General features: G+C 67.2%; 46 protein-coding genes and 1 tRNA gene (2 of these 47 running past the window's edge). 31 read left to right on the forward strand and 16 right to left on the reverse strand.

All coding sequences use genetic code 11. The annotated features are described in order from the left end of the window. The 4 genes from JE033_RS11590 to JE033_RS11605 form a co-directional block, all read right to left on the reverse strand. Positions 1-306, reverse strand: partial view of a DUF4349 domain-containing protein gene (locus tag JE033_RS11590; RefSeq protein ID WP_200331732.1) — the start only. 642 nt of this gene lie to the left of the window's left edge; only the first 306 of its 948 coding nucleotides appear in the window; it begins with the start codon at positions 304-306; its stop codon lies beyond the left edge, outside the window. 118 nt (positions 307-424) lie between these two features. Then, positions 425-1,648 carry an MFS transporter gene (locus tag JE033_RS11595; protein WP_090150058.1) on the reverse strand — a complete coding sequence of 408 codons (1,224 nt, stop codon included), beginning with the start codon at positions 1,646-1,648 and terminating at the stop codon, positions 425-427. Positions 1,649-1,861: 213 nt separating this feature from the next. Beyond that, entirely contained in the window at positions 1,862-3,478 is a 1,617-nt protein-coding gene (locus tag JE033_RS11600; RefSeq protein WP_200331733.1) for a DEAD/DEAH box helicase, read from the reverse strand. Positions 3,479-3,701: 223 nt separating this feature from the next. Continuing rightward, complete coding sequence (locus JE033_RS11605; protein WP_200331734.1) at positions 3,702-5,441, reverse strand: CdaR family transcriptional regulator; 1,740 nt, start codon at positions 5,439-5,441, stop codon at positions 3,702-3,704. A 104-nt stretch (positions 5,442-5,545) separates the two neighbouring features. On the opposite strand from JE033_RS11605, the gene JE033_RS11610 reads away from it, so the two are divergent. From JE033_RS11610 to JE033_RS11640, 7 genes are all read left to right on the forward strand, one after another. After that, positions 5,546-6,463 carry a transporter substrate-binding domain-containing protein gene (locus JE033_RS11610; RefSeq protein WP_200331735.1) on the forward strand — a complete coding sequence of 306 codons (918 nt, stop codon included), beginning with the start codon at positions 5,546-5,548 and terminating at the stop codon, positions 6,461-6,463. A gap of 14 nt (positions 6,464-6,477) precedes the next feature. After that, positions 6,478-7,419, forward strand: a complete 942-nt coding sequence (locus JE033_RS11615; protein WP_200331736.1) for an amino acid ABC transporter permease — start codon at positions 6,478-6,480, stop codon at positions 7,417-7,419. Then, a complete protein-coding gene (locus JE033_RS11620) occupies positions 7,416-8,183 on the forward strand; it encodes an amino acid ABC transporter ATP-binding protein (protein ID WP_305068655.1) in 768 nt (255 codons plus the stop codon). The genes JE033_RS11615 and JE033_RS11620 overlap by 4 nt, the downstream gene beginning before the upstream one ends. Before the next feature lie 37 nt (positions 8,184-8,220). After that, complete coding sequence (locus tag JE033_RS11625) at positions 8,221-9,399, forward strand: alpha-hydroxy acid oxidase (RefSeq protein ID WP_200331737.1); 1,179 nt, start codon at positions 8,221-8,223, stop codon at positions 9,397-9,399. A gap of 89 nt (positions 9,400-9,488) precedes the next feature. Then, positions 9,489-10,790: an ATP-binding protein gene (locus JE033_RS11630; protein WP_090150052.1), complete on the forward strand. Its 1,302-nt coding sequence runs from the start codon at positions 9,489-9,491 to the stop codon at positions 10,788-10,790. Positions 10,791-10,915: 125 nt separating this feature from the next. Further along, on the forward strand, positions 10,916-14,599 hold the full coding sequence (locus JE033_RS11635; protein ID WP_200331739.1) for a bifunctional RecB family nuclease/DEAD/DEAH box helicase: 3,684 nt from the start codon (positions 10,916-10,918) through the stop codon (positions 14,597-14,599). Further along, on the forward strand, positions 14,593-15,855 hold the full coding sequence (locus tag JE033_RS11640; RefSeq protein WP_200331741.1) for a pyridoxal phosphate-dependent aminotransferase: 1,263 nt from the start codon (positions 14,593-14,595) through the stop codon (positions 15,853-15,855). The genes JE033_RS11635 and JE033_RS11640 overlap by 7 nt, the downstream gene beginning before the upstream one ends. 3 nt (positions 15,856-15,858) lie before the next feature. On the opposite strand, the gene JE033_RS11645 is transcribed toward JE033_RS11640, so the two are convergent. The 3 genes from JE033_RS11645 to ald form a co-directional block, all read right to left on the reverse strand. Then, complete coding sequence (locus JE033_RS11645) at positions 15,859-16,566, reverse strand: CPBP family intramembrane glutamic endopeptidase (protein WP_200331743.1); 708 nt, start codon at positions 16,564-16,566, stop codon at positions 15,859-15,861. Between the two features lie 238 nt (positions 16,567-16,804). Next, on the reverse strand, positions 16,805-17,263 hold the full coding sequence (locus JE033_RS11650) for a hypothetical protein (protein WP_200331745.1): 459 nt from the start codon (positions 17,261-17,263) through the stop codon (positions 16,805-16,807). 59 nt (positions 17,264-17,322) lie between these two features. Continuing rightward, a complete protein-coding gene (gene ald / locus JE033_RS11655; RefSeq protein ID WP_200331747.1) occupies positions 17,323-18,447 on the reverse strand; it encodes an alanine dehydrogenase in 1,125 nt (374 codons plus the stop codon). A 187-nt stretch (positions 18,448-18,634) separates the two neighbouring features. Here ald and JE033_RS11660 point away from each other — a divergent pair, with 187 nt between their 5' ends. Then, positions 18,635-19,126: an Lrp/AsnC family transcriptional regulator gene (locus JE033_RS11660; RefSeq protein ID WP_090150038.1), complete on the forward strand. Its 492-nt coding sequence runs from the start codon at positions 18,635-18,637 to the stop codon at positions 19,124-19,126. A 50-nt stretch (positions 19,127-19,176) separates the two neighbouring features. On the opposite strand, the gene JE033_RS11665 is transcribed toward JE033_RS11660, so the two are convergent. Genes JE033_RS11665 through JE033_RS11675 form a run of 3 tightly spaced genes read right to left on the reverse strand, consistent with a single transcriptional unit; the run spans position 19,177 to position 22,859 of the window. Then, positions 19,177-20,907, reverse strand: a complete 1,731-nt coding sequence (locus JE033_RS11665) for a sodium:proton antiporter (protein ID WP_200331749.1) — start codon at positions 20,905-20,907, stop codon at positions 19,177-19,179. A gap of 28 nt (positions 20,908-20,935) precedes the next feature. Further along, the gene (locus tag JE033_RS11670) at positions 20,936-22,129 is read right to left on the reverse strand and encodes a winged helix DNA-binding domain-containing protein (protein ID WP_200331751.1); all 1,194 of its coding nucleotides are present in this window, start codon (positions 22,127-22,129) and stop codon (positions 20,936-20,938) included. A gap of 19 nt (positions 22,130-22,148) precedes the next feature. Beyond that, a complete protein-coding gene (locus tag JE033_RS11675; RefSeq protein ID WP_200331753.1) occupies positions 22,149-22,859 on the reverse strand; it encodes an IclR family transcriptional regulator in 711 nt (236 codons plus the stop codon). Positions 22,860-23,084: 225 nt separating this feature from the next. On the opposite strand from JE033_RS11675, the gene JE033_RS11680 reads away from it, so the two are divergent. The 7 genes from JE033_RS11680 (at position 23,085) to JE033_RS11710 (ending at position 30,699) form a co-directional block, all read left to right on the forward strand. Then, complete coding sequence (locus tag JE033_RS11680; RefSeq protein ID WP_200331755.1) at positions 23,085-25,568, forward strand: hypothetical protein; 2,484 nt, start codon at positions 23,085-23,087, stop codon at positions 25,566-25,568. 9 nt (positions 25,569-25,577) lie between these two features. Then, positions 25,578-26,564 carry a dipeptidase gene (locus JE033_RS11685; RefSeq protein WP_200331757.1) on the forward strand — a complete coding sequence of 329 codons (987 nt, stop codon included), beginning with the start codon at positions 25,578-25,580 and terminating at the stop codon, positions 26,562-26,564. 17 nt (positions 26,565-26,581) lie between these two features. Next, on the forward strand, positions 26,582-27,382 hold the full coding sequence (locus JE033_RS11690) for an amino acid ABC transporter ATP-binding protein (protein WP_234037443.1): 801 nt from the start codon (positions 26,582-26,584) through the stop codon (positions 27,380-27,382). 1 nt (position 27,383) lies between these two features. Continuing rightward, positions 27,384-28,028 (forward strand): amino acid ABC transporter permease, encoded by a 645-nt coding sequence (locus tag JE033_RS11695; protein ID WP_200331759.1) that lies wholly within the window; start codon positions 27,384-27,386, stop codon positions 28,026-28,028. After that, the gene (locus JE033_RS11700; RefSeq protein ID WP_200331761.1) at positions 28,025-28,777 is read left to right on the forward strand and encodes an amino acid ABC transporter permease; all 753 of its coding nucleotides are present in this window, start codon (positions 28,025-28,027) and stop codon (positions 28,775-28,777) included. The genes JE033_RS11695 and JE033_RS11700 overlap by 4 nt, the downstream gene beginning before the upstream one ends. Before the next feature lie 61 nt (positions 28,778-28,838). After that, entirely contained in the window at positions 28,839-29,699 is an 861-nt protein-coding gene (locus JE033_RS11705; protein WP_200331763.1) for an ABC transporter substrate-binding protein, read from the forward strand. A 178-nt stretch (positions 29,700-29,877) separates the two neighbouring features. Beyond that, a complete protein-coding gene (locus JE033_RS11710; RefSeq protein ID WP_200331765.1) occupies positions 29,878-30,699 on the forward strand; it encodes an SDR family NAD(P)-dependent oxidoreductase in 822 nt (273 codons plus the stop codon). 99 nt (positions 30,700-30,798) lie between these two features. Here the strand turns inward: JE033_RS11710 and JE033_RS11715 are convergent, their stop codons facing one another. Continuing rightward, positions 30,799-31,884 carry an NADH:flavin oxidoreductase/NADH oxidase gene (locus tag JE033_RS11715; protein ID WP_200331767.1) on the reverse strand — a complete coding sequence of 362 codons (1,086 nt, stop codon included), beginning with the start codon at positions 31,882-31,884 and terminating at the stop codon, positions 30,799-30,801. 104 nt (positions 31,885-31,988) lie between these two features. Between JE033_RS11715 and JE033_RS11720 the strand changes: the two genes are divergently transcribed. The 5 genes from JE033_RS11720 to JE033_RS11740 all read left to right on the forward strand — a co-directional run bounded on the left by JE033_RS11720 (position 31,989) and on the right by JE033_RS11740 (position 40,872). Continuing rightward, on the forward strand, positions 31,989-33,854 hold the full coding sequence (locus JE033_RS11720) for an ABC transporter ATP-binding protein (protein WP_200331769.1): 1,866 nt from the start codon (positions 31,989-31,991) through the stop codon (positions 33,852-33,854). Positions 33,855-33,960: 106 nt separating this feature from the next. Continuing rightward, a complete protein-coding gene (locus JE033_RS11725; RefSeq protein WP_200331771.1) occupies positions 33,961-35,394 on the forward strand; it encodes a DUF2130 domain-containing protein in 1,434 nt (477 codons plus the stop codon). Continuing rightward, on the forward strand, positions 35,391-37,982 hold the full coding sequence (locus JE033_RS11730; RefSeq protein WP_200331773.1) for an RNA helicase: 2,592 nt from the start codon (positions 35,391-35,393) through the stop codon (positions 37,980-37,982). The genes JE033_RS11725 and JE033_RS11730 overlap by 4 nt, the downstream gene beginning before the upstream one ends. A 144-nt stretch (positions 37,983-38,126) precedes the next feature. Beyond that, positions 38,127-39,404: a non-hydrolyzing UDP-N-acetylglucosamine 2-epimerase gene (gene wecB, locus JE033_RS11735; protein WP_200331775.1), complete on the forward strand. Its 1,278-nt coding sequence runs from the start codon at positions 38,127-38,129 to the stop codon at positions 39,402-39,404. After that, positions 39,397-40,872 (forward strand): glycosyltransferase, encoded by a 1,476-nt coding sequence (locus JE033_RS11740; RefSeq protein ID WP_200331777.1) that lies wholly within the window; start codon positions 39,397-39,399, stop codon positions 40,870-40,872. The genes wecB and JE033_RS11740 overlap by 8 nt, the downstream gene beginning before the upstream one ends. A gap of 10 nt (positions 40,873-40,882) precedes the next feature. Here the strand turns inward: JE033_RS11740 and JE033_RS11745 are convergent, their stop codons facing one another. After that, positions 40,883-41,269 (reverse strand): GntR family transcriptional regulator, encoded by a 387-nt coding sequence (locus tag JE033_RS11745; RefSeq protein WP_200331779.1) that lies wholly within the window; start codon positions 41,267-41,269, stop codon positions 40,883-40,885. Between the two features lie 66 nt (positions 41,270-41,335). On the opposite strand from JE033_RS11745, the gene JE033_RS11750 reads away from it, so the two are divergent. The 3 genes from JE033_RS11750 to JE033_RS11760 all read left to right on the forward strand — a co-directional run bounded on the left by JE033_RS11750 (position 41,336) and on the right by JE033_RS11760 (position 44,676). Next, a complete protein-coding gene (locus JE033_RS11750; RefSeq protein ID WP_200331781.1) occupies positions 41,336-42,295 on the forward strand; it encodes a Ppx/GppA phosphatase family protein in 960 nt (319 codons plus the stop codon). 174 nt (positions 42,296-42,469) lie between these two features. Beyond that, the gene (locus tag JE033_RS11755; RefSeq protein ID WP_200331783.1) at positions 42,470-43,099 is read left to right on the forward strand and encodes an ATP-binding cassette domain-containing protein; all 630 of its coding nucleotides are present in this window, start codon (positions 42,470-42,472) and stop codon (positions 43,097-43,099) included. Next, entirely contained in the window at positions 43,096-44,676 is a 1,581-nt protein-coding gene (locus JE033_RS11760) for a hypothetical protein (protein WP_200331785.1), read from the forward strand. Before JE033_RS11755 ends, JE033_RS11760 begins: the two co-directional genes overlap by 4 nt. 60 nt (positions 44,677-44,736) lie before the next feature. Here the strand turns inward: JE033_RS11760 and JE033_RS11765 are convergent, their stop codons facing one another. Together JE033_RS11765 and JE033_RS11770 are read right to left on the reverse strand one after the other, a co-directional pair. Next, the gene (locus tag JE033_RS11765; protein ID WP_370567952.1) at positions 44,737-45,447 is read right to left on the reverse strand and encodes a hypothetical protein; all 711 of its coding nucleotides are present in this window, start codon (positions 45,445-45,447) and stop codon (positions 44,737-44,739) included. Beyond that, the gene (locus JE033_RS11770; RefSeq protein WP_234037444.1) at positions 45,444-45,932 is read right to left on the reverse strand and encodes a MarR family winged helix-turn-helix transcriptional regulator; all 489 of its coding nucleotides are present in this window, start codon (positions 45,930-45,932) and stop codon (positions 45,444-45,446) included. The genes JE033_RS11765 and JE033_RS11770 overlap by 4 nt, the downstream gene beginning before the upstream one ends. Positions 45,933-46,194: 262 nt before the next feature. Between JE033_RS11770 and JE033_RS11775 the strand changes: the two genes are divergently transcribed. Next, positions 46,195-47,262: a TerC family protein gene (locus JE033_RS11775; protein ID WP_200331787.1), complete on the forward strand. Its 1,068-nt coding sequence runs from the start codon at positions 46,195-46,197 to the stop codon at positions 47,260-47,262. A 273-nt stretch (positions 47,263-47,535) separates the two neighbouring features. On the opposite strand, the gene JE033_RS11780 is transcribed toward JE033_RS11775, so the two are convergent. Further along, the gene (locus JE033_RS11780) at positions 47,536-48,471 is read right to left on the reverse strand and encodes a LysR family transcriptional regulator (RefSeq protein WP_200331789.1); all 936 of its coding nucleotides are present in this window, start codon (positions 48,469-48,471) and stop codon (positions 47,536-47,538) included. Positions 48,472-48,605: 134 nt separating this feature from the next. On the opposite strand from JE033_RS11780, the gene JE033_RS11785 reads away from it, so the two are divergent. From JE033_RS11785 to JE033_RS11800, 4 genes are all read left to right on the forward strand, one after another. After that, positions 48,606-50,231 (forward strand): aminotransferase class I/II-fold pyridoxal phosphate-dependent enzyme, encoded by a 1,626-nt coding sequence (locus tag JE033_RS11785; protein ID WP_370567953.1) that lies wholly within the window; start codon positions 48,606-48,608, stop codon positions 50,229-50,231. 168 nt (positions 50,232-50,399) lie between these two features. Then, positions 50,400-51,920, forward strand: a complete 1,521-nt coding sequence (locus JE033_RS11790) for an APC family permease (protein WP_090149984.1) — start codon at positions 50,400-50,402, stop codon at positions 51,918-51,920. A gap of 295 nt (positions 51,921-52,215) precedes the next feature. Further along, complete coding sequence (gene lysA, locus JE033_RS11795) at positions 52,216-53,550, forward strand: diaminopimelate decarboxylase (RefSeq protein WP_200331791.1); 1,335 nt, start codon at positions 52,216-52,218, stop codon at positions 53,548-53,550. A 139-nt stretch (positions 53,551-53,689) separates the two neighbouring features. After that, positions 53,690-53,761: transfer RNA gene (locus JE033_RS11800), tRNA-Gln, on the forward strand. Between the two features lie 129 nt (positions 53,762-53,890). Here JE033_RS11800 and JE033_RS11805 read toward each other — a convergent pair. After that, positions 53,891-54,850 carry a DUF4031 domain-containing protein gene (locus JE033_RS11805; RefSeq protein WP_200331793.1) on the reverse strand — a complete coding sequence of 320 codons (960 nt, stop codon included), beginning with the start codon at positions 54,848-54,850 and terminating at the stop codon, positions 53,891-53,893. Positions 54,851-54,984: 134 nt separating this feature from the next. On the opposite strand from JE033_RS11805, the gene JE033_RS11810 reads away from it, so the two are divergent. The 3 genes from JE033_RS11810 to JE033_RS11820 all read left to right on the forward strand — a co-directional run. After that, a complete protein-coding gene (locus tag JE033_RS11810; RefSeq protein ID WP_200331795.1) occupies positions 54,985-56,346 on the forward strand; it encodes a cytochrome P450 in 1,362 nt (453 codons plus the stop codon). 37 nt (positions 56,347-56,383) lie between these two features. Beyond that, entirely contained in the window at positions 56,384-57,184 is an 801-nt protein-coding gene (locus JE033_RS11815) for a glycerophosphodiester phosphodiesterase family protein (protein WP_200331797.1), read from the forward strand. 73 nt (positions 57,185-57,257) lie between these two features. Beyond that, positions 57,258-57,671 carry the 5' portion of an amino acid deaminase gene (locus tag JE033_RS11820; protein ID WP_200331799.1) on the forward strand. Its footprint extends 243 nt past the window's final position, so the window shows 414 of its 657 coding nt (coding positions 1-414); it begins with the start codon at positions 57,258-57,260; the stop codon falls past the right edge of the window.

Genomic DNA, 57,671 nt, shown 5'->3' on the forward strand with positions numbered 1-57,671 from the left:
GAGGTCGGTCACAATGGCACGCACGCGATCCATCGCCCCGGAGGGGTCGGAGACCTCGATCAGCAGCTCGCCCGTACGGATCACGGAGCGTTCGGTCGAGACATCCTGCCCGGATGCCTCATCGCTGGCAGCCCCTGGTTCCGACGATGCAGAACGGGGGGCGGGAGCGGCGCCTGAGGAGGGGGCACCTGAGTCGGCGGGCTCAGCACCCGTGCACGCGGAGAGCGGGACGAGCAGCAGCGCGGCCGTCAGGAGCGCGGCGTACGTGCGGCGCGGGCGTCGGGCCGACAAGCGTCTGGGATGCATGGCTTCATCGTAAGCCGCGGCGGGCTCGTTCGCGGCTGCGAACGATGAGGTGCTGCATCGAAACGAGCGGGGTGCCGTAGCTGCGTCGCCGTGTTTCCCGCTCAGCCAGGGCGCGATGCTACGGAAGCGGAATGGAGAGCGTTCCGGTCTCTGCCGGGGGCTCGATCGAGCGGCCCTTGAGATCGGGCATCCAACGCAGGGTCGAGACGGCGATGATCGCGCAGATGACGAGCAGCCCAGCTGAGACGGCGATGGCACCGTGTGCGCCCGCGATGTCGATCGCGATGCCGGCGAAGGCCGATCCGGTTGCCACACCGACGAGGGTGCCGGTGCCGATCCATCCGTAGGCTTCGGCGGTTTCGGAGAAGCGGACGGTGGAGCTGACGATGTTCGAGATCGCGGCGAAGGTGGGCGCAGTTCCGAGACCGCCGATGAACAGGACGGCGCTCAGCCACCAGATGTTCAGGCTGAGCAGGCACGCGGAGGTTCCCGCGAGCACGAGGAGGATGCGGAGCGCCGGCGACCAGGGCCGCATCTCGCGGTGCCCGATGAGCAGACCGCCCACGAGCGAGCCTCCGGCGAAGATCGCGAGCACGATGCCCGATTCGATGCTGCCGTGCCCGCCGTTTGGCCCGACGAATGCGGCGACGATGCCCGCCTCGATTGCTGCGAACGAAGCGACGAAGAAGAAGCTGACAACAGTGCCGATGACCACCGTCGGGTACCGCAGCACGGCGCCCAGCCCGCGCTTCGAGGGCGGAAGCTTGACTTGCCCGAGCGCCGGGCTCGAGATGAACCAGGCGCCGCCGAGCAGCATGAAGCCCGCTGCAACGCAGAGGCCGGCAGCGGTGCTGAACTGCGAGGTGACGAAGACGGCGACGACCGGGCCGATCACCCAGATGATCTCCTGCGCGGCTGCGTCGAGGGAGAACAGCGCCTGCAACTGCTTGCCCGGCACGAGTTTCGGGTACATCGTGCGCACGGCGGGCGTGATCGGCGGCGTCGTCAGTCCGACCAGCAGGGCGATTCCCGTGACGATGGGCAGGGGGAGATGCACGACGGCGATGACCACGAGCAGCACCGAGCACGCGATCGATGTCACGGTGAGCACGGGGCGCATGCCCCACTTACCCATGAGCCGGCTGCTCAGCGGACCGGAGACGGCCTGGCCGACGCTCTGCGACGCGAGCACGATGCCCGCGGAGGTGTAGTCGCCGTAGGCGAGCTGAATGTGGAGCAGCACGATGATCGACAGCATCCCGAAGGGGAAGCGCGCCATGAGCTGCGACCCGAGCACGCGGAAGACGCCGGGATTGCTCCCCAGATCACGATACAAGCCCATCAGACGAGTATACGCGTGGTATCGGCGATATTCGAGTGCTCAGGCCACTGATTCGCGCGTCGTTTCGATGAAGAGCGAGCGAATCCGAGGTGTCCGCGGCGCTCGACGAGACACGCCCCTTCCCGCCGCTGCATGTTCGGCAGACGAGACAGCACTGCCGGGCGGAGCGTCTCGATGATCGCTCCGCCCGGCAGTGCTGGAAATCCGCTTCGGTCAGCGGCTGGTGCTGCTCGTCGAGTAGACCGTGCCACCCGAGCTCTGGGCGCGACGACCCGATCGACGACGCCCGCCGTCGGATCCGGCGCCAGCGCCCTGGCCGCGCGACTGCCCGCGCTCGCCCTGCTGGCTCTGTCCGCCCTGACCGCCGCCCTGTCCGCCGGGGCGCTGTCCGCCGCCGCCCTGAGCGCCGGAGCCCTGGCCCGAAGACCGTCGCTGCTGGCCGTCACCCGACTGACCCTGACCGGCGCTCGCCGATCCGGCACTGCGACCGCGACCGCCGCGCGAGCGCTTCCGCTTCGCGTTCGCTCCCGTGCTCGATCCTTCGCCCGCCGGGCTGTGGCCGGCGGCGCGCTGCTGTGCCGTCTGCGCCGCCGCGCGCTTGCGCTCGGTCTCGCGGGGGTCGACGCGGGGCGCGATCTCGCCGATGAGCGAGAGCACCTCAGGATCGATGTTGGCCGCGCTCGGGTTCACGGTACGGGGCGTGACGTGAATCTTGGCTGCACGCATGATCTGACGCATCTCGCCGCGCTGCTCCGGCAGCACCAGCGTGACGACATCGCCCTCGTTGCCTGCGCGGGCCGTACGACCCGAGCGGTGCAGGTATGCCTTGTGCTCGACGGGCGGGTCGATGTGCACGACGAGATCGACGCCGTCGACGTGCACGCCGCGCGCTGCGACGTCGGTCGCCACGAGAACCCGGGCTTCGCCGCTTACGAACTCGGCGAGGTTGCGGTCGCGCGCGTTCTGGGACAGGTTTCCCTGCAGTTCGACCGCGGGGATGCCGGCGGTGGTGAGCTGCTTCGCGAGCTTCTTGGCCTGATGCTTCATCCGGGTGAAGAAGATGCGGCGAGCGGTGCCCGACGCCAGCGCTTCGATGAGCGCATCCTTCTGATCCTTGCCCGCGACCTCGAAGACGTGGTGCGTGAGCTGCGGAACCGGTGACTCGGCGGAATCGACGGAGTGCCGGATCGGGTCGTGGAGGTACTTCTTCACCACGTTGTCCACGCCGTTGTCGAGGGTCGCGCTGAAGAGGAGACGCTGTCCCTGCTTCGGCGTCGCGTTCAGAATGCGCGTGACGACGGGCAGGAAGCCCATGTCGGCCATGTGGTCGGCCTCGTCGAGCACCGTGATCTCAACCGAGCTGAGATCGACGAGACGCTGCTTCATGAGGTCGTCGAGGCGACCCGGTGCGGCGACGACGATGTCGATGCCGCCTTCGAGGGCGACTTCCTGGCGGCGCTGCGGCACGCCGCCGAAGATGGTCGTGACCTTGACGCCCATCGGGTCGGCGAGCATCTTCAGCGTCTCGGCGATCTGGGTGACGAGCTCGCGGGTCGGGGCGAGCACGATCGCGCGCGGGCGACTCGGGCGGCGCTTCTTGGCCGCATCCTCGGCGAGGTTCGCCACGAGGGGGATGCCGAATGCGATCGTCTTGCCCGAGCCGGTGCGGCCGCGGCCGAGCACGTCGCGCCCGGCGAGCGTGTCGGGAAGCGTGTCGCGCTGGATCGGGAACGGTGCGTCCTTGCCGTTCTTGGCGAGGGCGTCTGCAATGGGTGCGGGAACCCCGAGATCCAGGAAGGAAGGCGTTGGGGTGGTGGTCTGTTCGGTCACGGGGACCTTTCATGCTGAGACAGCGCTGCGAGCAGAACACTCGGAGATCATCTCGAGTGCCGCGTTCACCGCGGTGCTGCGTGCGTCGCTGCCGTTTGTCAGAGTGCGCGGGATCGCGCATCCGTTCGCCGCGGATCGGGCCGAACGGCGCCCAGGCTCAGGAGTCGAGCGGGCGGTGCGGTGAATTGCGACGCGTAACGCTCGAAGCGCTACACAGAGCATTCTACCCCATGGGGCTGATCGCTCGGATGTTGGTGCGGCGCGAGTCGTTCGATGGTGCTGCTCCGGATGCGGGCGACCGGGGCTCGGGTGCGAACATCAAGCCTCCTGACGCCACCTCCGTCGTGAGGCGCAACCAGATCCAGAGGCGCGCGGACGGGTGGTCCATATCGATTCCGAGTTCCGCCCTGATCGAGTTGAGCCGATAGCGCACCGTGTTCTGGTGCACGTGCAGATCGAGCGCGGCCCGACGCACGCTGCCTTGATGATCGAGCACCGAAAGCAGTGTCTCGGCGAGTCTCGTTTCATGCTCGCGGTCGTGTGCCAGGATCCTCTCGACGAGATCACCCTCGAGCAACTCGGAGTCATGCAGGATCTCGCCGACGTGCGCGAGCCCGAGATCGGAGTGCATCTCGGAGAACTCGGCGACGTCGGATGCGTCGTCGTCCCGGGTGACATGCCCGGCCGCGGCGGTGGATCGCGTGGCCTGAGTTCCCCGCGCCGTTGCATTGCGAGTGACGATGATGCGGCTGATGCTCGCCGCATCGCGGTACGACCGGGGGATCAGCGACTGATTCTGCGCGATCCGGCCGATTCCGGCGACTGCGCCGCCTTCCGCGATCCGGGTGATGCGGTCTGCGAAAAGCCGCGTGTGCGCCGTGTCTGAGCTGCGGAGCAGGGCCACGGCGACGCCGTCCAGAAGGGCGCAGTGCGCCCAGGCGAACTGCCCTTTCGCGGTCGTCGAGACCTGGTGGAGGAGTTGCTGGGCCCTGAGCACCGGATTCGCGTCACCGAGTTCACACAAGCGGAAGCAGATGACCGTGTGCGCGGAACCGGGGTCGAGATCGAGCTGCGCTGCAGCCGCCCGGCGATTCGTCGCGTCCTCGAGCAACGCACGGATGAGGTCGGTGCTCCGTCGTTCATCCGCCTGAGCGGTTTCACGCGCGCGCAGCATGTGATGCGCGACGAGCGGCTCGACGGAGTCGAGGAACTGCCTGGTTTCGTCGGCGCCGCTCGGGTCCACCTGGATCGCCCAGACGGTTCCCAAGAGTTCACCGGCCGCGCGGACTGGAAGTGCGACGCGACCGTAGCGAGATTGCTTGCCGGGGAAGTGGAGCGCCGCCGTGGACGCGGCGAGTTGTTGGAACTGCGCGTCGACACGCGGGTGATGTCCCTCATGCAGCGCGAGCGTCGTCGACCGGCGCAGCGCATCGATGGGCTGGCCGACATGCGTGGAATACCCGATGATGCGACCCGCGATGTCGACGAGACTGACGGCGCCGTTCGACAATGAGGCCAGCGTGTTCGCGAGTGCGAAGAGGTCCCCCTGTCTGATGCCTCCCGTAACGAGCCGCGCGTCCGCCGAACCGAGGGCGCGCAGTGACTGCGCGACATCGGCCCAGTCCGCCTCCCGTTCGAGCAGCAGCAGTGCGGATGCGAGGTCGGAAGGCAGTCGCGGAAGACCCGATTCGGGCCGTTTGACGATGACACCGGCGGCACCGTGATCGAGGAGGGCTCGCACGCGGACGGCGAGATTCGGGCCTGCAGCATCGAGACCAGGCGCGAGTACCAGGTGATCTGCGTACCGGCGTTCGTGCGGTTCGTTCTCGAAGAAGACGCACCCCAGAAAACGACGATCTCCCGCCTCTGCCGACGGATCCAGTCCCGCGAGCATGCCATCCAATGCATCGAGGGCGGCGCGGAAGCGCGTCGCCTCTCGGTCGGGGGTAGCGTTCGCGTTCATACAATTCTCCAATGAATGGAACGTCTCTTCAGAGAGAACTCTATATCGTTCTCGCTCGCTGTCCTCCACACTGTGGGAAGTTCCATAGATATCGAGGGAGAGCAATGATGCACTTGACGACTCGAACCCGCGCCTGCGCGGGGATTGCAACGGCGTTGGTCGTCGCCGCACTGATGTCCGCCTGCAGCCAGAGCGAAGCGCCTGGCTCGGAGACCGGGGCCGGGGAAGCCGCTGAGCCCGTCAGCATCGATGCCGTGCCGGAGGCCGTCGCGCTCCTGCCCGAATCGATCTCGGACGCGGGCGTGCTCCGAGTCGCCATCCCCACCAATGAGCCACCGACCCAGTTCTATCGTGAGGGCACCCAGGAGATGACGGGCCTCAACCCCGACATCGCTGCGCTCATCGCCGATGCCCTCGGCCTCGAACTCGAGGTGGTCGTGAGCAACTTCGATTCCATCATTCCGGGGCTCGCTGCGAACCGCTTCGATATGACGGTCTCATCGATGACGCCGACAGTCGAACGGATGGAAGCGCTCGACTTCGTCGAATACGTCAACATGGGCAGCGCGCTCGTCGTGCCGACGGGCAATCCAGACAGGATCGCCTTCGATGCGCTGTGCGGAAAACGCGTGGCCGTACTGACGGGCTCGTACCAGCTCACGGTTCAGATTCCCGACCTCGACGCCGCATGCACGGCCGCGGGGCAAGATCCGCTCGAGATTCAGCAATTCCAGGACACCAGGCAGGCCATTAGCTCACTCGCGAGCGATCGAAGCGACGTGGTGTACGCGGACGGTCCGATCCTGAGCTATGCGACCCTGCAGAACCCCGACTTCGAGGTCGCCGAGGAGAACAATGTCGCGCCGGTCGGCATCGGCATCACCAAGGGCACTGGGATGACCGAACCCGTCGAGGCCGCGATGACCGCGATCATCGAATCTCCCGAGTACGGTTCCGTGCTGAGCGCATACGGACTCGAATCGATGGCCGTCACCGAGGCCCGCGTCAACGTGGCACAGTAGGCAGGCGGGGCGCAATGATGCACACGGTCGGAACCCCGACGCAGGTCCAGTCGACGCTCACCTCGCTCGAAGTTCAGCCGCGCAAGCGGTGGCTCCCGCTGCTCGGTGCGGCAGTCGTCGTTTTCATCGTCGTGGCCGGGCTCTGGGATGTCGCCACGAACGAGCGCTTCCGCTGGCCCGTCGTGTTCGAGTACCTCTTCAATCCGCAGATCCTCTCGGGGGTCGGTCTGACGCTGACGCTGACCGTCGTATCGATGACGTTCGGCATTCTGCTGGGGATCGTGCTGGCGATCATGCGACTCGCGAAGAACCCGACGATCTCGATGGCGGCGGGGGCCTACATCTGGTTCTTCCGCGGCACGCCGCTCCTCGTGCAGCTGATCTTCTGGTACAACATCGCGGCTCTCTACCCGGTGATCGCCCTCGGGCTGCCGTTCGGCGGTCCGAGCGTCGCCATCGGCGAGGCGAACGTGCTGATCACGCCGCTCACCGCAGCACTGCTCGGGCTCGCGCTCAATGAGGCCGCCTACATGGCGGAGATCATCCGCAGCGGAATTCAAGCCGTCGACGAAGGGCAGCGCGACGCCGGTCGCGCGATCGGGATGACCGACGCGAAGCTCATGTGGCGTGTGGTGCTTCCCCAGGCGATGCGCATCGTGATCCCGCCGACGGGGAATCAGGTCATCTCGATGCTCAAGGGCACCTCCTTGGTGAGCGTGCTGGCGATCTCGGATCTGCTGTACTCAGCGCAGATCATCTACGCGTTGAACTACCAGACGATTCCGTTGCTGCTCGTCGCATGCGCCTGGTACCTCCTCCTCACCTCGATCCTGACCGCCGTGCAGGGGCGTCTCGAAGTGCGGTACGGCCGAGGATTTCAACCCCGCCCCCAACGGAGATTCCGCCGCAGCGCGCGTGCTGCGGTGCGCACCGGCGAGCAGGAGGACCGGAGATGAACGGCAAGATGATCGAAATTCGCGGACTGCGCAAGTCTTTCAGAGACAATGTGGTGCTCGCCGATGTCTCGCTCTCGGTCGAGGCTGGGTCGGTCACCTGTCTGATCGGACCGTCGGGGTCGGGGAAGACGACGCTCCTGCGCTGCGTGAACCGCCTCGAGACGATCGACGCGGGGATTCTGCTCGTCGACGGGCAGCTCGTCGGCGCCGAGCGCCGACGAGGAAGGCTCGTGGAAGCCCGCCCCGGGGCCATCGCCCGGTCGCGCACGCAGACCGGAATGGTCTTCCAGCGATTCAAGCTGTTCCCGCATCGCACAGCACTCGAGAACGTCATGGAGGGGCCCGTGCACGTGCTCCGGCGGCCCCGGGGCGAGGTGCAGGCCGAAGCTGAACGACTGCTCGAGCGCGTTGGCCTCGCCCACAAGACCGATGCCTACCCGCAGGAGCTCTCGGGGGGTCAGCAGCAACGCGTCGCGATCGCTCGTGCGCTCGCGATGCAGCCCAAGCTCCTCCTGTTCGATGAGCCGACGTCGGCGCTCGACCCCGAGCTGGTCGGCGAGGTGCTCGCTGTGATGAAGGATCTCGCCGCCGAAGGCATGACGATGCTCGTCGTGACGCACGAACTCGGTTTCGCGCGAGAGGCGGCCGACCAGGTGGTCTTCATGGACGGCGGCGTCGTCGTCGAGAGCGGAACGCCTGAGTCGGTGATCGGTGATCCGCAGCAGGATCGTACGCGCGCGTTCCTCTCCCGCGTGCTGGCGTAGACGTACCACCCCATTCGAGATGCCCTGAGGGAGTGCAGTGAACCTAGACAAGATGATGAGCGTCGAGCAGATGCAGCGCGGTGCCGTGCGCAGGCTGCCGAAGATGGTGTCCGACTTCCTCGATGGCGGCGCGCTCGACGAGACCACCCTTCGCCGCAACCGCGAGGCGTACGAAGCCGTGTCCCTGCGTCAGCGAGTGCTCGTGAATCTCGAGCGCATCGATCCGATGACGACAGTGCTCGGGCACGGCTACGACGTGCCGATGATCGTGTCGCCCATGGGGCTTCTCACGGTGTGTCATCCCGACGCCGATGTCGCGATCGCCGCCGCCGCGCGAGCCGCGGGAAGTCTGATGGTGCACAGCCCCTGGTCCGGCGTGTCGATCGAGGAGACGTTCGAAGCAGCGGGCGGGCGCATGTGGGAGCAGATCGCATTCTGGCGACAGCCTGGAGAGACGGACCAGCACCTGTCGCGTGCACGAAACCTTGGCGTCGACACCATTGTCGTCGCCGGTGATGTCGCCGTTTCGAGTAAGCGCGAGCGCGATCTCAGGCACGGAACGGCAATGCCTCCGAAACCACCGGTTCGGGATGTGCTCGACGTCGCGCTGCACCCGCGCTGGGTGACGCGTTGGTTGACCGGGCGCAAAATGACGTGGGGCACCTACGCCATATCCGGCAGGCCGATCAAGATGTCCGAGATGGAGCGCTGGATGGAGAGCAACGGAGGAAACACCCGTGCCACGTGGGATGATGTCGCCGAGCTTCGGCGCCGGTGGGATGGCCGCTTGCTCGTCAAGGGGATCATGACTCCGGAGGATGCAGAGCTCGCATTGCATCACGGAGCAGATGGTGTATTCGTCTCCAACCACGGCGGGCGGCAGTTCGACGGTCAACCGGGAACCCTCGACGTCTTGCCGGCGATCGCCGAGGCGGTCAACGGGCGCGGGGCGGTCATCGTCGACGGCGGGGTGCGTCGCGGATCGGATATCGTCACTGCGATCGCAGCGGGCGCCGACCTCGTGGCGGGCGGGAGGCCGTTCGCGTATGGGCTCGCTGCGGGCGGGCGGGCTGGCGTCGAACGGGTCTTCGAGATCCTCTTGGACGAGTTGAGAACCGCGATGGGCTCAGTGGGCAGCACGCAGATCTCCGACCTGGGCGCGCATGTGATGAACGGGGGATCGCACCGGCCCGGTCGGCCGGCTGTGCATCAGTGATTTCGCATTCTCGAAAAATCTGGTGTTCTTCGACGGAAAGTTCTGAGATTCACGAGCGCTAGCGGCCGGCACTCTGCCAGCATGTGGCCATGGGACGGATCACGATACGCGAATTCCACGACGACGACCTCGACGCGGTCGTCCGCTTGTGGTGGGAGGCGCACTCCACATCGGAGCAGCCGGTGTACTCGCTCGCCGAGGTCACCGCCTCGTGTCGCGAGGACCATGCGGTGGTCGCGGTCCGCGATGATCACGTGGTGGCCGCCGCAGTCGGTCGGGCGGCCCACGCGCAGGGGTGGATCGTGTTCTTCGGGGTCGATGAGGATGCGCGCAGCGACAATACCTCTGGGGCGCTGCTCGACGCGCTCGAACGGAAGATGGCGCCGCTCGGGCTCGGCACGCTCTCGGTGCTGACGCCGGAGAGCAGTCGTATCGACCTGCTCACCTCGAACGGATTCCAGTTGCAGCACAACCTGCGCTACCTGGAGCGGCAGATGCCCGTGCAGCGACGCGAGCTCGAGTTGTTGAAGGATCTGGGCGGTCGGATCCTGCCCCGCCACTTGTGGGAGCAGGTCGCCGGGATGCGGCACGAGAAGCAGCTGCTCGAGGAGCGCCTCGTGGCGCCGCTCGCGCAGCCCGATCTCGCCGACCGGTACGGTGTGGTGCCGCCGCACGCGGTGATGCTGTTCGGGCCGCCCGGCACGGGGAAGACGACCTTCGCGAAGGCCGTGGCATCGCGGCTCGACTGGCCGTTCATCGAGGTCTTCCCGTCGCGTCTCGGGGACGGCGTCACGAGTATGGCCTCCTCGCTCCGGGCCGTCTTCGAGCAGATCGCGGAGTTGGAGCACGGCGTGGTGTTCATCGACGAGGTCGAGGAGATCGCGTCGCAGCGCAGCGACCCGCCGACGCCGACGCAGGGTGTCACCAACGAGTTGCTCAAGGTCGTCGCGGACTTCCGCGACCGGGAGGGCATGCTGCTGGTGTGCGCGACGAACTTCGTGCGCGCGCTCGACGCGGCCTTTCTCCGGCACGGCCGGTTCGACTACGTGCTGCCCATCGGGCTGCCGGACGCCGAGGCGCGAGAGGCGATCTGGCGCCGGTACGTGCCGACCAGCGTGTCGCCCGCGATCGACTTCGCTCAGCTCGTTCGGGTGAGCGAAGGGCTCACGCCCGCCGATATCGAGTACGCCGCGCGTCGCGCCTCCCAGGATGCGCTGGCGCGAGTGCTCAGGGGCGGGGAGGACGCGGCTCGCTCCGCCGCGTCCGCGACATCGCCCACGCATCTCTCGACCGACGATTACACCGCGGCGCTCTCCGTGACGCGCGCCACCGTCTCGACGGAGCAGCAGGAGGCCTTTCTCGAGGACATCGAGGCGCTGGCCCGCCTGTAGCCGTCGATTCTCTCTGGCGCAGCGCTGCCAGCACTCGATGTCGGACGCACGCGGTAGCGTCGGAGGCAGCCGCCGCGCAGGCCATCGAGCCGGCACCCATCGCGGCGTCGATGAAGGGAGCGCGCATGTTCGTGCAGGATCGGCCGGCCGGTGCCGGGCATCGCGTCGTCACCAGCGCGAGCGACCTCACTGCGGCGAGCCGCTGCGAGTTCGCCTTTCTGCGCCGATTCGACGCAAAACTCGGCCGCGATGTGGTGATGCCGCCCGACGACGACCCGATGCTGCAGCGCGCTGCACGTCTCGGCGACGCGCACGAGGAGCGCGTGCTGGCGGGTTACATCGACCGGCTCGGTGCGGGCACCAGCGGCTCTGCCGGGGGAGTGGTCTCAGTGCCGCGACCCGAATCGATGTCGGCGAGTGACCTCGGGGCGGTCGCCTTCGAGACCGTGCGAGCGCTCGCGGGCGGCGCCGAGGTCGTCTTTCAGGCGACGTTCTTCGACCCCGAGCAGCGCCCGGCGCGAGGTGGCGAGCCCGAGATCGGGTTCGTCGGATTCGCCGACTTCCTGCGCCGCCTTCCCGACGGCCGGTACGAGGTGCAAGACACGAAGCTCGCGCGCCGAGCGAAGGTGACGGCGCTCATGCAGCTCGCGGCCTACGCCGAGCAGCTCGAGCGCGTCGGTGTGGCCGTTGCCGAGACGGCGGTGCTCATCTTGGGAGACGGCGCCGAATCGAGACACCGCATCTCCGACATCGCTCCCGTGTTTCGCGCACGTCGGGCTCGCATGCACGCCCTGCTCACCGCACGGTTCAGCGCAGCCGGCCTCGACGGCGATCGCTCGCACGCCGAGCCGATCGCCTGGGGCGCCTCGGGCATCGTCGCCTGCGGGCGATGCGAGGTCTGCACCCCCGAAGTGGAGCGCACCCGCGACCCGCTGCTCATCGCCGGCATCCGCGCCACGCAACGAGATGCGCTCGTCGCCGCGGGGCTCGACACCGTCGACCGCGTCGCGGAGGCTCTCGATCCGGTGCGCTCCGAGACCGTGCAGGTGCCGGGCGTCGCTGGTCCCGTGCTGCTCCGGCTCGCGGAGCAGGCGCAGCTGCAGGTGCGGGCACTGGCTGCCGGCGAAGGATCCGCGCCGCCGTTTCTCGTCGCGCAGCCGGGCGCGCTCGCGGCGATCCCCGAGCCGAACCCCGGCGACCTCTTCTTCGATTTCGAGGGCGACCCGCTGTTTCGAGCTCCTGGCCCCGACGACACCGCGCACTGGGGCATCGACTATCTCTTCGGAATGGTCGATACTGACGAGCGATTCACCGCCATCTGGGCGCACGATCTCATGGCAGAGCGACGCGCCCTCGAAGCGTTTCTCGCATGCGTAGCGGAGCGCAGGCAGCGGTACCCCGGCATGAAGATCTACCACTACGCCGCATACGAGCGCACGCACCTCGCCTCCATCGCCGCCCGCCACGGCGTCGGAGAAGCGGAGGTCGACGCGCTGCTCCGCGAGCACGTGCTCGTCGACCTGTATCCGATCGTGCGCGCGGCACTTCGCGTCGGCACGCGATCGTACTCGATCAAAAAGCTCGAACCGCTCTACATGGGCGACGAACTGCGCGACGAAGCGGGCGTGACGAGCGGCGCGCAGTCGGTGACCGAGTACGCCGAGGCGAGCGCTCAGCTCAGCTCCGAAGACCCGGCGATCCGCCTCGAGGGCCAGCGGCGCATGGAAGCGATCGGCGACTACAACCGTTACGACTGCGTCTCGACGCTGCGGCTGCGCGACTGGCTGCTGCGGCTCGCCGAGGAGCACGGCGTCGCACCGTATGTTCCTGAGCCCGCGTTGTCCGAGAGCCGGCCGCAGCTCGAGCTGAGCCGCATCGGCGCCGCACTCGCAGAACACGCCACTGCGTTCGCAGAACACGATCGGCCAGCCGACCGAGCCGCAGCCGCCCTCGCAGCGAGCGCCATCGACTATCACGAGCGCGAGCAGAAATCGTTCTGGTGGGCCCACTTCGCCCGAATGGTCGATCCCATCGAAGACTGGGCGGATACGCGCGACGTGCTCGTCGTGGATCCGAGTTCGAGCCGCGTCGAGGCGGACTGGCATGTGCCGCCGCGAGCGCGCGCCGAGCGGAGGCACATCCGCCTCGCCGGGGAAGCCGCCCCTGGATCGCGGTTTCGGGAGAACGGCGACGCGTTCGCCCTGTACGCGCACCCATCGCCCTTCCCGCAGTACGGCGCAGCGCCGGGCTCCCGCGGCGCGAGGCAGGTGAGCATCCTCGAAGCCCGCGATGAGGGCGCGACGGTGCAGGAGAACCTGCCGGCGAAGGTCGAGCACTATGCAGTCCTCCCGGTGGCGCTGACGCCCGGACCGCCGCCGCGTGCTGGCGCTCAGAAGAGCGCGATCGAAGAGTGGGGTGCCGCGCTCGCCCGGTCGCTGGATCGCGGATCGTTTCCCGCCGATCCGGCGGTCGACCTGCTCCGCAGAGTACCGCCGCGTCTCAGCGGCGGAACGGCGCTCGTCTCGCCCGGGTCCGGGCAGGCGCTCGAGGCAGCGGGTGGCGATGTCGACGCGCGCCGAATCGGAGCCGTCATCGCCTCCCTGCTGCAGCTCGATCGGTCAGCGCTCGCCGTGCAGGGTCCGCCGGGAACGGGAAAGACCTATCTCGCCGCCCGCGTCATCCGGCAGCTGGTCGAGCGACACCAGTGGACCATCGGCGTCGTCGCCCAATCGCATCGGGTCGTCGAGAACGTACTCACGGGCGTCGTGCGAGCCGGACTGGCCCCGGCCCTGGTCGGGAAGGCGGCCCAGCGAGGGGCGGACCCCGCAGATGTCGCCGCAGCGCCGTACACAGTGCTCCGCAGCGGTGGGCAGGCTTCATTTCTCGCGGGGCATCGACGCGCCGAGCGCGGCGCTGTCATCGGAGGCACCGCATGGGACTTCAGCAACGCTGAACGAGTGGCGCGGCATGAGCTCGACCTGCTCGTCGTCGACGAGGCCGGCCAGTTCTCGCTGGCCCCGACGATCGCCGCCTCGGTCGCCGCTCGCCGCGTGCTGCTGCTCGGAGACCCGCAGCAGCTGCCCCAGGTCTCGCAAGGATCGCACCCCGAGCCGGTCGACACCTCGGCGCTGGGGTGGCTGCTCGGCGAGCACGAGACGATCCCCGAGCACCTCGGCTACTTCCTCGCAGAGACCAGGCGCATGAGACCCGAGCTCGCGGCAGTGGTCTCCGAGCTGGCATACGAGGGCCGCTTGCACGCGCATGCGAGCGCTTCAGAACGCGAGGTGATCGGCGTCGGCGCAGCGGGCGTGCACTGGCACGCGGTGCAGCACAGCGGCAATTCGACGCACTCCGAAGCGGAGGCGCAACGGGTCGTCGAAGTCGTTCGTCGTTCGCTGCAGGGAACGCTGCGCACCGTCGGCGACGTCGATCGAGCGCTCACTCCGGCCGACCTGATCGTAGTCGCACCCTACAATGCGCAGGTCGAATGCGTGTCGCGCGAGCTGCACCGTGCGGGCCTCGGCGAGGTCCGGGTCGGCACCGTCGACAAGTTCCAGGGTCAGGAGGCGGTGATCGCCATCGTGACGCTCGCCGCGTCCAGCGCCGCCGACGTCCCTCGTGGTCTCGAATTCCTCCTCATGAGAAACCGACTGAACGTGGCGATCAGCCGAGCGCAATGGGCCGCCCACATCATCTCCTCCGACCGGCTCGGAGACGGCCTGCCGACGAGCGCCGAGGGAGTCGCTGCGCTCTCCGGCTATCTGCGCCTTGTGGAACGAGCCCACCCCGCTAACGTGGAGTCATGGTGAATCCTGGAGGACCCCTCAAGACGCCGCCGTCCACGCCGCTGCCGCCGCGTTCAGGATCCGCAGCCGGCGAGCAGACAGCACCGCGGTCCGTCGCGGTGCGGCCCGGTGTCTCGCGAAGGTCGAGCATTCCGGCGTTCGAAGTCATGCGGATCACCGACGAAATCGCGCGGCGCCGAGCCGGTGGCCACGACGTCGTCTCGCTCTGCGCTGGAGAGCCGAGCGCGCGAGCCATTCCGGGCACGCTGAAGCCGGCGGGCTACACCGGGCCCCTCGGCACTGCCCCACTCCGCGAAGCCGTCGCAGGGCACTACCGGGAGTGGTACGACGTCGAGATCGATCCAGCCACCGTTGCGATCACCACCGGCTCATCCGGAGCCTTCCAGCTCGCATTCCTCGCAGCGTTCGATCCCGGTGACCGGGTCGCCCTCGCGAGCCCCGGGTACCCGGCGTACCGCAACATTCTCACCGCGCTCGGCGTGCACGTCGTCGAGATCCCCACCGGGCCCGAGAATCGCTATCAGCCGACACCCGCGCTGCTCGACGCGGCAGTCGCGGAGCACGGCGACCTCGCGGGGCTCGTGATCGCGTCCCCGGCCAATCCGACGGGCACCATGCTCGACCGCGCGGCGCTCACGGCACTGGTCGCCTGGTGCTCACTGCGCGGCGTGCGCCTCGTGAGCGACGAGATCTATCACGGCATCACATTCGCGGGCGACGGAGCGGACCATCGCGGCGTGACCGCTCGCGAGCTCGACGCCGAGGCGATCGTCGTCAACTCGTTCTCGAAATACTGGGGCATGACGGGGTGGCGTCTCGGCTGGGCGATCCTTCCGGACGCGCTCGTCGGTCCATTCGAAGCACTCGCCTCGAACTTCGCCCTCTCACCGCCGGCCCCCGCGCAGGAACTCGCGCTCTCCGCCTTCTCGCCCGAGACGTATGCCGAGCGCGACGCCATCGTGGCGGGGTTCGCCCGGGCACGCCAGCTGATTCTCGACGCTGAAAGCTCGCTCGGCTGGGGCGTGGCCGCCCCCTCGGACGGCGCGTTCTACTACTACTCCGAGCTCGGGCCGCAGCTCGAGCGCTTCACGGATTCGGTCGAGTACGCACGGCGCCTGCTCGCGGACGCTGACGTCGCGGTCGTACCGGGCGTCGACTTCGACCCCGTAGACGGGTCGCGAGCTGTGCGCCTCTCCTACGCGGCCGGAGAACCAGCCGTGGCGGAGGCGCTCGACCGCATCATCCGATTCCAGGGCTGACGCTCACCCCAGGGCCATGCTGAGCGCGACACCCGAGCCGTTCCAGGCGACGTGAACGGCGATCGGAACGAGAATATTCCGGTTCGAGACGAGATAGAGCGCTCCGAGCAGCACACCCACACTGCCGTAATCCAGTATCAGCGGCCATTCGCTGAAACTGTGCAGATGCATAGCACCGAACAGCGTGCTGGACACGACGAGGCACAGCCACGCCGGAATACGATGAGGGACTTTGCCGATCAGGGTGCCGCGGAAGACGAACTCCTCCACCAGCGGACCGCACAATGACGACGCGAGAATCAGCAGCACGGTCAGCGCTGCAGAGCCCTTCGCGAACTCCGTCGCTCGCGACGTCGCTTCGACGTTTTCGCCTACTGGGGAGACGCCGAGCCAGAACAACAGGTTGCTGGCAATGATCAGAAGCACATGGGCGCCGACGAACCCGAGTGCGACCCAGCCCAGTGTTCTCCACGGGGTCGCGCGGCTGGCTCGCCATCCCGCACCCAGTTCCTTCCGGAACACCCAGAGCCCAGCCGCTCCGAGTACGACGTATGAGAGCAGTTGAAACGGGAACATGAAATTCGGTGAGAGCCCACGCCCAGAAACCAGCATGCCGAACAGGAGGTAGCCGATGTACACCACCAGGAACGCCACCTGGGCGCGAGTGATCGAATCTCGGTGACGGACGGTGGGCTCATGCGCTTCCGACATCGGCGCCTCCTGCAAGGGTCTACGGAACGAACTCAGACGTCCGAGCTTTGCATCCGGAGCGCCGCGTCACGCTGTCGCAGCAGGAAGTGCGGTGTGCGCAACGGGAACTGCAGTATCGAATACCGCGACGTGACTGCGTGACGCCGTTGGAGCGAGGCGACCTCAGTGGGCCCTTCAGTGTTCCTTTCGCCCGCATGGCGCAGGAGAAGCTTCCTTGCGCCGCGACGAAACCGTCGCCCTACTCGTCGATGCGGATCGGAGTGCCTGCGGCGATTCCGACGCGGCGCTGCAGGGCCTCGTCGACGGCGGGCGCGTCGAGATCCGCGATCCCGAGCCACTGAACGGCACTCCGGGAGTCGGCGCCCAGCGAGAATACGACCGTGCGCACCGACTCGGCGAGCGGGCCTTCGAGTGTTGCGACCGCGCGGGCAAGCGCAGAGCGCGCCGCTTTGCCGAGGACGGCGGGGTCCTGCTGCTCGCCGTGCAGGGGCACCTCGGCGCGTGCATATGTGACCCCGTCGCCGGTCACGACCTCGCCCACCATGAGCGCCCCATCGCGGCGCACCGCCGCTTCGAGATCAGCGCTGGTCGAACCCGGCGTCACGGTCGTGAAGGGGAGCGGAATGCCCGAAGGGGCGCCCCCGTCATCGTGATGATGATCGGGAGACGCCCCTCCGAATGAGAACTTCAAATCCATGAGTTCCAGGGTACGCGCTTCGCAGCAGCTCGGTGCACCACGAAGCGCGCGGGCACGAGTTACGCGTTCGCCGAGAGCACCTCGTCGATGCTCGAGTACGCGAGCTCGGGGAACGCGTCAGCGACACCCTTGAAGGTCAGCACACCGTCGTGGGCGTTCAGGCCCTTGGCGAGGGACTCGTCCGCCCGCAGCGCGGAGACCCAGCCCTTGTCGGCGAGTGCGACGACGTAGGGGAGCGTGGCGTTGGTGAGCGCAGCGGTCGAGGTCTCGGGCACGGCACCCGGCATGTTCGCCACGCAGTAGTAGATCGAGTTGTGCACCTGGAAGGTGGGATCGTCGTGCGTCGTGGGACGCGAGTTCTCGAAGCAGCCGCCCTGGTCGATCGCGATGTCGACGAGCACGGAGCCCGGCTTCATCTGCGCGACCATCTCGTCGGTGACGAGCTTCGGCGCCTTCTCGCCCGGGATCAGCACGGAGCCGATGACGAGATCGGCGTCCTTGAGCGACTCGGTGATGTTGTGCGCGTTCGAGGTGCGGGTCTGGATGCGACCGCCGAACTCGTCTTCGAGCTGCTTGAGGCGGGGGATCGAGATGTCGATCACGGTGACCTCTGCGCCCATGCCGAACGCGATGCGAGCGGCCTGCTCGCCGGCAGCGCCGCCGCCGATGACGACGACCTTGCCGCGCCGCGTGGCGGTCACGCCGCCGAGCAGCACTCCGCGCCCGCCGTTGGCCTTCATGAGCGAGTAGGCGCCGACCTGAGCCGAGAGGCGACCGGCGACCTCGGACATGGGGGCCAGCAGGGGCAGGGCGCGGCCGGCCTGAACCGTCTCGTACGCGATGGCAGTGGTGCCAGACTCGAGAACCTTCTCGGTCAGCGTCTTGTCAGCGGCGAGGTGCAGGTAGGTGAAGAGCACCTGGCCCTTGCGCAGCTTGTCGTACTCGGCAGCGATGGGCTCCTTGACCTTGAGGATCATGTCGGACTTCGCCCACACGTCCTCGGCACCTTCGACGATCTGCGCGCCGGCGGCGGCGTACTCGTCGTCGGTGATGGCCGAGCCGATGCCTGCACCGGCCTGTACGAGCACCTCGTGCCCGCGGCGGGTGAGCTCGACGACGCCGGCCTGCGTGATAGCGACGCGGTTCTCGTTGTTCTTGATTTCGGTGGGAATACCGACGCGCATGAGAAGCTCCAATGGGATCTGCGATGTACTGATGCGATGCCGACTCGCTGACCGGCCTCGTGCGGCGCGATCCGTTGCGGTCGAACCACTACAGTGTGCAGTATATTCGTCAGAGATGCAGTTGCTCTGAATACTCTTCGGCTCACGTCGGAGAAGTGGTCGGGAAATGAGTGAAAGGCGGCGTGAGATGGTCGAGAGTTCGAAGATTCTGCGCGAAAGTGCAGATCTCGACGATGTGGATCGCAAGATCGTCGAGGAACTGCAGGCCAACGGGCGAATCACGAACGCCGAGCTGGCGGATCGCGTGGGCGTCGCCGCTTCGACCTGCATCGCTCGCGTGCGCAGCCTGGTGGCCCGAAAGATCATCACCGGTTTCACCGCCTCGGTCGATCCGCGCGCGATCGGCCTCGACCTCGAGGTGCTCGTGAGTGTCACGGTGCGTTCTGGGGCGCGCCAACGCATCACCGAGCTCAGCGAGGAACTGCGCGGGCTGCCCGAGGTGATGCAGCTGTTCTTCCTCGGCGGTGTCGAAGACTTCATCATCCATCTCGCCGTGCGGGACTCCGATCACGTGCGCGACTTCGTGGTCGAGCATCTCTCGGCGCATCCGGCGATCTCCTCGACGCGTACGAGCATCGTCTTCAGCCATCATCAGAACCCGGTGCGCATGCAGGGATAACGCGGGCGCCGGGCCATCCTGGGCCGTACGGCACGTCAGCGGGGCGCTCGTCAGTGGGCTGGAGGTGGACTGGTTCTCGTCTCCTGCGCGTCGAGCGCGAGTTCCGCCGCCCGAAGCGCCTGCGAACTGTAGCGGCCGATCGCGCGCTCCTCGAGCAGCGCGTCGCGCTGCGCATCGAGCACGGTGCGTGCGAGCCGACGGTAGCAGGCGGCCTGCGACTCCTGGGCCTGTGCCGGCGTCGACCCGGTGGCGGCGAGGGCAAACGCGAGGGGAGCGAGCGTGCTCTTCGCGGTCGCGCGCACACGCCTCACGAGGTCGTCGTCGGGCACGATCCTTCCATCATCGGCTTCCGCATCGATCTCGATCTCATCCGCGAGCGCCGCGTTGGCGGCGTCGAGCAGATCGCGGCCGAGCGACTGCAGCTCGGCGGTGCGCGAGCCGTTCGCTCCGTCCGGCCAGAGCTTCGAGATGAAGAGCGGCAGCGTGAGCCCGTGCAGGAGGAGCGTCACGACGGCGACGGCGAACGCGATCAGAATGAGCTGCGGGCGATACGGCACATCGGTCGAGATCGACTGGGCGGCTGCGAGGGTGACGACGCCGCGCATACCGCTCCACGACAGGAGTACTCCGTCCCGCCAGCCAAGCTGCTGCTCTTGCTCGTGAGCGAGGTCGGCCCGCGATCGTTGTTCGAGCAATTCGAGTTTGCGGAGGCGCCGCTCCGTCGTGTCGGCGCGACGAGCCCGCGTGAGAATGCGCGAGAACCCGTCGCTTCGCTGCTGATACCGCCCCTTGTCGCCGCGCATCGTCCAGATGAGCGGCACCATGAACAGCCCGCGAAGCAGGATGAGGATCGCGACGAGGCCGAGTGCGACGAGCGCGATGTGCTCGAGTTGCAGCTCCGTCTCATTGACCTCGTCGAGCAGGGTGTGCAGTTGCAGACCCATGATGAGGAAGACGCCGTTCTCCAAGCCGAATTGCACCGTGCGCCAGTTGAGGCGCTCGTTCATCCGGGCGGTCGCGGAGAACCGTTTCGCCGCGTGATGCCCGGTGTACAGGCCGGTGACGACCACGGCCAGCACACCGGAGGCTCCGAGCGCCTCCGCGGGCATGAACGCGACGAAGGGAACGACGAATGAGATGATCGTGTCGTAGACGGGGTTCCGCAGCCGTGCGCGGATCCACACCGTGACCATGCCGATCACGATGCCGATCACGATGGCCGCGACGACCGAGAACCCGAAGGAGCCGGCCGCGTCCCAGAAGACGAAACTGCCCGCCACGGCCGCGAGCGCCGTCTTCAGGAGTACGAGAGAAGTGGCGTCGTTCACGAGGCTCTCGCCCTCGAGAATCGCCACCAGACGCTCCGGCATGCCGAGGCGCTTGCCGATCGACGTCGCCGCAACCGCATCCGTCGGGCTGATCACCGCTCCGAGAGCCACCGCAGCCGGCAGGGGGATGGCGGGAACGAACCAGTGGAGCGCGAATCCGATCGTCACCGCGGAGATGATGACGAGGAGCACCGAGAGTCCGATGACGGGGCGGAGGTTTCTTCGGAAATCGATGAGGGGAACATTCACGGCCGCCGAGTAGAGCAGCGGGGGGAGCACCCCGATGAGAATGATCTCCGGGTCGATCTCGATTCTCGGAATGAACGGGAGGTACCCCGCTCCGATGCCGACGATGACGAGGAGGAGCGGCGCCGCGACGCCGATCTTGCTGCCGAGGATCGACGTCCCGACGAGCACGACCACTGCGGCGACTGCGATCAGGCCGATTTCCATGGACCGATTCTACCGAGGGCGCTCCGCATCACCCTGCGTCGGCGGGCTGCACGACGGAGATGCCGCCGGTCTCGACGCCGTGGAAGTCGGCCCAGTCTCGACTGAGCGGCGCGAGCGCCGGCGCATCGATGTCCGTATCGGGAAACGACGCGATCTCGAGCCCTCCGGTTTTCGTCCGAAGGCGCTTCCAGGTGGCCACCACCCGGCCCTTTCGCAGCACGGTAGGGAGGAACATGCCGTTGCGCCCCGGAACGATGCGGTCGAAGTGCTGCTGATCGAGCTGAGCGGTGCGATCCGTGTACCCGAGCAGGTGCTCGTCGAACGCCGCGAGCAGCGTCCACTCGGGCAGCCGCGCTTCCGAGACGGCAGAGCCGAGCGATTCAGGATCGACCCAGAGTCTGCCGGCGGCACCCGACACCGGGTCTCCCGACGCATCACGTGCGCGAGCCTCTGCCAGCTCCCCGGCATCGCGTGCTGCGGCCAGGCCCACGCGGGCCTCCGCGACGGTGAGCCCCGTCCACCAGGCGAAGTCGTTGACGCGGAACGGGCCCCGGCACCTGGCGTAGCGCACCGCGAGCTCGCGCAGCGCATCATCGCCCGAGTACTGTCGCGGCGCGGTGATCCAGTGCTCTGCTCTCACGAGAAGCGGTTCGCCAGACGGGCCGATCGGGCCGAACGTCGCCATTCCGTTCTGGCAGATCCACCAGATCACGTGATAGCGCCAATTGCTCTGCCAGTCGATACCCGCTTCGGTCCACGCTTCTGCGAGTGCGTCGCGCTCAAGACCAGCGGTGCCAGCGGCGTCGAGGGCGACGAGGGAGACCTCGACGAGCCGCTCGAGCACGGCGTCGCTCATGCCGAGGAAGGCGCGGCGCTTCGGGGCGCCGGCGAGCACTCGGTGGTTGGTGGCTCCCTGCATCCACCCGATGTCTTCGGCCGCGACGACGTGCACGGTGCCGCGCATCGGCCACGACCGCACGATACGTCGTTCGGCGAAGGCCGCCTCGACATCGGCGGTCGCCGAACCGGGCGCCCGCACCCCGAGCGCCCACCGAGCTGACCGCCAGTCCTGCCCCTGCACGGCGAGCATGCGCCGCGCCACACCGGCGATGCGCTCCGCACCCGGCGCTTCTGGTTCGCCGCGGGTCCAGCTCGTCGCTGTCAGACCGAGCGCATGCACGCGCACGCGAAGCACGTCGGTCGGGGAGAGGGTCTCGGTCATGGCCTCAGTGTAGGTCGCGTTATGCGACGGTCCCCGGATCGAGGTCTGCTTCCAGCTGTCGGCGAGCATCCCGCATGATCTGGATTGCGTCATCAAGCGCCATGCGTCCTTCCGGGGCGATGACGCTGAGAGCACCCAAGCACTCATGCCCCTGCATGAGCGGGACCGCGATCACTTCGATCGCGTCGCCCATCCAGACCGCACGGTGGACCGCGTAGCCCTGTCTTCTGATGATCGCGAGCTCCTCTTCATAGGGCGCTTGTTCTTCGGCCGTTGCGTGCGGATCGCAGGCGAGGAGTACCTGGCCAGAAGTTGAGCCGAGCGGCAAGAGAAGCTCGGTTTCGCGGCGCACGGAGAGGGAGCGTTTCGGTTCCAATCGTTCGACGATGAGTGCGGAATCGCCGTTGCGCACGGCAAACGAGATGGGCTCTTCGAGTCGATCGACGAGCGTGCGCATATGGCGTGATACCGCTTCGGGCACGCCGGCGTGTGCAATGGCGAACCGACCGAACGCAGCTGCGCGGATCGAGAGGCGGTACTGGCGGCGGCTGTCCTGCTGAAGCCACCCGGTGTGCACGAGCGTGGTGAGGTACTGGTGTGTGGCAGGGCGGCTCCACCCCAGCGCATCCGCGATCTCAGAGAGCGTAACCGCCGCGCGGTCGAAATGCATGAAGACCTCGAGGGCGCGAATCGTCTTCTCGACGGACTGCAGGGTGGTGGGACCTGACATTGCTCTCTCCGATCAGGGCGCTGGCGTGCTTCTCACACTCGTCGAGTTTTTCTCGCACGCCCTCTTGACGCGCCGAAGCACCGTGTTTATTGTTTTCAGCATAACTGAATCACGATTAAATAATACTTAATCGTCGCTACAACGGGTGCTGTCGAATCAATGATGATTGGAGCGGATAAGATGCGGAATTCTTACCTTGATGAGGTGTTTTCGCCCCAACGGGTAATGGACCCCAGGAGCCTCGGAGCGCTGCAGCCGAGCCGGCTGAGCGCATCACGCAGTTTTCTCGCGAAGATGTTGCGCGAGGAGTGGAGAATCCGCCGAGATGCTCTCGAACTCGATGCACGCGGCAACGGGGCGGCTCGCTACACGATCGAGACTCCGGCAGGGAGTATCACCTATGCCGCATGGCTCAGCGAACCACAGGGAGTGAATCGCACCGGTCGCATCATCGGGTCGTCATGGGACATGATCGGAACCCTCATCGATGGGATTGCAAGCGACGAGCAAATCGCAACGTCCGCGTCAGAGCTTCCGAAGCTGTACGAGGGTCGAGCGCCCGAGGGCACGCTGATCTGGATGCGATCGAACCAGAGCCTGAGGCTCTTCAAACACGTGCGGGATTCGCTCGCCGCAGGGCAACAGCCCGACGCGGCTGAAGTGAAACGAGTCGGCTATCTCATGCGCAATACGGGCCTCGACGGGAACGGCACGTTCGGTTCCGTTTCGTTTCCCGCGATTCCCCCCGGGCATCCGCTCGCGCTGTCGTATCACGCGCAGATGCTGTCGGCATATCTCATGCGCGAGCTGTCCGTCGATGTCGTCGAAGAACTCGCGCGGCTCGACGCCCCCGACACCGCGGTGCGCCTGGCGCCCGAAGTGCGTCAGCACATCGGCGTCGGTAACGGATCGGCGCTCGGACTCGTGATGTTCGTGTACAACCGGCCGGCGCTGATCCACACGTATGTCTCTCTGACGGTCGAAGCGGTGCGGCACGCGCTAGAGCTACCGATTGAGGCAGGCGACGCACGGTTCGATCAGCTCGAAGCGCTGCTCAATCGCGCGATCCAGTACCGCGCCCTCGAAGACACCGAGTACCGGGTGTTCACGAACGGAAAGCAGCTCGCCGCAGATCTCCGTCGTATCCGTGCGACTGTTCGAGCTGCTCGCCGGGGAGAGATCACGCGCCTGAGCGGAGAAACCGCGCTGATAGCGGTGCACCGGTTCGTGAGCGGACGGGTGTCTCCGGAAGCTCTGAGCACGTTCAATACGCTCCTGATCGAACTCGACCCTGATTTCGCGGACGCGCTGGTGCAGGAGCGCCTGAACTTCGACGAAGCCCTCGACCTCGATCCGCGGACGCCTGCGTGTGAGATGCGGGAAGCACTGCTCGACACCCTCGGTTGGGCGCTCGCACTCCCCTTGAACGACGCCGAGCATCGCGACCGGGTGTGGTATCAGTCGCGTGCAGCAGAAGAACCGCGATCTGGGCCGGCGGAGGAAGTTCCGGGAGCTCATGAAGTCATCCCGAATTATCCCTCGCGAGCCCGGGAACTGCTCGACGTGCTCGACAGCGCTGAAGCGGAGACACCCATCGGCGAGATCATCGCGGCACATCCATCTTTGGAGCACGTGGCTCGATCGGCCGTCGCGCTTCGAGCAATGCCGTACGCCATTCCGCACGCCGATCCCCACGACATCGACTTCGTTCCGGTCTGGCTCGTGCGCCTCATGAATGCGTGCATCCACGGGCTCGACCGAACCGAAGATTTCTTGAACCGGTCCGTACTCGGACTCATCTACGACGGAGCGCCGTTCCGTGATGAGCTCGCTGCAGCGCATGCGGATGGCTGGTGGTGGCAGTACCGACCGGCAGAGGTGAAGCGCACAGAGGGGCCGGGTGAGCCATCCTCGCCCACGCTCACGCCGAAAGTCAGCGCGATCGTGGCACCCCGGCACGATGCGGCGGAGCGCATCACCATGAAGTTTCGGGAGCTCAGGCTGGCGAGCGGCCGTGCGATGCAGGCGCTCAACGTTCCCGAGGGATCCTGGCACGGCGCTCGCGACTTCTTCATTACGGCGGTGATGGCGAACACCCAGGCGATCGCCGGTTTCGCGGCAGCGCTCGCACGTGAACTCGACGAGGAGGGCAACGCGCCGTCATGGCGTGCGCCAGTCGCGAGCCCCGCTGCCGGCGGACTCATCATCAAGGGTCACGGTGCCAGCCTCCACACGGTCGGTCATGTGCTCGTCCACCAGATCGCCGCTGCAGCGTCGAACTCGGAGGTCGTCGTCCGCCTCTCCGATCTCAAGGTCGACGGGGCAGCGGCCGGTCTCGCCCTCGCCCTCGCGCGGGTCGGCATCGAATGGAGCCCGACCGAAGGTGATGCAAGCGAGTACCGCGCGCGGCGAGCAGAAGACCCGGCCGCGATTCGAAGCCTCTATGAGGAGGCCTTCACAGCGCTGCTGGTCGACGGCATCGAGGTGCCGGCCCAGCAGTGGTGGGACGTTTACTATCCGGGAAACGCCGGGCTCTACCCGGATACTCCGCTTTCGCGGCAGCACACGGGAACGGTCAAGGACGTCTACGTGCCCGGGCAACAGCTGACGCGTCTCTTCGATCCTGCGGAAGTCGAGAACTCGACCGATCCGAACCGCGATACGGATCACTTCATCCCGCTCACCACCGCTCAACCAGCGTCCGTCTGAAGGAGACTGATGATTTACGTCGATAGCCTGCTCTGCTCGCCACTCGAGACCGAGCGCCCGAACAACCGCATATATCTCGAGGAGGTGGCAGCCGGAAAGATCGGAGCGATCACCGTGACGGTCGGATTCTGGGAGGACGCCACCGAATCAATGGATCAGCTCGTGAAATGGCGCTATATGGCCGAAGACAATGCAGACCTCGTCGAGATCGCCTACGGTGCGAGCGACATCAGACGCATCGCCGAATCGGGCCGAACCGCCATCATCCTCGGATTCCAGAACGTGTCGTTCCTTCAAGGACGTCTCGGCTATGTCGAGCTCTTCGCTCGCATGGGTACTCGCGTCGGGCAGCTCACGTACAACATTCAGAACGACCTCGGGGGCAGCTGCTACGAACCGCACGACAGCGGGCTCTCCCGATACGGGAAGTACGTGGTACACGAGATGAATCGCTGCGGCATGGTCGTCGACCTCTCCCACGTCGGCGAACGAACAACGCTCGACGCCATCGAGGCCTCGAACGAACCCGTCGCCATTACACATGCGAATCCCGCATCTCTCGCGCCGCATCCGCGCAACAAGTCGGATCGGGTGCTCGATGCGCTTCGTGATCATGACGGGATGATCGGAGTGTCGGTGTACCGCAACCTCGTCGGGGAGTACACGTCGCCGCAGCAATGGTCCGAGCTCGTCGCATGGACGGTCGACCGCGTCGGTATCGACCGCGTGGGGATCGGCACGGATCTCGATCAGAACGGCGGGTTCGCATACGTCGAGTGGATGCGTCAGGGGCGCTGGGCGCGAGAGATTCAGTACGGCGCGTCGAGCGCGTCGACGCCGGGTCCGACGCCACCGCTCGAGTGGTTCCAGTCGCCCGCGCAGTTTCCGAATGCTGAGGAGTGCCTGCGCGAGCGCGGGTTCGCTGAGCAGGAAGTCGCGGCGATCATGGGCGAGAACTGGCTTCGCTTTTACGACACCGTCTTCCGAGAAATCTAGGCCGAGAGGAACCACCCATGGCTGTCATCGATACGTCAACGACGACGTACACCGGCTCCACACTGCGACCCTTCCTGCACGCGGATCGGATCGTGAAGCGCTTCGGCGAGCACCGCGCCATCGACGACGTCTCGCTGGCAGTCGGGCGCGGAGAGGTGATTTCCGTCATCGGTCCCTCGGGCGCGGGAAAGAGCACCTTCCTGCGATGCCTGAACCTGCTCGAGATACCCGACTCGGGGTCCCTCTCCATTGGGAATGAAGAGATCGAGTTCGAGGAGGGGCGCGCCCCGGGACGCAGCCAGGTCGCGCGTTTGCGGCGGCAGGCCGGAATGGTCTTCCAATCGTTCAACCTGTTCCCGCACCTGACCGCTGCGCAGAACATCGAGCTCGCACAGAAGCGCGTGCTCGGGCGGAGCGTGGAAGAGGCCAGGGAGCGCGCCCGATCGCTGCTCGATCGTGTGGGGCTTGCGGCGAAAGCAGACGCCTTCCCGAGCCAGTGCTCGGGCGGGCAGCAGCAGCGCATCGCCATTGCGAGAGCACTCGCAATGGATCCTGAGCTCATGCTCTTCGACGAGCCGACATCCGGCCTCGACCCTGAAGTCGGGGCAGAGATTCTATCGGTGATGCGTGAACTCGCTGATTCCGGAATGACGATGCTGATCGCGACACACGAAATGGAGTTCGCCCGCCACGTATCCAATCGAGTCATCGTGATGGTCGACGGAGCGATCGTAGAACAGGGGCAGCCCGAGCAGATCATGACCGAGCCGACGAACCCGCGCGTCGGGCGCTTCCTCTCAGCAGTGCTGGGCCGCTGATATGGGCGACGCACTGCTCGCCATCGCGCTCGCCGCCGGCATGACGATTCTGCTCACGGCGGTATCCGGCGTCATCGGCATCGTGCTGGGGGCGCCTGTGATGCTGCTCTCGCGCAGTCGGTTCGCCCCGGTGCGCGCGTGCTACTGGGGCTTCGTGCACGTCGTCCGCGGCGTGCCGACCCTCGTCTGGCTCTTCATCGTGTTCTTCGGAATCACGCAGCTCGGCATCACGCTGAGCGCCGTGACCTCCGCCCTGATCACGCTCAGCGTCATCGCCGTCGCGAGCATGGCCGAGATCTACCGCGGCGGTCTCAACGCGATCAAACCGGGGCAGTGGGAGGCGAGTTCGGCGCTCGGGCTGGGGCAGTTCGCCACCGCACGCGACGTGCTCTTCCCGCAGCTCTTCCGCGCGGTCTCGCCGACCGTCGCGACCTATCTCGTCGGCCTCATCAAGGAGTCGGCGCTCGCCTCGACGATCGGTGTCGCCGAGATCACCTTCGTCGCCGGGCTGCAGGTGCAGTACTTCGGCGAGGGGCTCACCTTCTTCGCATTCGCGGGACTGATGTACCTCGCGCTCAGCGTTCCGCTCGGGGCACTGTCGCGCGTCATCCACGCCCGCCTGACCCGGAGGTACGCGGTCCTATGAACGACTTCTCCTGGCTGTGGGATTGGCCGACGCACATTCCCGCCCTGCTGCCCGGTCTTGCAGTGGCGATCATGCTCACCGTCGTCTCCTGCGTGATCGGGTACCCGCTCGGCTTCTTCCTGGCGATCCTCTCCGAGGCGCGGAGCCGCTGGGTCCGATGGACGACGATCGCGGTCGTCGAGACGGGGCGCGGGCTCCCTGCGCTCGTGCTCCTGTACATCGTGTACCGCGGTCTTCCCCAACTCGGCGTCCTGATCGATGCAATTCCGTCAGCGATCATTGCGCTCACCATCACCGCAGCCGCCTACTCCGCCGAGATGATCCGTGCCAGCATCTCAGCATTGCCGCACGGACAGACCGATGCAGCAGACGCATTGGGATTGGGTCGGGCCGACCGGTTCCGCTTCATCATCCTGCCGCAGGCTGCGCGAATCTCGATCCCGCCGCTCGTGAACCTCACGATCACGATGTTCCACATCACGTCGCTCGCGAGCATCATCACCGTCGCTGAGATCATGCACGCCGCGTATCTGAGCGGAGCGATCAACTGGAGATACATGTCCGTCTACATCGCAGCCGCATTCGTGTACGCCATCATCGCGATTCCCGGGGCGGTGCTGGCCGGCCGCCTCGAGCAACGACTCGGGGGCGGCGCACCGACCCGACGCAAGCGCCGAGGCCTGCGGAACTCCCGTGATCCCGGCCCCGCCGCGGCACCCGCCGCGGCTCGAGAACCCGCGCCGGCCTGACGCTGCCCCGACCTGAAATTCACCGTCACCCACTATTACGCACATCAATCAGGAGGCACCAATGAAGCACCGACTGACCCGCACCGCAGCGATCGGCGCTGTTGCCGCGCTGTTCCTGGCCGGCTGCAGCAGCTCAGGCGACGACTCGTCGCAGGCGGTGAGCAAGGACTGCGTTCCCGCTCACGAGGGCATCGAAACCATCAAGCCCGGGGTGCTGACCGTCGCCCACTACGACTACCCACCATTCGCATATATGGAGGAAGGGGAGTTCGTCGGCATCGAGGGCGAAATCATGACTCAGATCGCGGAGATGGAGTGTTTGGACCTTGAGCTCGTGCAGGGCGATGGCTCCGCGATGATCACATCGGTGCAGACCGGACGCGCAGACACCACGTTGGGCAGCTGGTACCGCACCGCGGAACGCGCGGAGGTGGTGCGACTCAGCAGCCCGGTCGTGACGTCCCCGCTCTCAGTCGTCTCGACGAGCGGTGTGAAGACCGTCGACGAGCTCGCCGAGCTCGATGCCGTCGGTGCAGGGCAGGCGCTCGTCGGCGTCGAAGAGATGCAGGCCCTCCTCGGAGGCAAGCTCAAACTCTACGCGAACAACGATGCTGAGTTCGCCGACTTCCAGGCGGGCCGCATCGACGGTGCGGTGCTCGGGCTTGGCGCCGCGGTGACGCTGCTCGAGCTGTACCCCGTCGAAGGGGCGACCGTCGAACCGCTCGAAGCCGATCCGCGCCTCTCGGCGACGGTGAATGTCGGGCAGACGAACTTCCCCGTCAACCTTGACAATGAATCGCTCGGCGAAGCCATCGACGAGAACATCGCGCAGCTGCGCGAGGACGGGACGATCGCCGAACTCGCCGAGAAGTACGGCTTCCCGGCAGAGATCGCTGACCCGGGGGAGCCGAACCTGCTGTAATCGAACGAACGCCCGTGGCCGCGGCCGCGCGCGTCACTCGACGGGACGGGATCACCTTCGCAGGTCCCGTCCCGTCGCTCAGGGACATCACGGTCACTCAGCCTCATCGTCCGGTCGTCGCTAGCCTGGAGTCACCCGTGCGACGGCCCGCCGCCCGGTGCGACTGAGCGGAGCATCCATGGCCACCAAGACCATCATCATCACCGGTGCGAGCGATGGTATCGGGGCGGCTGCGGCGCGTCAGCTGCACCGTGACGGGCACACGGCCGTGCTCGTCGGGCGCTCGGCCGATAAGACCCGTGCGATTGCCGAAGAACTCGCTGCACGGTATTTCCTGGCCGACTTCGCCGATCTCTCGCAGGTGCGCGCGCTCGCGGCGGCACTGCTCGCGGAGTACCGAAGCATCGACGTCCTGGCGAACAACGCGGGAGGCATCATGGGGGAGCGCGCGCTCACGATCGACGGGTACGAGCAGACGTTTCAGGTCAATCACCTCGCGCCGTTCCTGCTGACGAATCTGCTGATGCCCGCCCTGGTCGCGGGGGGCGCGACGGTGATTCAGACGGCAAGCCTCGCCGCCCGCGCCTTCAGTCGTTTCGACATCACCGATCTGCAGAACGCGAAGCAGTATGCGCCGCAGCGCGCCTACGGCAATGGCAAGCTCGCCAACATCCTGTTCACCATCGAATTGCAGCGCAGGTACGGCGGTCAGGGAATCTCTGCCGTCGCATTTCATCCCGGCGTGGTCGCGAGCAGCTTCGCGAGCGACACGACGCACATCATGCGGCTCATCTATCACAGCCCCTTGAAGCGGCTGTTCACGATCAGCGCGGAGAAGGGCGCCGATCAGCTCGTGTGGCTCGCTGAAGGCGAGCCGCGTTCAACGTTCGAGCCAGGGGCTTATTACGAGTCTCGCGCGATCGCCGCGAAGGTGAGCCCGGAGGTGCACGATCCCGAGCTCGCGCGCGAGTTGTGGGAGCAGTCCGCAGCGCTCGTGTAGGGCGACCAGTTCTCCGGCCGCACGCAACGCACGTGCCGACGCCGCAGCGGGGGTCAGGCAACCGATCGCGATTCTGACCCGCGCGCCGCGCCGCAACGCTTAGAAGCGAGCCCGAGCGTACTGCGGCGGTACGAGCTCCTCCGCAACGGGTGCGCGCAGTTCGTGCGCCCAGCTGATCGGCAGATGCGGGTTGGCGAGCAGCGGGCGGCCGAGGGAGATGATGTCGGCCTGGCCGGTGGCGAGGATGCCCTCCGCCTGCTCGGCGCTCGTGATGAGCCCGACTGCGCTGATGGGGAGCGCTCCGGTCTCCCGCAGCTGCGCTGCGAGCGGCACCTGGTAGGACGGGCCGACCGGAATCGGGGCGCCTGGTGTATTGCCGGCCGTCGAGGTGTCGACCAGATCGGCACCGTCTTCCGCGAGCCACCCCGTCACGCGGGCCGCCTCTGCGCCGTCGAACCCGCCGTCGAGCCATTCGGTGGCCGAGACGCGCACCACCATCGGCAGCTCGGGGTGCGCTGCGCGAACCGCGCGCACGATCTCACGGAGCAACCGCGCACGCCCTGCAAGATCACCGCCGTACTCATCGGCGCGTTCGTTGGAGAAGGGCGAGAGGAACTCGTGGATGAGATAGCCGTGAGCGGCATGGATCTCGACCACGTCGAAGCCGGCCTGGACTGCGCGGCGCGCTGCATCGACGAACGACTGCACCAGATCTGCGATGTCGGCCGTGTCGAGTGCGCGAGGCTCAGCGAAGTCACCGAACGCGAGCGCCGAAGGCGCGACGGTCTCCCAGCCGCCCTCCGCGATCGGAACCGAGCCATCGGCGAAGCCGGGGAGCGATGGATACGTCGATCCCTTGCGGCCAGCATGCGCGAGCTGGATGCCGATCTTCGCCCCATGGGCGTGCACTGCGTCGACGATGCGGGAGAGGGGCGGGAGCTGCGCGTCGTCCCAGATGCCCGGGCAGCGCGGACTGATGCGTCCCTCAGGCGTCACCGCGGTCGCCTCCATGAACACGAGACCGGCTCCGCCGCGAGCGAAACTGCCGAGATGCTGCAGGTGCCAATCGCCGACGATCCCGTCTTCGGACTCGACCGAGTACTGGCACATCGGCGCCACCCAGAGTCGATTGCGGATCTCAAGATTGCGGAGGGTGAACGAGCGGAAGAGGAGGGGATCTGCCATAGCCAGTGAGCCTACTCCCGGCCTCCGACAATCGCGATGCGGGGAAGAAGAACGGCGGATGGTACGTTGCACCTTCCGACACCATTGAAGGAGGCGCTCACGACGTGACCGTGCTGATCCGCATACTGAAATTCACGCGATCACTCGCGCCGTACTACGCCGGCATCATGATCGCCGCCGCGATCGTGACCGCGGCGGGCCTGGCGGTCCCGTTCATCACGGGCCGGGCGACGGACGTCATCTCGGAGGCGCTCAGCGCGGGGGCGAGCGATGGCGGTGCGGCCCCCGGCGCGACGCGGTCGACGATCATCACGGTGATCCTGCTCGCGGTGGCCTTGCTCGCGGTCAGCCTGATCGAAGCGGGAGTGGGCAACGTCGGCGGCTACTGGGGCGACGTGATGAGCGCGAAGATGCGAACGATTCTGTCGACGCGGTATTTCGAGCAGTTGCTCTCGCTGCCGCAGCGCTACTACGACAATGAGCTGACCGGCACGATCGTGGCGCGCCTGAACCGGTCGATCTCCGAGATCACGAACTTCATGAAGTCGTTCTCGAACATGTTCGTGACGCTCATCCTCACCACCATCGCGGTGCTCGCAATCAGTGCGTGGTACTACTGGCCGCTGGCCGTGCTGCTGGCGATCGCCTACCCGGTCTACCTGTGGCTCACCGCGCTCACAAGCCGCCGCTGGCAGCGTCTCGAGGGCGACAAGAACGATCATGTCGATGTCGCTTCCGGTCGTTTCGCCGAGGTCGTCGGCCAGATGCGCGTGGTCAAGTCGTTCGTGAGCGAGCGCCGCGAGCTCAACGCGTTCAGCAGCCGCTTCCGGTCGACCGAGTCGCTCACCGCCGAGCAGTCGAAGCACTGGCATCGCATGGACGCACTCCGTCAAGGCGTGCTGCACGCGATCTTCTTCGGGTTGTACACGATCATCTTCGTGCGCACGGTGCTCGGCTTCTTCACGCTCGGCGAGATGGTGATGCTGGTGCAGCTCATGTCGATGGCGCGGCAGCCCGTCACGAGTCTCAGCTGGGTCGTCGACACCGCGCAGCGGGCGATCGCGGGATCGAAGTCGTACTTCGAGGTCATGGATCTCGACCCTCGCGACGTCGACGGCGGGGGGACCCGGCCCGTGAACGCCGATCGCGACGCCAGCGGCTCGCGCTCGGCGGTAGCGCCGGGCGCCGAGCCGGAGCAGGCACCGGCAGCTGCGATCTCGTTCCGCGGTGTGCACTTCGGCTACGACGACGATGCGAACGTGCTCTCGGATGTGACGTTCGATGTGGCCCCGGGGGAGCGGGTGGCGTTCGTCGGGGAATCGGGCGGCGGGAAGACCACACTGACGAACCTGCTCATGGGACTCTACGGCGTGCGCTCCGGGTCGATCTCGGTCGAGGGATCCGGAGCAGATCTCGAGTCGTTGCGACGGAACATCGGAGTCGTGTTCCAGGAGCCGGCGCTGTTCTCGGGCACCATCGCGGAGAACATCGCGTACGGTCGACCGGAGGCGACGCGGGAGGAGATCGACGAAGCGGCGCGCCGTGCGGCCGTCGACGTGTTCGTGCGCAAGTTCCCGCAGGGCTACGACACGGTGATCGGCGAGCGGGGCGTGAAGCTGTCCGGCGGGCAGAAACAGCGCATCGCGGTCGCGCGCGCCATGCTGAAGGACGCCCCGATCCTCGTGCTCGATGAGGCGACTTCGGCCCTCGATACGAAATCGGAGCGGATGGTGCAGGCGGGGCTCGAAGACCTCATGGTGGGTCGCACCACCCTCATCATCGCCCACCGACTGTCGACGATCGCGGAGGTCGATCGGATCTTCACGCTGCGCGACGGACGCATCGATGAGATCGGCACGCCGGCGGAACTCGCAGCCTCCGGAGGCATCTATTCGGAGCTGCTCGCCCTGCAGGCGTCACCCTCGTCTTCCGATCGCAAGCGGCTCCGCGAACTCGACGTGGTGGGGTGAGGCCCGAGCGAGAGCGCGTCGCCGCCGATGTCCGGGGTCTATGACAGTCTTGTCGTGTGTCACCGACCGCCCGGCGACCGCTCGTGAGTTCGTGAAGGAGGCTCCCGTGCACGAGATCATGTGCCCGCACTGCCGCAAGGCGTTCACCGTCGACGAAGCCGGGTACGCCGACATCGTGAAGCAGGTGCGAGACAGCGAGTTCGAGGCGCAGCTGCACGAACGTCTGGCACTGGCGGAGCACGACAAGCAGCAGGCGGTGCAGCTGGCCGAGGCCGCGGCTGCGGGTCGGTTGCAGCAGGCCGAGGCGGCGAAAGCAGCGGAGATCCAGCAGCTGCAGGCGCGGATCGAGGCGAGCGCCACGGCGCAGAAGCTCGCGGTGGCCGAGGCCCTCAGCGCGGTCGAGAAGGATCGCGACGCGCTTGCCGGCGAGCTCGACCAGGCGAAGCGCGAGCAGCGGACCGCGATCGAGCTCGCCGAAGCGAAGCTCGCGGCTGAGGCGGAGCAGCGGATCGCCGCACAGGAGCGGGAACTGCAGAGTGCGCGGGCGAAGCTCGCTTCGATGGAGCTCAGTCAGAAGCTGGAGCTCTCCGAGGCGGTGAGTGTCGTCGCTCGAGAACGCGATGAGCTGAAGAACAACCTGGAACGCGCTGCCCTCGAGAAGCAGCTCGCGGAGCGTTCCCTGAAGGAGTATCACGAGTTGCAGCTCAGGGACCGCGACGGCGAGATCGAACGGCTGAAGGACTTCAAGGCGCGGCTCTCGACGAAGATGGTGGGGGAGACCCTCGAGCAGCACTGCGAGGTGACCTTCAACCAGATCAGAGCCACGGCGTTCCCCAACGCGTACTTCGAGAAGGACAACGACGCGCGCACCGGGAGCAAGGGCGACTACATCTTCAGAGATCTCGATCTCAGTGACATCGAGATCGTCTCGATCATGTTCGAGATGAAGAACGAATCCGATGGCACCGCAACCAAGCACCGCAATGAGGATTTCTTGAAGGAGCTCGACAAGGACCGGCGCGAGAAGGGATGCGAGTACGCGGTGCTCGTGTCGCTGCTCGAGCCCGAGAGCGAACTGTACAACGGCGGCATCGTCGACGTCTCCCATCGCTACCCCAAGATGTACGTGATTCGGCCGCAGTTCTTCATCCCGCTGATCACTCTGCTGCGGAACGCGGCACTCAATTCACTGAAGTACAAGGCCGAGCTCGAGCAGGTGAAGTCGCAGAACATCGACATCACGCATTTCGAGAGCGAACTCGACAGCTTCAAAGACGCCTTCGGCCGCAACTACGACCTGGCATCGCGCCAGTTCCAGGAAGCGATCAAACGAATCGATACGTCGATCGCCGAGATGCAGAAGGTGAAAGACAATCTGCTGAAATCCGAGAACAACCTGCGCCTCGCCAACGACAAGGCCCAGGGGGTCACCATCAAGAAGCTGACGCGCGGCAACCCGACGATGCAGACGAAGTTCTCCGAGCTGGAGCGCGGAGACGCGACAGCGGGGGCAGGCGCCGACAGGAGCGCACGCACATGAATCTGGGAACGATTCTCGACTCCACGCACTTCGACGAATCGGACGAGGCATTCGCCGCGTTCGAGGAGTGGGCGTGGGAGGAGCGCGCACTCCGTCTCTACCCGGCGCAGGAGGAAGCGGTGCTCGGCATCGCCCTCGGCAGCAACGTCATTCTCGCGACGCCGACGGGCACCGGAAAATCGCTGGTCGCGATCGGAGCGCACTTCATCGCGCTCGCAGAAGGGCGCCGCACGGTGTACACGGCGCCGATCAAAGCGCTCGTCAGTGAGAAGTTCTTCGATCTGGTCGACGTGTTCGGCGCGGATCGCGTCGGCATGGTGACGGGTGACACGTCCATCAACCCGGATGCACCGATCCTCTGCTGCACAGCAGAGATCCTCGCCAACCTCGCCATCCGCGATCGCAGTGCGGGCGGCATCACGCAGGTGGTGATGGACGAGTTCCACTTCTACGCAGAACCGGAACGAGGCTGGGCATGGCAGGTGCCGTTGTTGCTGATGAACGACGCCCAGTTCCTCCTGATGTCGGCCACGCTCGGCGATGTCTCCGAACTCGCTGACGACCTCTCGCGACGCACCCAGCGCGACACAGCGCTGGTCACGGGCGTCGAGCGGCCGGTTCCGCTCACGTTCTCCTACGAGGTCGCGCCCGCCCACGAGGTCGTCGAGCAGTTGATCGAGGATCGCGAGACGCCCGCATACCTCGTGCACTTCAACCAGTCCCACGCCGTCGAACAGGCGCAAGCACTGTCGAGCATCCGCATCGTCGATCGTGCCGGTCGCGACGAGATCGCGGCCGCCATCGGAGATTTCCGTTTCTCCACGGGGTTCGGCTCGACCCTGTCACGCCTCGTGCGCTCGGGTATCGGCGTGCACCACGCTGGCATGCTGCCCCGCTACCGAAGGCTCGTCGAACAACTCGCTCAGCGCGGTCTGCTCCGTGTGATCTGCGGCACCGACACGCTCGGGGTCGGCATCAACGTGCCGATTCGCACCGTCGTCATCACAGCGCTCACCAAATTCGACGGTGAGAAGATGCGACGACTCTCCGCTCGAGAGTTCCATCAGATCGCCGGACGAGCCGGGCGCGCTGGATTCGACACCGAGGGCGACGTGGTCGCGCTCGCCCCGGAGCACGAGGTCGAGAACGCGAAATCAGCCGCGAAAGCGGCAGCGAAGGCGACGGGCGGGAAGAAGGCCAAGCCGGCGAAGAAGAAATCACCGCCGCAGGGGTTCATCGCCTGGAGCGAAAGCACCCTCGAGAAGCTCGTCGGCTCCCAGCCGGAGCCACTGGTGAGCCGCATGCGGGTGACGCACTCGATGGTGCTCGGCGTCATCGGGCGCGGAGAAGCCCGCGAGGGAGACGCGCTGCAGACGATGCGCACACTCGTCTTCGACAGCCACGAACCCCGCCCCGTGCAGTACGCCCATGCGCGCACCGCGATTGCCATCTTCCGTACGCTGCGACAAGGCGGCATCGTCGAAGTCCACGTCGATGAACGGGGTCAGCGCCTGCTGCGACTCACCGTCGATCTGCAGTCCAACTTCGCGTTGAACCAGCCGCTCTCGCCGTTCGCGCTCGCAGCGATCGAACTCCTCGATCCCGAGTCCGAGACCTACGCCCTCGATGTGATCTCGATCATCGAGGCGACTCTTGAAGACCCTCGGGCCATCATCCGCGCGCAGGAGCACAAGGCTCGCGGAGAGGCCGTCGCGGCGATGAAGGCGGAGGGCATCGAGTACGACGAGCGGATGGAACTGCTCGAGGCGGTCACGCACCCTCAACCGCTCAAGGAACTGCTCGACGAAGCCTTCACCGAGTACCTGAAGGAGGTACCGTGGGCGCGCGACTTCGCGCTCCGCCCCAAGTCCGTCGTCCGAGACATGATCGAGCGCGCCTTCGGGTTCCGCGATCTCGTCTCGTTCTATCAGCTCGGCCGGGCGGAGGGCGGAGTGCTGCGATACCTGAGCGACGCCTTCCGCGCCATCGAACGCACCGTGCCAGAGCAGGCGAAGAGCCCCGAGCTCGAGGAACTCATCGACTGGCTCGGCGAACTCGTGAGACAGGTCGACTCCAGCCTCATCGACGAGTGGGAAGCGCTCTCGAACCCCGACCCGGACGCGCACCGCAGGGCGCGGGCCCTGCTCGGCCTCGATGTCGACGGAGCGGAAGCAGCCGTCGCGCTCGCTCCGCCGACACGATCGGTGCTCACCAACCAGCGCGCATTCCTCGTCATGTTGCGCAACGCACTCTTCAGGCGCGTCCAGGCGGCCGCCTTCGAGCGCTACGACGAACTGGCCGAACTCGACGCGGCTCGCGGCTTCGGCGAGCAGAAATGGCGCGACGCCCTCGCCGGCTATTACGACGAGTACGACGACATCCGCGTCGACGCCGATGCGCGCGCGGCGTCCCTGCTCGAACTCGACCGGAGCAGCGCACCCGAAGGGTTCTGGCGCTTCAGGCAAGTGCTGCTCGACCCGAACGGCGACCACGACTGGGCCATCGAAGGCTCTGTCGACCTCGCCGAATCCGAAGCAGAGGGCGAACCCGTCGTGCGCGTCGAGCGCGTCGGCCCGTTCGCCGGGTGACCGCCCGGCGGCTCGCGCACAGTGATCTCGAGCCGCCTTCGGAGAGCCGCACCGGCGACGCCCAGGCGCGGCACGCCGGGCCTGCCCCGATGGAAGCCCCTGTAGCCCTAGAATCGGACCAATTGTCTAGAGGGGGGCCTCATTGTGATTCCGTTTGCAGAGCGTACTCGGGTACTCGTCGTCATCGGCACGCGCCCGGAGGCGATCAAGATGATCCCGGTCATCCGCGCCTTGCAGGATTCGGGAACGTTTCGGCCGGTGGTGATCGCCACGGGTCAGCACACGAATCTCGTCGACGACCTCCTCCGCCAATCGGGCATGCGCGTCGACGCCAACCTGCGCGCGAGCGAGATCGTCGACGGTGTTCGCCCCACACTCAACGAGATGTTCGCGAGAGTGATGACCGGCATCGACCGCATCTGGTCAAACCAGGAAGTCGAAGATCGCTTCCGCGCCGACGGACGACGCGAGGTTGCCGGAGCCGTCGCCTGCCTCGTGCACGGCGATACGAGCTCAGCGGCCGCCGCCGCCCTCGCAGCGTTCAATCTGCAGATCCCCGTCGTGCACGTGGAAGCGGGATTGCGCACATCGAACCTCCTCGCGCCATTCCCGGAGGAAGGCAACCGGCAGTTGATCTCGCGCATCGCCGCGCTGCACCTTGCACCCACGACCACGAACAAGATGAATCTCGTGCGCGAAGGCGTCGACTACGACCGCGTCCTGGTGACGGGGAACACCTCGATCGACATGCTGCGCTGGGCCTCCACCTGGGAGGGCGGATTCGGTCCTGGGCTCGAGGCGCTGGACACGCAGCCCAGGCCGCGCATCGTGCTCGTCACCGCTCACCGACGCGAGAACTGGGGGAAGGGGCTCGAGAACATCGCGACAGCCGTGCGCATCCTCGCCGGCCAGCACCCCGAGACGCAGTTCGCTGTTCCGATGCACCCCAATCCTGTCGCTCGGCAACCACTGCTCGATGCGCTCGGCGCGGTGTCGAACGTGCACCTGGTGGAGCCGCGCGACTATCTCGACTTCGCCCGGCTGATGGACGCCGCCCACCTGATCATCACGGACTCGGGCGGAGTGCAAGAAGAAGCACCGGCACTCGGCACCCCCGTGCTCGTCGCACGCGAGACCACGGAGCGCGAAGAGGGGGTGCAGGCCGGCACACTCACCCTCGTGGGAACGGATGTCGATCGGATCGTGACCGAGGCGACCCGCCTGCTGACCGATGAGCTGGAGTACGCCCGCCGGTCGGCGCGCGCCAATCCGTACGGCGATGGGCTCGCATCGGAGCGCATCGTGCAGGCGCTCGACCACATTCTTCGCGGTGGTGAACCTGCCAAGGAGGTGTCGGGAAACGAACTGCGGGAAGCCGTGCGGCGACGCCTCGGCCTGCAGGCGGGCGAGATTCATGCCTGAACCCGTTCTGCCCGCCGGGGCCGCGCTCGTCCCAGCCGTGGTGCTGCAGATCGTCGTTGGCATCGTGGATCCCGGGACGGAGATCGTCACCGAGGTCATCGACTACCTCTTCCACATGTACGACGGCATGCCGCTCTGGGCGCTGCCCGTCTTCCTCATCGCTCTCGTGCTGATCATCGCGAGTTTCGTCTCGCTCATCGTGCTCATTGCGCGAGCTCGCAGGCAGCGCCGGTTGGCCCGGCGCGGTCCGCAGACGCGTGAGGATTCCTCCGAGGCGGAGTTTCTCTGGGTGTACATGGTGCCCGCCTTGAACGAGGAGGTGACGATCACGGACTCTGTGTCGCGCCTTCTGGAGATCGAGGTGACGAACAAGTCGATCCTCGTCATCAACGACGGGTCGGACGATGCGACGGGCGATATTCTCGCGAACATCGACGCCCCCGAGTTGACGGTGCTCACACGAGTCGCGCCGAACGCGCGTCAGGGCAAGTCCGAGGCTTTGAACGATGCCTGGCGCTACCTGCATCGCGTGGTCATCGGGCAGGGGTCGTTCGCTGGATGGGATCCGCAGCGCGTCATCGTGACGATCGTCGATGCGGACGGTCGACTCGACCGCAAAGCCTGGAGAGCGGCGGAGATCTTCGATGCCGACGACCTGTGCGGCGGAGTGCAGTCGCAGGTGCGAATCTACAATCGCTCGACCTTTCTCACCTGGTCGCAGGACCTCGAGTTCGGCGTCTTCGGCTCCGTGTTTCAGTTGGGACGCATGGGATGGGGCACCGCGAACATGGGCGGAAACGGGCAGTTCAATCGTCTTGCAGCGCTCGACTCCGTCGCGGTGGAGGATGCGCATGGCCAGGTTGGCCCGTGGAAAGCCGGCCGTTTGACGGAGGATCAGGACATCGGGCTGCGCATGATCCATGCGGGATGGCGAGGCGCGCAATCGGGCGACATCGTCATCGAACAACAAGGACTGAGCTCGCTCCGCGCCCTGTATCGGCAGCGCACGCGTTGGGCGCAGGGCGCTTGGCAGGTGCTCGACCTCCTTCCCGAGAGCGTCGGCAACCGGCGATTGTCGTTCGCGGCGCGCTGCGATCAGCTGTGGTACTTGCTGACGCCTCTGATTCAGGCGTGGGTCGGCCTATCCGTGCTGCTGAGCGTCGTGTTCCTCGCCGTCGGAATCGTTGTTCCTGATGGCTCGATCGTCATCCTGGTGCTGTTCTACGTGTTCTCGGCGACGCCGGGCATCGCCGGGGTGCTGTTCGCGCGTCCTCCGCAGGGACTGCTCTCGGTTCTCAGAAACCTCTTGCTGGCTCACGCGTATCTCATCTACTCGTGGCTGATCTTCCCCGTCGTCTATCGGTCGCTGATACGTCAGCTGACCGGGCGCAACAGCTGGGCGAAAACGAAACGTGAGGCGATCGAGCCAGCATCCGCAGAGGGCGTGCCGGGCGACGGCGCAGCCTGACCCCGCGGGATCACCCAGTCTCAGCGCTCCGACCCGCGTCGGCCAGTATCTGTGCAGCACGGTCGTCGCTGACGCCGAGCGCCCGCAGCCGTTCGACGGCTCCGAGTGCGATACCCCGCGCCGCTGCTTCGACGGGATCGTCGCCCAGCGACACGAAAGTGCCCGCTCGGCCGCGTCCCTCGATCACTCCGGTCGCTTCGAGGGCTCGGTAGGCCGACGCGACCGTGTTCGCAGCGAGCCCCAGGTGCGCGGCCAACCCGCGAACCGTCGGGAGCTTCGCGCCCGGCGCGAGGCGGCCCTGGGAGATCGCTCGCACCACCCCATCGTGGAGTTGGCGGTACGGCGGCTCGGGTGATCCGGGGTCGATGACGAAGAGGTCGAGTGCGGCGTCGCTCATACCGTCAGGCTAGCGGGGGGAACGGGCGCGCGTCATCGCGGCTGCGAATCCCACTAGAATCGCCCCATGCGTCTTGGAGTGATCGACGTCGGATCAAACACCGTCCACCTGCTCGTCGTCGACGCCCATCCGGGCGCGAGCCCTGTGCCGTTCCACTCGCAGCGCTCGGTGCTGCGGCTCATGCGCTACCTCGACGCCGACGGCGCCATCGCCGAGGAAGGCGTGGTGCGGATCGTCGAAGCGATTCGTGAATGCGCCGAGATCGCGCGGGAGATCGGCGTCGACGACCTGATCTCGACGGCGACGAGCGCGATCCGCGAAGCGGCGAACGGCGAGGACGTGCTGGCGCGCGTCACCCGCGAGACGGGCATCGTGCTGCACGTGCTGTCGGGGGAGGATGAGGCGCGTATCACCATGCTGGCGGTGCGTCGGTGGCTGGGCTGGTCAGCTGGAGAAGTGCTGCTGTTCGACATCGGCGGCGGTTCCTTCGAGATCGCTCAGGGCGCCGATGAGTACCCCGATGTGCAGGTGTCGCTGCCGCTCGGCGCCGGGCGATCCACCATCAACTTCCTCGCCGAGGATCCGCCCTCGCGCGAAGCGGTCTCCCGCTTGCGCGCCCACGCTCGAGCCGAGTTCACGAGGGTGCGCGACGAGCTCTTCGCCGACCGTCCTCGCCCCAAGCGCGTGGTCGGCACGTCGAAGACGATCCGCTCACTCGCCCGGCTCGTCGGGGGTCCCTCCGATCCGGTGACGGGAGACCTCGCGCAGTTGCACTATGTCGGCCTGCGCGAATGGGAGCCCTCCCTGCGCGAGATGCCCGGCGCGGTGCGGGAGTACCTGCCTGGAATCACTCCGGAGCGCGGCTACCAGATCATGGCCGGTGCCGTGGTGCTGCGCACCGCGATGAAGGTGTTCGAAGTCGAGACGCTCACGATCTCGCCGTGGGCGCTGCGCGAGGGGATCGTGCTGCGATACATCGACGCGCTCGACGGCCGCGGCGCCGAGCCGGTGCGCTCCGAGGCCTGAACCGGTGAGTCGCCGGACGAGGTGTCTCGCCGGAGTCTCGGCCCGTCGTGCGTCGAGAGCGCAGTCGAGGTCCATCGCGCGCCGACCCGGATGCCGAACTGCGCGTTCGTCCGACGTGCCGCGCAGAACCGGTCGAGAGATCCGACTCGGGCCCGCGTTTGCGAAGATGGACGCATGATCGTCGTTCAGGATGCCGAGGTTCGGGAGCGCGAGGTGACGCTGCTGAGTCCCACCTCGTTCGCAGCGGCGGGCGGTGACGCCGTGGTCGTGCGCGGAGCGAACGGATCGGGGAAGTCGACGCTGCTCCGACTGGTCGCAGGCCTGAGGTCGCCGTCGAGCGGCACAGTGAGCATCGACGGGCGCGACGCCGCGTCCCGCGACCCGCACACTCGGCGCAGCGTCGCGGCCATGATCGGGATGCCGCCGCTCGCGCCCGACCTCACGGTGCGCGATCATGTGCTGCTCGTCGCGACGACGTGGTCCGCGTCGGGCCGGGACGCCGAGCGGCTGACCTGCCGCGTGCTCGATGAGCTCGACTTGAGCCCCCTCGCCACACGGTTCCCGCACGAACTCTCGTCGGGGCAGACGCAGCTCTTCGGGCTCGCCCTCGTGCTCGCCCGCCCGTCTGACGCACTCGTGCTCGACGAACCCGAGCAGCGGCTGGATGTCGATCGCATCGGACTGGTTGTCGGCGCCGTCAATCGGCGCCGCGAGTCTGGTGCTGCGGTCGTGGTGGCGACGCACAGCGACGTGCTCGAAGCCGGCATCGGGGGCCGTACCCTCTGGCTGCAGGGCGCCGCATGAGATACCGCCCGGCTCGCGCCGCCCTCGCCATCTGGAACGCCTCGCACGCTCGTTCGCCCAGCGACCGGCGCTACGCCGGTTACCTCGGCGTGATGGTCGCGATCGCGTTCGTCGCCCCCGCGGTGCGCGCGCTCTGGGGTGCTGTCTCGCAGCCGCACGTGCTGCACGCGCTCGTGGCGCCGGAGGCTCCGCTGGTCGGCGGGCTCTGCGTCGCCGGCCTGTGGGTCTTCGCGCTGCTCTTCGGCGGTCTCCGCGGCCCGGCACTGCGTCCGCCTCTGCTCACGTACACCTTTGCGCGCAGTGAGCTGTCGCGCATTTCGGCATTCGGCGGCAGCGTCGTGCGGGCGGGTGCCGCGCTCACTGCGACGACCGCGATGGTCGGCGCAGCGCTCGGAACGCTGCTCGGCGTGGCGCGCGGGGTGACGCTCCTCGACCTGTTCGCGGTCGCCTCTCTGGGTGTGTGCATCGGCGCCTGCGTCGGCGTCATCGCTACGCTGGCCTGGCTCACCGGGCAAGCGGTACCGCGGGGGGCGAGTGCTTCGTCCGCAGCTCTGGCGATCCTCACGGGCATCACGATCGCGTTTCCCTCGCTGACTCCTTTCACGCCGTGGGGATGGGTCGCCGCGCTCTGGCGCGAGGCGGCGCTTTCCGCGGGGGAACTCTCCGTCGGCGCGTCCTGGCTCGTGCCGCTCACCCTGCTCTGCGCGCTCGCCCTCGTGCTCATGTCGATCGCTCCGACGCTCTTCGCGCGACTGGACACTCAGGTGCTCGAGTCGCAGGCCGCGAGATGGGCGGCCTCCGCGGTGCACGCGTACGGCATGGATTTCAACGCCTCGCTGTCGACCTACCGCGGCAGCCCCTGGGCCGGAAGGCGTGTTCGTGCGGTGCGCGCGGGCCCACGCGGGAGACGCGGAGTCGCACTCGCACGGACATTCCTGATCCGCGACGTACTCGGTGCCGCGCGGACGCCGGGACGACTGACCGGGGGCGCGGTCGGCGTCGCCGCTGCCAGCGTCGCAGTGACGCTCGCGAGCAGCGCGACGGAGCCCGGCGTCGGGTTCGGGGTACTCAGCGCCCTCGCCGCAGTGCTCGCCTTCGGCGCGCTCGGTCCGTTCACCGACGGCGTTCGTCACGCCGCGGCTGTCTCCGCCGATCTGCCCATCTACGGTGTCGGCGACGCCCACCTGCTCGTACTGCACACCGTTTTCCCGGTGCTCGCCGTGCTGATGATCGGCGTGATCGCGGCCTCCATCTCAGCATTCCTGCTCGGAGCGCCGCCGCTCGCCGCGGTGCTCGGCTCCGCCATCGTCGGAATGTGCGCCGTGCTCGCGCGGGTGAGCAACGCACTGAAAGGTCCGCTGCCGCTGCGGCTGCTCGCTCCGATTCCCACCCCGGAGGGCGACCTGAGCGGTGCGATGCGCTTCGTCTGGTCGATCGACGGCGTGGTGCTCGTCGCACTGGTCGGTGCGACGGCGCCGCTCGCGTTGATCGCGCCGGCGTGGTGCATCGCCGCGTGCTCCCTGCTGGCCGCCGTCTGCGCTGCGCGCTGGAGAGGCCGGCGAACGGTCGCGGGCTGAGGTCTTGGGGTCGGGAACGAGCATGAGCGCTCGGCTGGAGCGCCCGCGCTGGCGCACCGGCTAGGACTGTGCTGCATGTGATGCGGATGTGCCTTCGAGGTGGGGCCGTGCCGCTTCGAGCATGGCGCGCGGTTCGTCAGCCCAGAAGCGCACGATCCGTGCCGTTTCGGTCGCATCCGGGAGTCGCACCTCGACTGGGTGCTTGAGCACGATCTCGAGGTTCGTCTCGTTCTGCACGCGCAGATGGAGGATCCGGCCGCGGTCGCTGTTCGTGAATCTGGGCGGCTTCGGCGGAGGGTGCGCAACATCGGCGACGATGGCCACGGAGTGAATATCGCTCCAACTCAGATCGAGACCGAGCTGCGGCCCCTCCTGCACGCGGATCCCGCCGGGGGCGACGGTGTGCGGGCGCGTGATGAACCCGAGGAGCAGGCCGATCATCCACATGAGTCCCCAGATGCCCGCTGCGAGCAGCGTGATGCGAATCACCGGCCAGGGGCGGGCGATGAGATCGAGGATCGGGATCTCCACTGCCGAGAGCACGATGAAGATGACGAGGATCGAGCGAATCGGAGCGTGATACGCGAACGCGACCCCGCCCTTCGGGGCGCGCGGCCGTCGCGCCGCGAAGCGCCACAGGCTGCTCCAGACTCCGACCTCCCAGCGCCAGGCCTGCCGGGCGAGCCGTGCGAGACGTGTGCGCAGGCGATTGGACGAACGTGCGTCGGATCGTGGGGGCGTCGCCGGTGTCGAGTCTTCTGGCTGTGTCACGTCGCCTCCGTCACCTCGGGGTAGGCGTCGGCGATGAGACGCGCGAGGACGCCTTCCACGTGCTCGAGCCCTCGGAGGAGCGCATCCGCATGATCGGGGGCGAGACCTGCGACGAGTGCGCGTGAGAGATCCGCGTGCTGATCCGCCATTCGCTCCATCGCTCCTCTGCCGATGCCGGTGAGCGTCACCAGGGTCGCTCGGCGATCGGAGGGATGCGGTTCTCGGGAGACGTACCCGGTCGATTCGAGTGCGTCGACGAGGCCCGTCACGTTCCTCGGGCTCACCTCCAGCGCAGCGGCGAGGTCGCGCTGTGTCGACGGGCCGGCGTGGTGCAGCACCCAGAGGAGGTGCGTCCGCGAGGTGGTGAGACCGGTGCCGGCGAAACTCCGCTCCATGTCGAGTTGGAGGAGCTGGCCGATGGCGAGCACGCGATCGAGCACAGTGGGAGGCGGAGTCGCCATCGGTGAACTGGCGGGCTGGGACATATCGGTACTCTACATCATTGTTACCTCCCTTCACTATGAGGCTGTTTCAGCGCAGACTCCTGCGCAACGTTCGCGATGTGTGCGATTTCCAATGCGGGTTCGGTAAGGTGGGTGATGCAGGGGGAGTATTCCCATCCGCAGTAGTCCCGTCAATACGAGTGCATCGATGTACTTCGGGCTATTGGCCTCGAACTCACGGAATCCGTGACACGATCGGGGTGGAAGAGACCTTGGTGTCCTCCACCGACCCCTAGGAGCCCCCATGCAGGTCACCCCCATGATCTGGATCATCACGATCCTCGTCACGATCGCGTTCTTCGTCTACGAGTTCTTCGCGCACGTGCGCAAGCCGCACGAGCCGACCATCGGCGAGTCGGCGCGCTGGTCGGCGTTCTATATCGGCCTCGCGCTCCTCTTCGGCGTCGGCATCGGTTTCACGTCGGGCTGGAACTTCGGAGGGGAGTACTTCGCGGGCTACCTCACGGAGAAGGCGCTGTCGATCGACAATCTGTTCGTCTTCCTGCTCGTGATGAGCGCGTTCGCGGTGCCGAAGAAGTACCAGCAGAAGGTGCTGATGGTCGGCATCATCATCGCGCTGATCCTGCGCGGCGCCTTCATCGCGGTGGGTGCGACGCTCATCGAGAACCTCAGCTGGATCTTCTACGTCTTCGGCGCGCTCCTGCTCTTCCTCGCCTATCGCCAGGCGTTCGCGAACCACGACGCCGACCCGGCGAACGGGCGGTTCATCAAGTTCGTCCGCCGCGTGCTCCCGGTCACCGACGAGTATCACGAGGACAAGCTCACCGCCAAGATCGACGGCAAGCGCTTCTTCACTCCGATGTTCCTCACGATCGTCGCGATCGGGTTCATCGACCTCATCTTCGCGGTCGACTCGATCCCCGCGATCTACGGCCTCACGAATGAGGCGTACATCGTGTTCACCGCGAACGCGTTCGCGCTCATGGGGCTGCGCCAGCTGTTCTTCTTGATCGGCGGCCTGCTCGAACGTCTCGTCTACCTCTCGCAGGGACTCGCAGTCATTCTCGCCTTCATCGGCGTGAAGCTCGTCTTCCACGCGCTGCACGTCAACGAGCTCCCGTTCATCAACGGCGGTGAGCCCTTGCTCTGGGTGCCCGAGATTCCGATCTGGTTCTCACTGCTCTTCATCGCGGTGACCATCGCCGTCGCCACCATCCTGAGTCTTCGCAAGACGCGCGGCGACCGCAAGGCCACCGAGCGCATCGAGGAACGACGGGACCGGGCAGCCGACCCGGAATCCGACATCGCCGATGCGCGCGCCGCGCGCCAGCGATCAGCTGACGAGCAGTAGCTCCGCTCGTGCTTGAGTGCCGGCGTGAGCGCGCGCGCTGACCACGCAAGCTGAGCCTGAAGCGCGCAGTGCCCTCGAGGTTTCGACCGAGGGGGCACTGCTGTTCTTCCGCGTAGCCGGAATTCGAGCCGCGAAAGCGCGGTTTCGGCTCGCTTCCAGGGTGCGCGGGTGCCGAAGTGCGCTTTCGCGCAGACGGGGCGGTGGGGGGCGCGTGCGCGAGCGTGCGGGCGCGTGCGCGAGCGCGCGGGGGCGGGCCGCGGCAGCCCGCAGACCCTACCCGGCGGCTGGGTGCTCGCTCAGCGCCACCGCGTGCCGGATCGCGACGGCGAGCTGTCGCACGGCCGTCGTCGGCTGCTCGCCGTTTCCCTCAGGCGGGGCCGCCAGGAGCACGGATCTCGCGAATGCCGGGTCGTCGATCGGGCGGAGCACGACGCCCGGGTGCGTGGGGCCGGCTGCGAGTTTCGCGACGAGCCCGATCACCATGCCGGCGGCGATCATCCCGAGCATCACCTGGAAGTCATCGGTTCGAATTGCGACTTCGAGGGCGCGCCCCTCAGCGGCGAACGCGTCGACGAGCACCGAGTCCATCGGGTCGTGCAGACTCGTGCCAAGCAGCCAGCGCTCACCGTGCAGTGACATGAGCGCTTCGCGGTCGATCGAGGCGCGGTCGGCGAGCGGATGATCCTCCGGGAGCGCGAGGAGCAGCGGATCGCGCAGCACCTCGGTGGTCACGATGTCGGGTCGCAGCGGCACCTCGTATCCGGGCACCGAGTACAGCAGCGCGGCGTCGAGAGTGCGATCGTTGACGTGCGCGACGAGCGGACCCACCTCTTCGAGTACCGCGTCGATCTCGATGCCGAGGTCGGCGACTTGGGACACGACTGATGGCAGTAGCTTCGCCGCAGCGGTGGGAAACGTGCCGAACTTCAGGCGCGCCCGTCCCATCTGGGCGAGATCGCGCGCATCGCGCAGCGCGCGATCGGTGAGGGTGAGGATCTCCTGGCCCCGATCGAGTATCAGCACTCCGACGGGTGTCGGCGTCGAACCGCGCTTGGAGCGCTCGAGCACGGGGGAGCCGACGAGCCGCTCCAGGTTGCGCAGGTGGTAGTCGACCGTCGGCTGGCTCCAGCCGAGCGCGCGCCCGGCGCGGGTGACGGATCCCTCGCGCTGCACCGCGCGGAGCGCCTGTAACTGTCGGAGATCGATCATCGCTGCACTGCTCCAGTCACTTATCTCATGTGGTGCTCTCGGGCACACGAGTGATCCTCTCACATACGACGTATGTGGCATCACAGGGGAGACGGGGGTTCCGCACACGTCCGGTCCCGGTCATGATGGCAACCATGCTGCACACCGATGTTCCCGCACAGACGATCGCGCCCTCCGAGCTCTCGGGAGCCGGGACCTCGATCATGCCGTCGGAGCAGCGCGCAGCGGCTGAGCAGCAGCCGACGCCGCGCTTCCGGCTGGACCACAGCGCCGCGCCCTACGCCGATGCGCTCGAAGCGTACGCGGATCGAGGCTCGGTGCAGCTCATGGTGCCCGGGCACGGAGGAACGGAAGACGATCTCAGCGGACGCCTGGCCGGCTTCCTCGGCGAGCGCGCGCTCCGACTCGACATCCCCATGCTCATGGACGGCGTTGACCTGCTCGCGCGCGGCCAGGAGCAGACACCCCTGGACCGAGCCCTGGAGCTCGCCGCCGACGCCTGGGGCGCGAAGCGCACCTGGTTCCTGACGAACGGCGCGTCGCAGGCGAATCGCACGATCGCACTCGCGGCCCGCGGTCTGGGCGACCGCATCCTCGCGCAGCGCAGCGCGCACTCCAGCTTCAGCGACGGCATCCTGCTCGCCGGCATCACGCCGAGCTATGTGATGCCCAACGTCGATGCGGAGCACGGCATGGCGCACGGCGTCTCGCCCGCAGCGCTCGAAGCGGCGCTGGTCGAAGCCGAACAGGCTGGGAACCCCGCCCACGCGGTCTACGTCATCTCGCCGAGCTACTTCGGGTCCGTCTCAGACGTGCAGGGTCTGGCGCGGGTCGCGCACGCCCACAACGCTCCGCTCATCGTCGACGGCGCCTGGGGCCCGCACTTCGGATTCCACCCAGAGCTTCCCGAGTCGCCCGCACGCCTCGGCGCCGACGTCGTCATCTCGAGCACGCACAAGCTCGCGGGCTCATTGACGCAGTCGGCGATGCTGCACCTGGGCGACGGTCCGTTCGCGGATCGCCTGGAGCCGCTCATCGAACGAGCCTTCAGCATGACCGCTTCGACGTCGACCAGCGCGCTGCTGCGCGGATCGCTCGACATCGCCCGGCACGCACTCGCGACGGGCGAGGAGTCGATCGGGCGCTCGGTCGCGGGAGCGCGCCGCTTCCGCGAGATCCTTCGCGAAGACCCCCGGTTCGCCGTGGTGAGCGACACCTTCGACCGGTTCGACGACATCGTGGATACCGACCTGCTGCGCGTGCCGATCGACGTGAGCGGAGCGGGCGTCGGCGGGCACTGGTTGCGGCAGCACCTCGTCGAGCACCACGACATGTACTTCGAGATGTCGACGGCAACGTCGATCGTGGCCGTGATCGGCGCGGGCAAGTCGCATGACTTCGATGCCGTGTACGCCGCGATCGTGGCGAGCGTCGAGTCGCCCGAAGCCGACCGCGAGCGGGCCGCTGCCGGCGACGCCCACGACTTCCCGAGCCTGCCGGCACCGGGCGCGTACCGCGTCAGCCCGCGAGACGGATTCTTCGGCGCGACCGAAGTGGTGAGCGCGACCGAGGCTGTGGGCCGTGTCTCGGCTGACACGCTCGCCGCGTACCCGCCCGGGATCCCCAACGTGATGCCCGGCGAAGAGATCACCGAGGAAGCGGTAGCCTTTCTGCAGGCGGTCGCGGCTTCTCCGACCGGCTACGTGCGCGGCGCGATCGACCCGGCGGTCGATCGGTTCCGAGTACTGGCCGGCGGCTGACCCCGCGGCGCCTGCGACGGCGCCGCTCTGACTTCGCGGCCCACCGCCGCGGATTGCTCGAGATCCGAGCATCTCCTGGAAGACCAGGAACCCTCACTGCGCGAGCACCGAGGGACGAATGACGGGGCCCTCGGGGCCCAGTGACAACGAAGTCTGGAGAAGACACGTATGGCAAGCTCTCTGCGGCAGCAGCTCTTCCGAGTCAAGCCCGTTCCACGCGACGGGGGTGAGAGCGGGAGTCAGCTGAAGCGCAGCATCGGGCTCGTTCCGCTCACCATGATCGGCGTCGGCGGCACCATCGGCACCGGCATCTTCTTCATTCTCTCCGAGGCCGTGCCGATCGCGGGGCCGGCGGTCATCTGGTCGTTCATCATCGCCGGGCTCGTCGCGGGCCTCTCGGTACTGTGCTACGCGGAACTCGCGAGCTCCGTGCCGGTCTCCGGATCCTCCTACTCCTATGCCTACAGCACGCTCGGCGAGCTGCCGGCGATGGGCGTCGCCGCCTGCCTGCTTCTCGAATACGGCGTCTCGACCGCCGCTGTCGCGGTCGGCTGGTCGCAGTACGTGAACCAGCTGGTGAACAATCTCTTCGGATTCCAGTTCCCGCCCGAGCTGCTGTACGCGCCTGAAGAGGGCGGCATCATCAATCTGCCTGCGGTGATCCTCATCGCGCTCTGCTGCCTGCTGCTGATTCGCGGCACCACCCATTCCGTCGTCACCAACACGGTGATGGTCGTCATCAAGATCGCAGTGCTGCTCTTCTTCGTCGCGGTCGGCATCACGGGCTGGAACATCGACCACTTCGCCAACTTCGCGCCGTTCGGGCTCGGCGGCATCATGACCGGCGCCGGCATCATCTTCTTCTCGTTCGTGGGCCTCGACGCCGTCGCCACCGCCGGCGATGAGGCGAAGAACCCGCGCCGCAACCTGCCGATCGCGTTGATCACGGCACTGATCCTGGTGACGACCGTCTACGTGCTCGTCGCCGTGACCGCGCTCGGTGCGCAGGCGACCGAGGATTTCGACGGCCAGAGCGCCGGACTCTCGGCGATCCTCGAGAACATCGTCGGAGCCTCGTGGCCGGGCACCGTGGTCGCCGCGGGCGCCGTCATCTCGATCTTCAGCGTGACGCTGGTCGTGCTCTACGGCCAGACGCGCATCCTCTTCACCATGTCGCGCGACGGCATGGCGCCGAAGATCTTCAGCAGGGTCAACCCGCGCACCGGTACCCCGATCGCCAACACCATCATCGTGTCGGTCATCGTCGCGATCCTCGCCGGTGTGCTGCCGATCAACTTCCTGGCCGAGATGACATCGATCGGAACACTGGCCGCCTTCACCGTCGTATCGATCGCGGTCATGGTGCTGCGCCATCGCGAACCGGATCTGGAGCGCAAATTCAAGGTGCCGCTGTATCCCGTCATCCCGATTCTGTCGATCATCGGCTGCCTCTGGATCATCAAGGATCTGCGCCCGATCACGATCATCGTGTTCGCCATCTGGACCGCGCTCGTGCTCGTCTGGTATTACTTCACCGGCCGCAAGAACTCGGTGCTCGGGCGTCGCATCGATACGGGCATGATCGTGCTCGTCGGGCCCGGGCGCTACCGGCTCGGTTCCTCTGAAGGGGAGCTGTACGACGGCGGCGAGCTCGAGGAGTCCGAGGATCGCGTGGCGCCGCACAAGTAGCCGCTCACCGGCCGGCCCGCGGCTTCGCTGCGTCGTGCCGGTGGGGCGACGTTCGGCGCGAGTTGACCGTGCACGGGGCGCCGGACAAGATGGAGCGTATGCAGGAGGAGCGGATGCGAGTCGCGAAGCGCGGCCGATCGGCCTCGCCGCCGGTCGGCCGTTTGCAGGCGTGGACGGGGTACGTGTAGCGCGATCAGCGCCGTGCCCAATCCCACTGTTTCGAGGCGACTCAGCGCGCCTCAGCGCGCCTCAGCGCCCACCGGTCGAATCCCGACCTGATCTTTGGAGTACCCAGATGACCGCAGTACCTCGCGTTTCCACGTCGACCCCCGTCCTCTCGCAGCCCACCCCGGAGGGGAACCGTCTCGGTGAGCTCTGGTCGATCCTGCCAGAGGAATCCGCCGTCGACGAAGCTGGCGTGCTGCACCTCGGCGGAGTGCCCGTGACCGAGCTCGCCGAGCAGTACGGTACGCCGCTGTACGTCTACGACGAGGCCGGATTGCGCCGACAGATCCGGCGCTTCATCGACGGCCTCAGCGCGCGGTGGCCCGCGTCGGAGGTGCTGTTCGCGTCGAAGTCGTTCCCGGCCGTCGGCATGTACCGGGTCGCTGCTGAAGAGGGGCTGTCCGTCGACATCGCCGGCGGGGGAGAGCTGCGCCTCGCACTCGCAGCCGGAGTGTCTCCGTCGAAGCTGCACTTCCACGGCAATGCGAAGACGGACGCCGAGCTGCGCATGGCCATCGACGCCGGAGTCGACACGATCATCGTCGACAACACCGACGAGCTCGATCGCCTCGAGCGCCTGCTCACGAAGCCCCAGAAGCTCCTCCTGCGCGTGATTCCGGGTGTCGAGGCGAAGACCCACGCCTCCCAGGCGACGGGTGGGGCCGACTCCAAGTTCGGACTCCCGATGGACCAGGCGCTCGCGGCCATCGAACGCATGCGCGCGCACCCCCTCCTCGAATTCGAGGGCGTGCACCTGCACATCGGCTCGCAGATCCTCGACGTCGAGCAGTTCGGCGAGGCCGTTGCGAAGATCTCGACGGCCGGCGAGTTCGACGTCTACGATGTGGGCGGCGGACTCGGCGTCAAATACACCTACGACGAGGTCGCGCCGTCGGTCGACGCATACCTCGGCACGATCGTGGCGGCGGCTCGCGCGCACCTGCCGTCCGGTGCCCGCATCATGATCGAACCCGGACGCGCCATCGTGGCGCGCGCCGGTGTCACGCTGTACCGCGTCACCACGGTGAAGCGCACCGGTCGCACGTTCGTCGCCGTCGACGGAGGCCTCGCCGACCAGATGGATGCCGCCCTCACCGGCCAGCGCTTCGAAGCGCTGCTCGGCAACCGAGCGCTCGAACCCTGGACGGAGACGTCGCAGCTCGTCGGTCGCCAGTGCGAATCGGGCGACCTGCTCGTCGATCGTGCACCCTTGCCCGAGGCTCGCGTCGGCGACCTCGCCGTCGTTGCGACGACCGGTGCGTACGGGTACACCCTCGCGAACAACTACAACGGTGCGCTCAAGCCCGCGATCGTGTTCGTGCGCGACGGCGCCGCCCGCCTGGTGGCTCGGCGCGAGACGTACGAAGAACTGCTGGCGCTGCACGCGCCCGCGCTCGAGGGGTAGTCCGCGGCGAACCGCTGTCGAATCGAGGCGGCGACGCGCGCGGGCCGCGCACGTCACCGCCTCGTTTTGAGTTCGCGGGCGTTCCGGGGTAGAGTTAACTCTCGGTGCCGCGCTCCTCCAGGGCCGCGGATTTCCGCTTTGGGATATGGTGTAATTGGCAACACTACGGTTTCTGGTACCGTCATTCTAGGTTCGAGTCCTGGTATCCCAGCGAGTGCAACCCCCGGTCTCTACCGGGGGTTTTTGCGTGTCGCCCGGAGACGAATCGCCCGCCGATACCGCCGATACCGCCGATACCGCCGATACAGCCGATACAGCCGATGCAGTCGCGGCATCCGCTCTATCCCCGGAGGCGCGCGACCTCTGCAGCGACGTTGGCGCGCGCACGCGATTCCCACAGATGGCGCGCGGCGGCGGTGAAGTACACCGACGGCCGATCGAGGTACGCCTCGAGAATGCGGGCGCGTTCTGCCGCGAAGTCCGCGTCGGGAACGTGCGCGTACTCCGAGCGCACGGCCGCTGCGTACTCCGCATAGCGAGACGGAGACGATGCGAAGATCCAGAGATCCACATCAAGCAGGTGCGCGAGTGTGGTGCCCGGCCGTGCCCGCGGGCCGGATCGCGGCCCGCTCACGCCCGCATCCGTATCGGGAATCGTCGCGACGATGCTCGTGCGAACCTCGTCGACGAGGTCGCTCTGGAGTCCCAATGCGGTGAGTGCTGACGATGCCAGCGCCGCAGACGCACGTTCGTCCTCACCGGTGGCTCCCGTGTACACCGCGTCGTGGAACCAGGCTGCCAGCAGCGTCGCGGGGGAGACGCGTTCCCCGCGAGTCTCCAGATGGTCGAGAGCGAGCAGCACATCTTCGAGGTGGCGCTCGTCGTGGTACCTGCGGTGCGGCTCGTTCCACCGCACGAGCAGATCGTCGCCGAGTTTCCGCCACGCATCGACGGCGGTGCTCGCGACCCCGAGCTGCACGCCCAGCACGCCCCACTGCTCGTGGAGGTACTGCCGGCGGCGCAGGGGAGTGACCGCATCGCGATCCACCTGGCGCACTCGCAACCCGCTCTCGCGCAGTCGAAGCACCACCTCGCGGCCCGTCACGGGCAGTGCTCCGAGCGCCACGGCACGATCGAAATTCGCGGCGGCGACGTCGTAATGGTCGAGATCGAAGCTTCGACGCGGAAACCCGAGCAACCGCGCGAACGCGTGCAGTTCATCGGTGCTCGTATCCGAGACGAGGTGGCTCCAGAGGGTGCCGTGCGCGGGCCAAGCCGGCGGGTCGATGAGGATCGCCATTCGTTCAGCGTACTGCTCCCATACCGGTGCACGGAGGAGCCGCGTCGGCAGAAGCGACGCTCACCGCCTACCACAACGGGTTTCCGCACGCCGCCCCCTGGCCGCTCAGCCCGGGCGCTGCGACCATGGGTTCCATGGCGACTTCACCTTCCGTACTCACCGACCCCCTCTCTCGCTCGGCGCGAAAGGCGCGCGTCGGGATTGCGAAACTGGTGCAGGACGACGCACCGAAGCTCATGACCCGCGGCTACGGCTTCGGTGCGGCGATCTGGGACCGCACCCGAGCGGGAGCGCGAGCGGTGCCCATGCGGCTGCTGGGGCGGCAGGCGCTGCTCGTACGCGGAGCCGAAGGCGTTGCGACGTTCTACGACAACGACCGCATTGCTCGCCACGGGGCGATGCCGGCATTCGTGCAGGAGACGTTGTTCGGCCACGGATCAGTGCACAGCCTCGACGGCACGGAGCACCGTCACCGGAAAGCGACCTTCGTCGACGTCGCGTACGAAGACGCGGCGGTCGAGGCGCTGAAGCCGCTGCTCGAACGCGAGTGGCGCGCCGAGCGAGACGAGTGGATCGCGGGCGGCGATCGGTCCGCGTACGACGCGGCAGCCGGGGCTCTCGGACGCGCCATCATGCACTGGGCCGGGCTGCCGGGCACCGATGAGGCGCTCACCCGCTGGTCGGCGCGGATGGCGCAGATCGTGGACGGCTTCGGGGCGCCGTACTCGCCGAGCTTTCCGCTCGCAGCCGCGAATCGCGCGTGGTCCGACCGTCATGCGCGCAAGCTCATCGAGGCGGTGCGCGGGGGCGAGCTCGACGCTCCGGAAGGATCGGCGCTGCGCGCCTGGGCGTGGCACCGGGACGAGAACGACCTGCTGCTCCCCGCGAATCTCGCCGGCATCGAGCTGCAGAACTGCATCCGTCCAATGGTCGCCGTCGCCCGCTTCGTCGCGTTCGCCGCGAAAGAACTTCACGACCGGCCCGAGTGGCGCGATCGCATCGCCGCGTCGGTGGAGGAGCGCGGCGGCGCCCTCGTCGATGACCCGGTCGCGGTCGCCTTCGCGCAGGAGGTGCGCCGCACTGCTCCCTTCGTGCCGGTGCTGCCTGGCTGGGCGACGACGGACATCGAGGTCGACGGAGAAGTGGTGCCGAAGGGCGGGCGCGTCGTCCTCGACATCCTCGGCACGAACACCGACGACCGCTCGTGGGAGCGGGCCGGTGCCTTCGATCCCTCGCGATTCCTGGGGGTCGACGACTACGAGGCGATCGACACCTTCATCCCGCACGGCGGTGCGGGAGTCGCGACGGGCCACCGCTGCCCCGGGGAGAAGCTCGCCATTGCAGGGCTCGCTGCTGCGGCCGCGGCACTGAGCGACCCGCGTGTGCGCATACTCGACGAGGGCCTCGAGGTGAACCGACGCCGTCTGCCGACGAAGCCGGCCTCGGGAGGCAAGGTGCGCGCGGCGGCGGCCGTTGCGAAGTGCCCGTTCCACTGAGCGTAGACGAGCGCGGGAAAGCCGCTACTGTGATCGCATGTCGACTGATGAGTCAACGCAGCACCCGTACCTCGCCGGCCGGGCACGGCCGCAGATCATCGCGCACCGAGGGTTCGTGGCCTCGGAGCTCGCGGCCATCGGCGTAGCGGAGAACACGCGTGCCGCCTTCACGGCTGCGCTCGCCGCAGGGGCCGACTGCTTGGAGACGGACTGCCGCCTGACGCGCGACGGCGTGGTGGTGCTCGCTCACGATGCTGACCTCACGCGAGTCGCGAACGATTCACGGGCCATCGCCCAGGTCGATCTCGCCGAGCTCGACGAGATCTTCGCCGCGCGCGGCGGGCTGCTGACGCTCGAGCGGGCACTCACCGAGTTTCCGCGGGCGCACTGGAACATCGACGTCAAATCGAGGGCGGTCGCCGCGCCGCTCGGCAGAGCTGTCGCCCCGCATGGAGCGCGGGTGCTGGTGACGAGCTTCTCCGACGCCTATCGCCGGGCAGCGCTCGCCGCCGCAGCGGCTGAACCTCGGGCGACGCCGCCAGCGACCTCCCCGGGGAAGCATGCGCTGGTGCGTGTGCTGCTCGCCGTCGCCAGCGGAGCCCCGCGTGTGATCGAGCGAGCGTTCGCGGGACTCGACGCTCTGCAGATTCCGGAGCGTCACGGCCGGTTCCGAGTGCTCACCCCGCGCCTCATCGCCGCAGCCCGCGCGCACGGCGTCGAAGTGCATGTGTGGACCGTCAACGACGGTCAGCGGATGCGAGAACTGCTCGAGATGGGGGTCGACGGCGTCGTCACGGACCGCACGGACGTCGCGGTGGCCGCACTCCGGTCGCGGTGATCGCCTGTGCGGAGCTGGATCGCCACTGCGGAGCGGGATCACCACCGCCGTGGGAGCATGCGATAGTCGTGGGGTGAACGCTCCGCATCCTGCCCCTGACCTCGCCTTCGTGCTCGACTGCGTCCGCGACGATGCGGCTGCCGGGCGTCTCGCCGAGTGGGGATCGTCGAGCGTGATCGACGAGCACACGAACGCGGCCTCGTTCGGTCGTGCGCTCTTCGACGCCCTGCACGCGGCGGCGGGCCTGCATGCCGAGTTCCCGGTGGGGCATGCTGGCTTGATCCACGTCTACGGCTACTGGTTCTCCGAAGTGGCGACCCCGTTCGGGTTCAAGCGAGCGCGGTGGCAGGACGGCGAGCTGGCCCGGGCTCTCGGTCGCTCCGACGATGCGTTCCACCTGAGGCGCGGATCACCGCTCCGCGATCCCGAGTCGACGCCGCTCCAACGCGTCACTGAGGCCGCGCTCCCTCCGCTGCGGCACCCGATC

Source organism: Leucobacter sp. L43, assembly GCF_016597785.1.
In the GTDB taxonomy this organism is placed as follows: domain Bacteria; phylum Actinomycetota; class Actinomycetes; order Actinomycetales; family Microbacteriaceae; genus Leucobacter; species Leucobacter alluvii.

Bases quoted from the DNA above. Each gene is read 5' to 3' on its own strand.
- JE033_RS11595 (WP_090150058.1), bottom strand. From the start codon at position 1,648: ATGGGCTTGTATCGTGATCTGGGGAGCAATCCCGGCGTCTTCCGCGTG.
- JE033_RS11605 (WP_200331734.1), bottom strand. From the start codon at position 5,441: ATGAACGCGAACGCTACCCCCGACCGAGAGGCGACGCGCTTCCGCGCC.
- JE033_RS11610 (WP_200331735.1), top strand. From the start codon at position 5,546: ATGATGCACTTGACGACTCGAACCCGCGCCTGCGCGGGGATTGCAACG.
- JE033_RS11615 (WP_200331736.1), top strand. From the start codon at position 6,478: ATGATGCACACGGTCGGAACCCCGACGCAGGTCCAGTCGACGCTCACC.
- JE033_RS11620 (WP_305068655.1), top strand. From the start codon at position 7,416: ATGAACGGCAAGATGATCGAAATTCGCGGACTGCGCAAGTCTTTCAGA.
- JE033_RS11630 (WP_090150052.1), top strand. From the start codon at position 9,489: ATGGGACGGATCACGATACGCGAATTCCACGACGACGACCTCGACGCG.
- JE033_RS11635 (WP_200331739.1), top strand. From the start codon at position 10,916: ATGTTCGTGCAGGATCGGCCGGCCGGTGCCGGGCATCGCGTCGTCACC.
- JE033_RS11640 (WP_200331741.1), top strand. From the start codon at position 14,593: ATGGTGAATCCTGGAGGACCCCTCAAGACGCCGCCGTCCACGCCGCTG.
- JE033_RS11645 (WP_200331743.1), bottom strand. From the start codon at position 16,566: ATGTCGGAAGCGCATGAGCCCACCGTCCGTCACCGAGATTCGATCACT.
- JE033_RS11650 (WP_200331745.1), bottom strand. From the start codon at position 17,263: ATGGATTTGAAGTTCTCATTCGGAGGGGCGTCTCCCGATCATCATCAC.
- ald (WP_200331747.1), bottom strand. From the start codon at position 18,447: ATGCGCGTCGGTATTCCCACCGAAATCAAGAACAACGAGAACCGCGTC.
- JE033_RS11660 (WP_090150038.1), top strand. From the start codon at position 18,635: ATGGTCGAGAGTTCGAAGATTCTGCGCGAAAGTGCAGATCTCGACGAT.
- JE033_RS11665 (WP_200331749.1), bottom strand. From the start codon at position 20,907: ATGGAAATCGGCCTGATCGCAGTCGCCGCAGTGGTCGTGCTCGTCGGG.
- JE033_RS11670 (WP_200331751.1), bottom strand. From the start codon at position 22,129: ATGACCGAGACCCTCTCCCCGACCGACGTGCTTCGCGTGCGCGTGCAT.
- JE033_RS11675 (WP_200331753.1), bottom strand. From the start codon at position 22,859: ATGTCAGGTCCCACCACCCTGCAGTCCGTCGAGAAGACGATTCGCGCC.
- JE033_RS11680 (WP_200331755.1), top strand. From the start codon at position 23,085: ATGGACCCCAGGAGCCTCGGAGCGCTGCAGCCGAGCCGGCTGAGCGCA.
- JE033_RS11685 (WP_200331757.1), top strand. From the start codon at position 25,578: ATGATTTACGTCGATAGCCTGCTCTGCTCGCCACTCGAGACCGAGCGC.
- JE033_RS11690 (WP_234037443.1), top strand. From the start codon at position 26,582: ATGGCTGTCATCGATACGTCAACGACGACGTACACCGGCTCCACACTG.
- JE033_RS11695 (WP_200331759.1), top strand. From the start codon at position 27,384: ATGGGCGACGCACTGCTCGCCATCGCGCTCGCCGCCGGCATGACGATT.
- JE033_RS11700 (WP_200331761.1), top strand. From the start codon at position 28,025: ATGAACGACTTCTCCTGGCTGTGGGATTGGCCGACGCACATTCCCGCC.
- JE033_RS11705 (WP_200331763.1), top strand. From the start codon at position 28,839: ATGAAGCACCGACTGACCCGCACCGCAGCGATCGGCGCTGTTGCCGCG.
- JE033_RS11710 (WP_200331765.1), top strand. From the start codon at position 29,878: ATGGCCACCAAGACCATCATCATCACCGGTGCGAGCGATGGTATCGGG.
- JE033_RS11715 (WP_200331767.1), bottom strand. From the start codon at position 31,884: ATGGCAGATCCCCTCCTCTTCCGCTCGTTCACCCTCCGCAATCTTGAG.
- JE033_RS11730 (WP_200331773.1), top strand. From the start codon at position 35,391: ATGAATCTGGGAACGATTCTCGACTCCACGCACTTCGACGAATCGGAC.
- JE033_RS11740 (WP_200331777.1), top strand. From the start codon at position 39,397: ATGCCTGAACCCGTTCTGCCCGCCGGGGCCGCGCTCGTCCCAGCCGTG.
- JE033_RS11745 (WP_200331779.1), bottom strand. From the start codon at position 41,269: ATGAGCGACGCCGCACTCGACCTCTTCGTCATCGACCCCGGATCACCC.
- JE033_RS11750 (WP_200331781.1), top strand. From the start codon at position 41,336: ATGCGTCTTGGAGTGATCGACGTCGGATCAAACACCGTCCACCTGCTC.
- JE033_RS11755 (WP_200331783.1), top strand. From the start codon at position 42,470: ATGATCGTCGTTCAGGATGCCGAGGTTCGGGAGCGCGAGGTGACGCTG.
- JE033_RS11760 (WP_200331785.1), top strand. From the start codon at position 43,096: ATGAGATACCGCCCGGCTCGCGCCGCCCTCGCCATCTGGAACGCCTCG.
- JE033_RS11770 (WP_234037444.1), bottom strand. From the start codon at position 45,932: ATGTCCCAGCCCGCCAGTTCACCGATGGCGACTCCGCCTCCCACTGTG.
- JE033_RS11775 (WP_200331787.1), top strand. From the start codon at position 46,195: ATGCAGGTCACCCCCATGATCTGGATCATCACGATCCTCGTCACGATC.
- JE033_RS11780 (WP_200331789.1), bottom strand. From the start codon at position 48,471: ATGATCGATCTCCGACAGTTACAGGCGCTCCGCGCGGTGCAGCGCGAG.
- JE033_RS11785 (WP_370567953.1), top strand. From the start codon at position 48,606: ATGCTGCACACCGATGTTCCCGCACAGACGATCGCGCCCTCCGAGCTC.
- JE033_RS11790 (WP_090149984.1), top strand. From the start codon at position 50,400: ATGGCAAGCTCTCTGCGGCAGCAGCTCTTCCGAGTCAAGCCCGTTCCA.
- lysA (WP_200331791.1), top strand. From the start codon at position 52,216: ATGACCGCAGTACCTCGCGTTTCCACGTCGACCCCCGTCCTCTCGCAG.
- JE033_RS11805 (WP_200331793.1), bottom strand. From the start codon at position 54,850: ATGGCGATCCTCATCGACCCGCCGGCTTGGCCCGCGCACGGCACCCTC.
- JE033_RS11810 (WP_200331795.1), top strand. From the start codon at position 54,985: ATGGCGACTTCACCTTCCGTACTCACCGACCCCCTCTCTCGCTCGGCG.
- JE033_RS11815 (WP_200331797.1), top strand. From the start codon at position 56,384: ATGTCGACTGATGAGTCAACGCAGCACCCGTACCTCGCCGGCCGGGCA.